At 74.0% G+C, this 57,671-nt stretch carries 38 protein-coding genes, 1 rRNA gene and 2 pseudogenes (1 of these 41 running past the window's edge); 17 read left to right on the forward strand and 24 right to left on the reverse strand.

The genetic code is table 11. The annotated features are described in order from the left end of the window. Nucleotides 1-75, forward strand: a 5S ribosomal RNA gene (gene rrf, locus ACTMS9_RS21450); the annotation flags it as partial. Between the two features lie 107 nt (nucleotides 76-182). Further along, nucleotides 183-1,022, forward strand: a complete 840-nt coding sequence (locus ACTMS9_RS21455) for an alpha/beta fold hydrolase (protein ID WP_441165799.1) — start codon at nucleotides 183-185, stop codon at nucleotides 1,020-1,022. A 156-nt stretch (nucleotides 1,023-1,178) separates the two neighbouring features. On the opposite strand, the gene ACTMS9_RS21460 is transcribed toward ACTMS9_RS21455, so the two are convergent. The 6 genes from ACTMS9_RS21460 to ACTMS9_RS21485 all read right to left on the reverse strand — a co-directional run bounded on the left by ACTMS9_RS21460 (nucleotide 1,179) and on the right by ACTMS9_RS21485 (nucleotide 22,343). After that, a complete protein-coding gene (locus ACTMS9_RS21460) occupies nucleotides 1,179-2,984 on the reverse strand; it encodes a hypothetical protein (RefSeq protein WP_441148565.1) in 1,806 nt (601 codons plus the stop codon). 30 nt (nucleotides 2,985-3,014) lie between these two features. Beyond that, nucleotides 3,015-4,874 carry a hypothetical protein gene (locus ACTMS9_RS21465; protein WP_441165800.1) on the reverse strand — a complete coding sequence of 620 codons (1,860 nt, stop codon included), beginning with the start codon at nucleotides 4,872-4,874 and terminating at the stop codon, nucleotides 3,015-3,017. Then, nucleotides 4,871-9,376, reverse strand: a complete 4,506-nt coding sequence (locus ACTMS9_RS21470) for a hypothetical protein (protein ID WP_441165801.1) — start codon at nucleotides 9,374-9,376, stop codon at nucleotides 4,871-4,873. Before ACTMS9_RS21470 ends, ACTMS9_RS21465 begins: the two co-directional genes overlap by 4 nt. Then, nucleotides 9,373-14,166, reverse strand: coding sequence for a hypothetical protein (locus ACTMS9_RS21475; protein ID WP_441165802.1), 4,794 nt, complete (start codon nucleotides 14,164-14,166; stop codon nucleotides 9,373-9,375). Before ACTMS9_RS21475 ends, ACTMS9_RS21470 begins: the two co-directional genes overlap by 4 nt. Before the next feature lies 1 nt (nucleotide 14,167). Beyond that, on the reverse strand, nucleotides 14,168-17,857 hold the full coding sequence (locus ACTMS9_RS21480; protein ID WP_441165803.1) for a DUF6603 domain-containing protein: 3,690 nt from the start codon (nucleotides 17,855-17,857) through the stop codon (nucleotides 14,168-14,170). Nucleotides 17,858-17,975: 118 nt separating this feature from the next. Continuing rightward, nucleotides 17,976-22,343: a peptidoglycan-binding protein gene (locus ACTMS9_RS21485; RefSeq protein WP_441165804.1), complete on the reverse strand. Its 4,368-nt coding sequence runs from the start codon at nucleotides 22,341-22,343 to the stop codon at nucleotides 17,976-17,978. Nucleotides 22,344-22,770: 427 nt separating this feature from the next. Here ACTMS9_RS21485 and ACTMS9_RS21490 point away from each other — a divergent pair, with 427 nt between their 5' ends. Then, the gene (locus ACTMS9_RS21490) at nucleotides 22,771-23,109 is read left to right on the forward strand and encodes a hypothetical protein (protein ID WP_441148559.1); all 339 of its coding nucleotides are present in this window, start codon (nucleotides 22,771-22,773) and stop codon (nucleotides 23,107-23,109) included. 53 nt (nucleotides 23,110-23,162) lie between these two features. Here the strand turns inward: ACTMS9_RS21490 and ACTMS9_RS21495 are convergent, their stop codons facing one another. After that, nucleotides 23,163-23,333: a type II toxin-antitoxin system Phd/YefM family antitoxin gene (locus tag ACTMS9_RS21495; protein ID WP_357919788.1), complete on the reverse strand. Its 171-nt coding sequence runs from the start codon at nucleotides 23,331-23,333 to the stop codon at nucleotides 23,163-23,165. 13 nt (nucleotides 23,334-23,346) lie between these two features. On the opposite strand from ACTMS9_RS21495, the gene ACTMS9_RS21500 reads away from it, so the two are divergent. Next, a complete protein-coding gene (locus ACTMS9_RS21500; RefSeq protein ID WP_441165805.1) occupies nucleotides 23,347-24,813 on the forward strand; it encodes an RNA-guided endonuclease InsQ/TnpB family protein in 1,467 nt (488 codons plus the stop codon). Here the strand turns inward: ACTMS9_RS21500 and ACTMS9_RS21505 are convergent. Continuing rightward, a pseudogene (locus ACTMS9_RS21505) lies at nucleotides 24,743-25,069 on the reverse strand (DUF2267 domain-containing protein); the annotation flags it as partial. The gene ACTMS9_RS21500 and the pseudogene ACTMS9_RS21505 overlap by 71 nt on opposite strands. Before the next feature lie 247 nt (nucleotides 25,070-25,316). Here ACTMS9_RS21505 and ACTMS9_RS21510 point away from each other — a divergent pair. From ACTMS9_RS21510 to ACTMS9_RS21525, 4 genes are all read left to right on the forward strand, one after another. Further along, the gene (locus ACTMS9_RS21510) at nucleotides 25,317-27,176 is read left to right on the forward strand and encodes a transketolase (RefSeq protein ID WP_441165954.1); all 1,860 of its coding nucleotides are present in this window, start codon (nucleotides 25,317-25,319) and stop codon (nucleotides 27,174-27,176) included. Nucleotides 27,177-27,291: 115 nt separating this feature from the next. Continuing rightward, the gene (locus ACTMS9_RS21515; RefSeq protein ID WP_441148558.1) at nucleotides 27,292-27,699 is read left to right on the forward strand and encodes a DUF2267 domain-containing protein; all 408 of its coding nucleotides are present in this window, start codon (nucleotides 27,292-27,294) and stop codon (nucleotides 27,697-27,699) included. Nucleotides 27,700-27,798: 99 nt separating this feature from the next. After that, nucleotides 27,799-28,467, forward strand: a complete 669-nt coding sequence (locus ACTMS9_RS21520) for a LuxR C-terminal-related transcriptional regulator (RefSeq protein WP_441148557.1) — start codon at nucleotides 27,799-27,801, stop codon at nucleotides 28,465-28,467. A 109-nt stretch (nucleotides 28,468-28,576) separates the two neighbouring features. Then, complete coding sequence (locus ACTMS9_RS21525; protein ID WP_441148556.1) at nucleotides 28,577-29,203, forward strand: response regulator transcription factor; 627 nt, start codon at nucleotides 28,577-28,579, stop codon at nucleotides 29,201-29,203. Here ACTMS9_RS21525 and ACTMS9_RS21530 read toward each other — a convergent pair. From ACTMS9_RS21530 to ACTMS9_RS21560, 7 genes are all read right to left on the reverse strand, one after another. After that, entirely contained in the window at nucleotides 29,133-30,905 is a 1,773-nt protein-coding gene (locus ACTMS9_RS21530; RefSeq protein ID WP_441148555.1) for an ATP-binding cassette domain-containing protein, read from the reverse strand. The two genes, ACTMS9_RS21525 and ACTMS9_RS21530, sit on opposite strands and share 71 nt — an antisense overlap. Further along, on the reverse strand, nucleotides 30,902-32,569 hold the full coding sequence (locus ACTMS9_RS21535) for an ABC transporter ATP-binding protein (protein ID WP_441165806.1): 1,668 nt from the start codon (nucleotides 32,567-32,569) through the stop codon (nucleotides 30,902-30,904). Before ACTMS9_RS21535 ends, ACTMS9_RS21530 begins: the two co-directional genes overlap by 4 nt. Nucleotides 32,570-32,634: 65 nt before the next feature. Further along, complete coding sequence (locus ACTMS9_RS21540) at nucleotides 32,635-32,754, reverse strand: SapB/AmfS family lanthipeptide (RefSeq protein ID WP_091302793.1); 120 nt, start codon at nucleotides 32,752-32,754, stop codon at nucleotides 32,635-32,637. 70 nt (nucleotides 32,755-32,824) lie between these two features. Next, a complete protein-coding gene (locus tag ACTMS9_RS21545) occupies nucleotides 32,825-32,944 on the reverse strand; it encodes a SapB/AmfS family lanthipeptide (RefSeq protein WP_088647629.1) in 120 nt (39 codons plus the stop codon). 71 nt (nucleotides 32,945-33,015) lie between these two features. Next, the gene (gene lanKC / locus ACTMS9_RS21550; RefSeq protein ID WP_441165807.1) at nucleotides 33,016-35,655 is read right to left on the reverse strand and encodes a class III lanthionine synthetase LanKC; all 2,640 of its coding nucleotides are present in this window, start codon (nucleotides 35,653-35,655) and stop codon (nucleotides 33,016-33,018) included. A 247-nt stretch (nucleotides 35,656-35,902) separates the two neighbouring features. After that, nucleotides 35,903-37,486: an MDR family MFS transporter gene (locus tag ACTMS9_RS21555; RefSeq protein WP_441165808.1), complete on the reverse strand. Its 1,584-nt coding sequence runs from the start codon at nucleotides 37,484-37,486 to the stop codon at nucleotides 35,903-35,905. A gap of 73 nt (nucleotides 37,487-37,559) precedes the next feature. Further along, nucleotides 37,560-38,180 carry an acyl-CoA-like ligand-binding transcription factor gene (locus ACTMS9_RS21560; RefSeq protein WP_441148551.1) on the reverse strand — a complete coding sequence of 207 codons (621 nt, stop codon included), beginning with the start codon at nucleotides 38,178-38,180 and terminating at the stop codon, nucleotides 37,560-37,562. Between the two features lie 138 nt (nucleotides 38,181-38,318). Here ACTMS9_RS21560 and ACTMS9_RS21565 point away from each other — a divergent pair, with 138 nt between their 5' ends. Further along, on the forward strand, nucleotides 38,319-39,914 hold the full coding sequence (locus tag ACTMS9_RS21565) for an FAD-dependent monooxygenase (RefSeq protein ID WP_441148550.1): 1,596 nt from the start codon (nucleotides 38,319-38,321) through the stop codon (nucleotides 39,912-39,914). A gap of 57 nt (nucleotides 39,915-39,971) precedes the next feature. Here ACTMS9_RS21565 and ACTMS9_RS21570 read toward each other — a convergent pair whose 3' ends face one another. Continuing rightward, complete coding sequence (locus ACTMS9_RS21570) at nucleotides 39,972-40,601, reverse strand: HAD-IA family hydrolase (RefSeq protein WP_210774707.1); 630 nt, start codon at nucleotides 40,599-40,601, stop codon at nucleotides 39,972-39,974. Between the two features lie 54 nt (nucleotides 40,602-40,655). Between ACTMS9_RS21570 and ACTMS9_RS21575 the strand changes: the two genes are divergently transcribed. The 4 genes from ACTMS9_RS21575 (at nucleotide 40,656) to ACTMS9_RS21590 (ending at nucleotide 46,165) form a co-directional block, all read left to right on the forward strand. Continuing rightward, nucleotides 40,656-41,873, forward strand: coding sequence for an ROK family transcriptional regulator (locus ACTMS9_RS21575; RefSeq protein ID WP_441148549.1), 1,218 nt, complete (start codon nucleotides 40,656-40,658; stop codon nucleotides 41,871-41,873). 248 nt (nucleotides 41,874-42,121) lie between these two features. Beyond that, nucleotides 42,122-43,135 carry an ATP-binding cassette domain-containing protein gene (locus ACTMS9_RS21580; protein ID WP_441148548.1) on the forward strand — a complete coding sequence of 338 codons (1,014 nt, stop codon included), beginning with the start codon at nucleotides 42,122-42,124 and terminating at the stop codon, nucleotides 43,133-43,135. Then, nucleotides 43,132-43,989, forward strand: a complete 858-nt coding sequence (locus ACTMS9_RS21585) for an ABC transporter permease (RefSeq protein WP_154936666.1) — start codon at nucleotides 43,132-43,134, stop codon at nucleotides 43,987-43,989. Before ACTMS9_RS21580 ends, ACTMS9_RS21585 begins: the two co-directional genes overlap by 4 nt. A gap of 157 nt (nucleotides 43,990-44,146) precedes the next feature. Beyond that, the gene (locus ACTMS9_RS21590) at nucleotides 44,147-46,165 is read left to right on the forward strand and encodes an N-acetylmuramoyl-L-alanine amidase (protein ID WP_441148547.1); all 2,019 of its coding nucleotides are present in this window, start codon (nucleotides 44,147-44,149) and stop codon (nucleotides 46,163-46,165) included. 85 nt (nucleotides 46,166-46,250) lie between these two features. Here ACTMS9_RS21590 and ACTMS9_RS21595 read toward each other — a convergent pair whose 3' ends face one another. The 8 genes from ACTMS9_RS21595 to ACTMS9_RS21630 all read right to left on the reverse strand — a co-directional run bounded on the left by ACTMS9_RS21595 (nucleotide 46,251) and on the right by ACTMS9_RS21630 (nucleotide 53,886). Beyond that, complete coding sequence (locus tag ACTMS9_RS21595; protein ID WP_441148546.1) at nucleotides 46,251-46,823, reverse strand: gluconokinase; 573 nt, start codon at nucleotides 46,821-46,823, stop codon at nucleotides 46,251-46,253. Then, entirely contained in the window at nucleotides 46,813-48,042 is a 1,230-nt protein-coding gene (manD, locus tag ACTMS9_RS21600; protein WP_441148545.1) for a D-mannonate dehydratase ManD, read from the reverse strand. Before manD ends, ACTMS9_RS21595 begins: the two co-directional genes overlap by 11 nt. A gap of 23 nt (nucleotides 48,043-48,065) precedes the next feature. Then, nucleotides 48,066-49,019 carry a sugar kinase gene (locus ACTMS9_RS21605; protein WP_441165809.1) on the reverse strand — a complete coding sequence of 318 codons (954 nt, stop codon included), beginning with the start codon at nucleotides 49,017-49,019 and terminating at the stop codon, nucleotides 48,066-48,068. Continuing rightward, nucleotides 49,016-49,654: a bifunctional 4-hydroxy-2-oxoglutarate aldolase/2-dehydro-3-deoxy-phosphogluconate aldolase gene (locus ACTMS9_RS21610; protein WP_441165810.1), complete on the reverse strand. Its 639-nt coding sequence runs from the start codon at nucleotides 49,652-49,654 to the stop codon at nucleotides 49,016-49,018. Before ACTMS9_RS21610 ends, ACTMS9_RS21605 begins: the two co-directional genes overlap by 4 nt. Before the next feature lie 2 nt (nucleotides 49,655-49,656). Beyond that, nucleotides 49,657-50,805 carry a galactonate dehydratase gene (dgoD, locus tag ACTMS9_RS21615; RefSeq protein WP_441165811.1) on the reverse strand — a complete coding sequence of 383 codons (1,149 nt, stop codon included), beginning with the start codon at nucleotides 50,803-50,805 and terminating at the stop codon, nucleotides 49,657-49,659. A 7-nt stretch (nucleotides 50,806-50,812) separates the two neighbouring features. Beyond that, nucleotides 50,813-51,628, reverse strand: coding sequence for a carbohydrate ABC transporter permease (locus tag ACTMS9_RS21620; protein WP_441165812.1), 816 nt, complete (start codon nucleotides 51,626-51,628; stop codon nucleotides 50,813-50,815). After that, the gene (locus ACTMS9_RS21625) at nucleotides 51,625-52,569 is read right to left on the reverse strand and encodes a carbohydrate ABC transporter permease (RefSeq protein WP_441165813.1); all 945 of its coding nucleotides are present in this window, start codon (nucleotides 52,567-52,569) and stop codon (nucleotides 51,625-51,627) included. Before ACTMS9_RS21625 ends, ACTMS9_RS21620 begins: the two co-directional genes overlap by 4 nt. Nucleotides 52,570-52,647: 78 nt before the next feature. Continuing rightward, nucleotides 52,648-53,886 carry an ABC transporter substrate-binding protein gene (locus tag ACTMS9_RS21630; RefSeq protein WP_441165814.1) on the reverse strand — a complete coding sequence of 413 codons (1,239 nt, stop codon included), beginning with the start codon at nucleotides 53,884-53,886 and terminating at the stop codon, nucleotides 52,648-52,650. 185 nt (nucleotides 53,887-54,071) lie between these two features. Between ACTMS9_RS21630 and ACTMS9_RS21635 the strand changes: the two genes are divergently transcribed. From ACTMS9_RS21635 to ACTMS9_RS21650, 4 genes and pseudogenes are all read left to right on the forward strand, one after another. Next, a complete protein-coding gene (locus ACTMS9_RS21635; protein WP_441148538.1) occupies nucleotides 54,072-54,833 on the forward strand; it encodes a FadR/GntR family transcriptional regulator in 762 nt (253 codons plus the stop codon). A 144-nt stretch (nucleotides 54,834-54,977) separates the two neighbouring features. Beyond that, the gene (locus ACTMS9_RS21640; RefSeq protein ID WP_441148537.1) at nucleotides 54,978-55,772 is read left to right on the forward strand and encodes a S1 family peptidase; all 795 of its coding nucleotides are present in this window, start codon (nucleotides 54,978-54,980) and stop codon (nucleotides 55,770-55,772) included. A gap of 254 nt (nucleotides 55,773-56,026) precedes the next feature. Then, nucleotides 56,027-56,863: pseudogene (locus ACTMS9_RS21645) on the forward strand (AfsR/SARP family transcriptional regulator); the annotation flags it as partial. 492 nt (nucleotides 56,864-57,355) lie between these two features. Beyond that, nucleotides 57,356-57,671: the start of an FAD-dependent oxidoreductase gene (locus ACTMS9_RS21650; RefSeq protein WP_441165815.1), read on the forward strand. It continues 1,961 nt past the right edge of the window; only the first 316 of its 2,277 coding nucleotides appear in the window; the start codon lies at nucleotides 57,356-57,358; the stop codon falls past the right edge of the window.

The following is a 57,671-nucleotide window of genomic DNA, read 5'->3' on the forward strand; positions in this document are numbered from 1 at the left end:
AACCCGGAAGCTAAGCCCTCCAGCGCCGATGGTACTGCACTCGGGAGGGTGTGGGAGAGTAGGACACCGCCGGACAACCATTCAATCAGGGCCACCCCTTTCAAGGGGTGGCCCTGATTGGTATATCCACCCCCGGCAAGCTGTCGCTATTGGACATGAGTGCCGGCGGATATGATCTCCGCATGGCCACATTCGACACTGCTGACGGCACCCGGCTGGCGTACCACCGGGTCGGCGCGGGCGATCCGCTGATCTGTCTGCCCGGCGGTCCGATGCTGGCCTCGGCGTACCTCGGTGACCTGGGTGGACTGTCCGCGCACCGGTCGTTGGTCCGCCTCGACCTGCGGGGGACCGGGGAGTCGGCGGCGCCGGCGGACCCGGCGACCTACCGGTGCGACCGGTTGGTCGACGACGTCGAAGCGCTGCGCGTGCACCTGGGCCGGGACCGGATCGACCTGCTCGGGCACTCGGCCGGCGGCAGCCTCGCGGTGCTGTACGCCGCCCGCCACCCGGACCGGGTGGCCCGTCTCGCGCTGGTCAACCCGAGCCCCCGGCCGGTCGGTCTGGAGATCACCGACCTGGACCGCCGTGAAATCGCCGAGCTGCGCCGCGGAGAGCCCTGGTTCCCGGAGGCGTTCGCGGCCTTCGAGCGGATCTGGTCGGGTGAACCGACGGCTGAGGACTGGGCGGCGATCACCCCGTTCATGCACGGACGGTGGGATGCCGCCCGGCAGGCCCAGCTGGCCCGGGAGGAGGGCGGCAGGAACCCGGACGTGGCAGCCGGGTACTACGCCGCCGGCGGCCCCGATCCGGATGCCACCAGGTCCGCCCTGACCCGCCTCGAGGCGCCGGTCCTCCTCCTCACCGGCGAGTACGACGTGGCGCTCCCCCCGAAGCGCGCCGCCGAGTACGCCGGCCTGTTCCCGCAGGGCGAACCGGCTGTGCAACCCGGCGGCGGACACTACCCGTGGCTCGACGACCCCGAGTGGTTCGTGCGGGCCCTGGCGGGATTCCTGCGCTGACGGATCAGCGAGGGCGAGCAGACCGACTCACCTGACCAGATCCGGCGGTGCGGCTGCCGCACAGAGCCCATCGTGGCGGCCGGCCTCGCCGAGGAGGATGACCAGGCCGAGCCACGCGCTGGTTCCCACCCACCGCGAGAGGTCCGGGCGCCGGGGTCAGCGGGGCGCGGGGACCTCCACGGCCAGCGGCTCGAGGTCGGCGCGGACCGCCTTCACCTCCCAGTAGAAGCCGTGCTCGGCCGGCGAACCGTCCACCGTGCGCACCCGGAACGCGCCGTCGCGTACCCGGGAGGCGGCCAGTGCCGAGACCGGCTCGTCGTCGTCGAAGACCGGGGTGAGCTGGACGGTCCGGTCGTCCGGCCGGGTCAGCGCCTCGAAGTAGTCGGGCAGCTCCACGGTGGCCGTCCCGCCGCGCAGCCGCCCCTCGCCGCGGTAGTACACGCCGTTCTCGGCACCCTCCAGGGCGGCGTGGATCAGCTGGCGGCGGTCGGTCGCGTCAGGGGCGTCCAGCGGGTGGTCGATGGCGAACTGCTTCGACTTGCCCTTGATGATGCCGCTGCCGGCGTCCAGGCTGATGGTGTACCCGGTGGACTCGTTGCCGCAGTAGATGGCGCCCCGGGCGAACAGGTCGAAGGTGCCGATGCCGCCCCCGCTCCACGACGGCAGGGAGTTCGGGCTGACCGCCACCCCGAGGCGGCCGTTGATTTGCACGTCACCGCCGAAGAAGCCGCGCTTCTCGACCCACACGCAGCCGGTCTCGGGGCCGGTGCCGCCGCCGTAGCCGATGTAGACGCCGTTGGTGTTGAGCAGGTACAGCCGCTCCGAGCCGTTGAGGTGCATCCGGCCGGCGGCGTTGAGCCAGGTGGCTGCGGGCAACGACACGTTCCCGCCGAGGGCGAGGTTGCCCTGCACCGCCAGGTCGCCGTTGCCGTTGGCGTCCTTGACGACGGTGACGCCGCCGGTGGCCCGTACGGCGAAGGCTCCCTCCGCGGTGAGCGACAGCCCACCGCGTCCGCGCAGGCTCGCCGCGCGCAGCTCCTTCACCGCGAGGTCGGCGTAGGGCTTGCTGCCCTCGGGGTAGCCGAGCGCCGGCCCGTCGGCGCTGCGGTCGACCAGCTCGAAGCCCTTGCCGGCGCGGAAGGAGAGCTGCGCGTGCTGCACGCCGGGGCCCCAGAAGCCCAGCGCGGTCACCACCTGGCCGGCGCTGACCGGGGCTCCCTCCATGCTGCCCAGGTGCAGCATGGAGCCGCCGATGCGCAGCCGGTCGGCGCCGCTCTGAGTGAAGGCGATCAGGTCATCGGGGTCGTTGTTGTTGGCGATGCGCAGGATGGTGTTCTCGCCGGCGTACGGCCAGTAGCGGATGTACGCCTCGTCGCCGAGGCCGCCGCCGGGATCGGCGGGGAAGGTGATGCCGGACTGGGAGCCGGCTCCCACCGACGGCACGATCGCCCCCACCGGTACCCGCAGTCCGGCGACCATCCGTCCGGAGGTCTGTGTGCTCACCGTGCCGCCGGCGCGGGTGACCTTGCCGAGCACCACGGCGTGCGTGGTGTCGGTGGGCGCGGTGGCGGTGAACTCGATGCGCCCCTCCTCGGTCCACCGGGTCTCGGCGACCACGCCGCCCTCGTCGCGCGGCTCGGCGAGGTACTCGTGGTAGCGGATCACCACGAACCAGGAGGTGCCGTCGGCGGGCAGCGGCCGGCGGGTGTTCTCCGGCAGCACGACCACCAGGCCGTCGCCGTCGACGGCCACGCCCTGGCTGACCGTCACGTCGCTGCCGGTGGCGGAGAGATCCAGGCCGTTGACCACGCCCATCGGGCGCAGCAGGCGGGCGGTGAGGTTCTGCCGGGCCAGCAGGTAGTCCAGGGCCTGGGTGAGGTCGCCCGCGCGCAGGTACTGGTAGTCGTAGTAGCGGGGCCGCGCCATCGGCAGGGGCAGGTCGTTCTTCCAGGTGATCGTCATCGGGTTCTCCGCGTTCGGTCGACGGGTGGTTCAGCGCGGCTGGACGGTGTCGTAGCGCAGGCCGCTGGAGAGTTCGCCGGTGCCGGCGCGGCGGGTGCTGGCCAGCCACAGGTGCACCGAGCCGTCGGTCCACCGGGCGAGCTGCCAGCGGCGCAGCACCCGGGCACCGGCGCGGGGCACCTCCTCCTCGGGGAAGGCCAGCTCGACCAGGTTGTCGTCGCGCCAGCGCCAGTCGAGCAGTCGGCTGTGGCCGGTCACCGCCACCGGCGGTCCCTCCCGGGAGGGTTGTTGCAGCGGCACCCGGCGTAGCCGGACCACGTCGGGGCGGCCGTCGGTGGGCCCGGGGATCAGCGGCACCCAGTTCTCCGGGACGGTGGTGGCGAAGGCGTACGACAGCGATGGCACGTCCGTGCTGGCCGGGGTGGGGCGGGGTGGCACGGCGGCGCGGGCGACCTGGGCGGTGCGGTCGACGGGGCGGCCGGTCGCCCCGGTGACGGTGCGCTCCACCGCCCAGGCCAGGTTGGCCATCTCGTCGCGGCCGAGGCGGACCTCCTCCACCGGGGCGGAGTCGAGGGTGGTGGCCGCGGTGGCGGGCAGCACCAGCACGTCGGCGGGGCCGGCGGGGCCGGAGGGGCGGAACAGCGCGGTCCGTTCGGGCGCGGCCGGCACCAGCGTCCGTACGCCGAAGGTGTCGGTGACGATCAGCGACCGGATCCGGGTGGCGGTGCCGACGGGCAGCTCCAGGGGCAGCACGAAATGGTCGTTGCCGTAGACCAGGCCGTACTCCAGGACGAACAGGCGGGCCAGGTCGCCGACGCCGGCCCCGACGCCGGCCAGGTTGACCCGGGCGTCCTCCAGCTCCCAGAACCGGGTGGAGGGCATGCCCGCGTACGACACGGGAGCCGGCAGCAGGACCTTGACCAGGTCCTTTGTCGACTTGTGGGCGTCCAGGGTGGCGCCGGGATCGTGGTCGAAGTGGTACCAGTCCAGCCGGTCCCCGTCGTACTCGTGGGCGGTGAGTACCAGTTCGTCGTCGCCGTCGTGCGCGGCGACGGCCGCGTCGTACTCCATCCGCTCGCGCCGCCAGGCCGGGCCCTCCAGCCCGGGGGTGCTGAACAGCGGGGTGAAGTCGGCCGGCGGCCAGGGCGGCGCGGCCGGTCGGGACGCCCCGGGAGCCAGCACGGCCGGCAGTTGCAGCAGGTAGCCCGGCGGTGGGCCGGCCGGGCGGGGCGGCACCCCCAGCCAGGTCAGCCACTGGGTGACCGCGCCGGTGACCGCGCCGACCAGCGCGGCCGGGACCTGCGCCTCGGTGAGGAACCGGCCCTCGGCCCAGGCCCGCAGCGCCAGGTCGCCGTGCGGCACCCGGCCGGCGACGATCCGCAGGTACCCGACGGTCTCCGGGTCGGCGGCGGAGGCGGCGTCGGGCGGGCTGGCCGGCACCGGGTACGTGGTGCACAGCTGCCCGGCCAGCTCCCCGGCGCCGGCCGCAGCGAGCAGGCGTAGCAGCTGCTGGCCGCTGTCCACGGCGAAGCGCAGGTCGGTGGCGGTGGCCGCCGGTTCGCGTTCCACCACCGCCTCCAGCGGCGTGTGGGCGGGCAGCCGGACGGCGCCGGCGGTGGGGCCCGGCCGGTAGCGGGTGAACGCGGCGGTCCGGGCGTGCACCCGGGCGGCGACCGGCGAGCCGGTGTCCTCCCCGGTGAACTCGCCGAGCTGCCACTGGCGGGCCAACAGCCACAGCGGATCGGCGGTGCGCGCCTGCACGGCGGGCGCCAGGTCGGCCCGCCGGGTACGCGGCTCCAGCCGGGTCCAGGTGGTCACCGACGGCAGGGTGGCCGGCGCGTCGGTGCTCGCCGGTGACGGTGCGCTGGTCGTCGGCTCGGTGCTGGTCACTGGCCCTCCTGTCCGCCCTGCGGCGTGAGCGTCGCGTCCGGGACGAAGTCCGTGGTGGTGGCGGTCTCGGTCACGTTGGTGGGGAAGTAGAGGGCGGGCAGGAACTGCCCGGCCGCGCCGAGGGAGTCCAGGTCGACCGCGCGGGCCACGGCGAGGTCGAGGGTCTCCTCCAGCACCTGGGCGAGGGTGGCCGGTTGCCAGTTCGCCGCGCCTTCGGGGGCGAGTCCGAGCAGCACCGCCTGCGGAGCGGCGGCGCCCGGGGCGTCGTACTCGAAGGTGAGGCCGGTCTGGACCTGCCCGGCGGGGACGACCTCGGTCCACTCGTCGACCAGCAGCCCGTGCACCGGTCGGGTCACGTCCAGCCCGCCGGGGGCGACCACCACCAGGGACACCGGCTCGGTGTCGGCCCGGGGTGGGGCCTCGCCGACCCACCGGTCGTCGGGGGCGTAGGGAAGCTGGGCCACCCGTACCGTGGCGGGCAGCCGTACCACGCCGCCGGCGCCGGCCGCGTCGGCGGTGGTCAGCACCTCCTGGAGGCGACCCACCGCCGGGCGGACCCGGGCGTACCGGGACAGCCAGCGGCGTACCGGATGGGGTGAGCCGCCCTGGAGGGCGTCGCTGGCGGCCAGCGCGGCGGCCAGCTCCGCCGGGGCGTCGGCGCGGGTGAGCACCGGCATGTCCGGGCCGAGCAGCGCCCGGATCCGGGCGATCTGGGCCTCGCGGCGGCGGTCCGGTGGCGCGTCCGGTCGGTCGAAGTCGGTCGCCGGGTCGCAGCGGCAGCTCGCGGGTGGGCAGGGCGCCCGGTCCCACAGCTCGCCGACGACCGCGCAGTGCGCGACCAGCCGGCGGGCCAGTTCGGCGCGGGCGACGAGCACCGCGTCGGCGACGGCGCGGGCACCCTCCGGCACCGGCGGTGGGGGCACCGCGCCGATGACGCCGAACCCGGCGGCGGCGTCGAGCAGCTGCCGGGCGGCCGGTTCGTCCCAGCCCGGCGCGTCCGGCTCCGGGACCGCCCGCAGCGCGCTGCTGTGCTGCCGGGCGAGGTGCCACATCTCGTCGGCCTGCGCCTTGGTGACGGGGTCGACCTGCGGCGGGGCGTCCCGTTCGAGGCGCAGGTCGGCGGCGACGACCGGGCGGGCCCGGCCGATCAGGTCGCGCAGCACCGTCACGGCGTGCAGGAACTCGGCGAGGCTCAGCCGCTCCAGCGGCCAGGCGGGGTCGCGGTCGTAGTCCAGCTCCAGCCGCCAGTCCCGGGTCACCCCGGCGGGCAGCGGCGATCCCCAGGCGTCCAGGGCGATGCGCCGGTCCAGCTCGGCGTCGTCGGGGCGGCCGGGGTGCGGTGGCGCGGCGACCAGGTCGATCGCCGGGATCTGCAGCCGGTCAAGGGTGGCCTCCCGCCAGGTGGTGGCGGTGACCCCGTCCGGGGAGTGCCAGCGCAGCCGCCACCGGACCCGCCAGGACGGCGGCAGCAGCACGGAGACCAGCGCGTCGGTGGCCGCGGTCATGATCCGTGGGTGGTGGCCGCGGGCGGCGGGCCAGTCCTGGCGCAGCCGGCCGAACCGGTCGTCGACGTTGACCAGCAGCAGCACCCGGTGGGTGAGGGCGGCGCCGGTGACCGGGGTGCGGGTGACATGCAGCTCCGGCGGGTCGGCGGCCGCGCCGGAGGCGGCGTCGACGGCGGCGGCCGCCCGGTTCATGTCGCCGAGGGAGAGCTGGTGGACGCTCTCGGCGAGCAGCGCGTCGGCGACCGCGTCGGTGGCGTCGGCCAGGTCGGCGAGCACCTGCCGGACGGCGTCCCGGGCGGTCGGTGGCAGCGCCGCGAGCTGCCCGTCGACCGCCCCGGCCTGGTGCAGCCGGTGCAGCTCCAGGCCGTCCACACCGGCGGTCGACTCGACGGTGGCGGTGATCGTGGAGCCGCCGTCGTCGGTCGGGTCGACGCGGTGCGCGCGGGCCGGGGCGAGCCGGCGGAACTGCGGCAGCAGGTGGTCCAGCGGGCCGTCGGGGTGGTCGTGCAGGCCGCGTTCGAAGCGATAGCCGAGCAGCGCGCCGAGGCTCTGGCCGGCGCGGACGCCGTCGAGGAGCTGCGCGGCGAGGCGTACCCGGCGCGACGACAGGTCGACCGCCAGCGGGCTGTCCGCACCGCCGTGCGCGCGCCAGGCGCTGCGCAGCACCGCGGCGGTCACCGCCTGCGCCGGTGACGGGGCGAGTACGTGCCCGGCGCCGTCCGGCGCCGCCACCAGCGTCGGTGGGGCCGCCTCCGGGGGTACGTCGGCGGGTCGGGTGACCATCCGGGGCGGCAGGGCCGGGCGCAGGTCGACCAGCCAGCCGTACCCGCCGACGTGCACCCCGGGCGGCGGGCCGGCGGTGAGCGCGGCGAGCCGGCGGGTGGCCAGCGAGGTGATCCAGGCGTCCAGCCGGTGCGCGGCCAGGCCCAGCGTGCCGGCGACGTGGCGGTCCAGGTCGGTGGGGGACAGGCCGTCGTCGAGGGCGTCGCGCAGGTCGGTCAGCGCGGCCCGGAAGTCGCGCAGCTCGGCGGTGGCCCGGACCTGCCGTGGGTCGGCGACGGTGCCGGCGAGGTAGGCGCCGAGCTGCTGCCCGCCCGCGCCGGGGACTGGCACGGCGAGCCGCCGGCGCAGCACCGCGGTGGTCTCGTGCGGGCGGACGTCGACCAGTTCCGGTTCGGGGATCTCCGCCGCCCGGGGCAGAGCCGCCTCGGCGGCGAACGCGTCCGCGGCGGCGGAGTGCTCGGCGATCAGCGCGGCGCGTAGCAGCCGGTGGAACAGCGGCACCGGCCCGTCGCCGGGGCGCGCCGGCACCTCGTCGCCGCGCAGGCCGACCGTGGCCAGGGCGTCGAGATAGGAGCGGACCCGGTCAGCGCGCGGCTCACCGGGCCCGTCCAGCAGCGGTGTGCCGAGGGCGTACGCCTCCTTGGCGAACACGGCCAGCGACAGCCGCGGGTCGGTCGGACCGCCCAGCCCGAGCGCGGCGAGCAGGTCCCGGGCCGGTTCGACGACCTGTTCGCGCCAGCCGGGGCCGAGGCCGAGCCGGGCGAAACGCCACAGCCAGCTGACGTACTCGTTGCCGAGCATGCTGCGGGCGCGGACCTCCAGCACCCGGGCGTCCGTGGCGAGGATCTCCAGCAGGGTCGCCTCCGGGTCGGCCAGCCCGGGCGTGATCCGGGGGACCGGCGAGGTCAGCCACACCGTGCGCAGCAGGGCGTCGAGCAGCCCCACCGCCCGCGCCTCGGCCGGGTTCGCCGGGTGCCAGTGGCGCAGGCTGGTCACCGGCAGCAGCCCGTACGGCTGGCGGCCGACGCGCAGCGTGGGCAGCGGCCCCTCGGCGTGGACGTGGGCGACGAAGTGCTCGCGTACGGCGGCCTGCTCGGCGGGGGTGGCCACGGGCAGCAGGTGCCGCAGCAGGGCACCGACGCTGGCCGGCCAGAGCGCCCGGCGTACCTGTCGTCCGGTGGGCCGGTCCACGGTGGCGGCGCCGGTGCCCCGGGCGAGCGCGCTCGGCGCGCCGGCGCGGGCCGGGCGCCGGCGGGCGGCGGTGAGCGCGTCGTCGGCCGCGGCGGTCAGCGGCACCCCCAGCGCGGCGGCCACGAGGGCGGCGGCGGACTCGGGTGCAGTGTCGGCCTGGTCGTCGGCGGTGACCGGGCCGGCGGTCGGGGTCGCCGCCGGGGTGACGGTGGCGGTGTTGTTGGTCGGGGTGTCCGGGGGCAGGAACGCCAGCCCGTCGGTGGCGGCGTGCGCCTCCAGCAGGCGGGCCAGGGCGCGGGCGGAGCCGGCCGGGCCGGTGGCGGTGTCCAGCCCGAACACCAGCAGCCGCTCCACCGGTACGGGCCTGCCTGTGGCGTCGGTGGGGACGGTGACGGTCAGGGCCATGCCGGCGGCGAGGGCGGCGTCGAAGTCGACGGTCCAGCGCATCCCCGCGTCGACCGGTGGCGACTCGGCGGGCAGTTCGTCGATCGGGGTGCCGGTGGGGGGCCGGCCGGGCAGCACCGGGGTGGGGCCGACCGGTAGGTCGGGGGTGACCGGGCCGGAGACGCCGCTGAAGAGCCGGCCGTCGCTGGTACGGCCGACGGCGTACCAGAGGCTGGGCAGCAGCCGGGCCCGGGCCGGTTCGCACCACGGGGCGTCGCGGGGCAGCGGGTCCGGGAAGACCCCGGCGACGGGTTCGGTGACCCGGGCGATCCAGGCCGCCCGGGCCGCGCCGAAGCGGCGGGTCAGATCCGTCCAGGCGGCCTCCCCGGGTACCGGGTACGGCCCGTCGGGGCGGCCGTGGCCCCAGTACGCCCGCCCGGCGGTGAGCTCCTCGGCGGTCAGCCCCGGCTCGTGGTCGTCGACGTGGATCTGGTCCGGGTAGACCCGGATTTTCAGGGTGGCGCCGGTGAACCGGGTCTCCAGGCGTACCGGCAGCAGGACGGCGGGCACGGTCGCGGGCAGCGTCCACGGGGTGCCGGTGAGCACGCTGGCCAGCGGCGGTCGGTTCACGGTGCTCATCGGTTCTCCGGTAGCAGGTCGCTGGCGTGGCGGGCGAGCAGGACGGGGCGTTGCAGCAGGGCGGCGGCGGTGTCGGCGGCGTTGCCGGGCCGGTGGTCGGCGAAGACGACCGCGTCCGGGGGTGGGGGTTCGGCGTCGACGCCGAAGCGGGGTGCGGCCGGCTGCTCCCGCAGCAGGAAGAACCAGCCGGCCGGGCCGTCGAGCTTCCGGCTGGCGCCGCGGGCCACCTGCGCCGTGCGGGGAAAGCCGAAGAGCAGCAGGTCGGGGGAGAGCCAGGCGTTGAAGATGGGCAGCAGGTCGGGTCCGGTGGGACTGCGCTCCTCGTCGCCGGTCCAGGTGGCCTCCCGCATGGTGACCACGGTGGAGGGGTAGCGGCGCAGCAGCTCACCCCGAACGACCAGCACCAGGGACTCCTCGCCGGGCGCGCCGACGGCGGTGAGGTGGCTGCCCAGCGGGCCGCTGCGCCAGGCCGGGTCGGTCAGCGGCGGGAGGTCGGTGAGCGGGTCGCCGGCGGACATCGCCCCGCGCACGTCCCAGAACTGCCGGAACCAGGTCTGTCGCGGGTCGGCCGGGAACTCCCGCCAGAGCATCTCCCGGCTCATCTCGTGGTTGAGGCCGACCAGGTACGCCTCGATGAAGCGCGGGTTCGCCGCCAGCGCGGTCATCGTCTCCGGCGCGACCGCCGGCAGGTTCGGCACCACGTGCTCCTGGGAGAGCCCGCGCAGCAGCTCGTAGGCGGGCACGTCGAAGGTGACGCCGGCGAGCAGTCGGCGCAGCGGGTCGCCGGTGTCGGGCAGGGCGTCGACCAGGTCACCGTCGCCGAGGGTGAGCCCGGCGAGCACCTCCCCGGCGACGGCCGTCTCGGGGCGTACGGTCTCGCGGACGGCGGCCGCGGCGGTGGCCAGGTCGACGGGCGCCGGTTGGTGGTCGCGGGCCAGCGACTGCGCCGGGGCGAGCCGGTCCTGGTGGCGGGCGGCGGCGGCCATGAACGCGTCACCCATGGCGGCGCGGTCGGCGACCAGGTCGGCGCGCAGGTCCGCCAGCACGACGGCGCAGCCCCGGGCGGCACCCGCGTCGGCGGCGCCGGTGAGGGTGAACGTGGGGCTCCACGTGACCGGCACTCCGTCCGGGTCCAGGTCGAACGCGGCGCGGTAGGTGACCGTGGCGCCGGTGCGGCGGGCCACGACCAGGTCGGGTCGGCGGGTGCCGGTGACGTCGGCCACGGCGATGCCCGCCCCGTCGGCGCCGGCGACGGCGGCCTCGTCGACGACCGCGCGCGGGGCGGTCCACCCGCCGACCACCCGGCCGCGCCGGTTGACGGCGCGTCCGGTGAGGTGGCGGGCGCACGGTGCGCCGCCGAGGGTGCCGGCCGCGAAGACCACCAGGTCGGGCGTCTGGTCGCCGGTCATGTCGACCACGTCGACGCCGACGGCGGTGATCCGGTCGAGCTGCTGCGGGGTGGGCAGCGAGTCGGTCCAGCCCCGGGTGACCACGCCGGACTCGTCGAGCCGCCAGCCGACCCGGTAGTACACCCGGTTGTCGGTGCCGCCGGAGCGGCTCACCCCGTACGCGACGAGGAGTTCGGGGCGGCCGTCGCCGTCGAGGTCGGCCAGGGCGACGTCCAGGCCGGCCGCGTCGCCGCTGACCGGGTCGGGCAGCTCGTACGGGCCGGTCCAGCCGCCGGCCGCCGCGCCCCCGGAGTCGGCTTCCCGGCCCACCCAGTACGCGATCCGGCAGGTGCCGGCGACGGTGCCGGGCAGCAGGGCGGCGGTGACCAGGGTCGGTCGGCCGGTCGGGGCGACCGTGCCGATCGTGGTGGCGGCGGCCCGGGCCGCCACCGGGATGGCGGGGGCGTCCACGGCGGGGGTGAGCGCCGGTTCGTGGACCGCCCCGTCGTCGCCGACGTGGTGGGCGGCCTGCATCCGGGCCCGGCTGCCGGTGCCCTGGGTGATGGTGTGGGTGAACAGCAGCGAGCCGAGCAGCCCGACCCGGGGCGCGTGGCGCAGGTGGGCCGGGGCGGCGTCGTCCAGCGGTCCGACGCCGCGCGAATCGAGCGGGGTGCCGTGGTCGATCCAGCCGGGCGACCCGTACGTCCAGCGGTAGGAGGTGAGCCGGCCGCCGCCGGTTACGGCGAAGAGTTCGCCGTCGCGGGAGTCGCCGAGCAGCGGGTGGGGGCGGTGCGCCCCGAGCCCGCCGGCGGGCACGGTGTCGGTGACCGGGCCCCACGCCCACAGGAACCGTTCCTGTCCGTCATGGTACCACAGGTAGCGGCGCTTCAGCCGTACCTCGCCGGTGGTGGTGCTCGCGGCGAGCACCACGATCGCCAGTTCCTCCTCGTGGCCCACCGGGGCGGCCTCCTGGGCCAGGGACACCACCCGCCAGCCGTCCGGCGCGCCGTGCAGGATGGTGGCCCCGTCGGCGAACTGGGAGACCAGCCGCCCGTCCGGGGTGATCCACGAGTAGCCGGTGCGCCGGTCCCGGTCCGGGTAGACGTGCTGGGCGGCCGGCGACCCCCAGGTCGGCAGGGTGTCGGGGCCGACCTGTCGCCACTGTCCGTTGTGGCCGAACAGCCGGTTCTGGCTGGTGGCGACGAGCACCCCGGCCACGGACGGGCGGGGCGATCCCCACAGCCGCTCCCCGCTGCGCAGCGCGGGAGCGCCCAGTGACGTCCAGGCCCGGCCGGCGGGGTCGTAGCGGTGCAGGTTGCCGTCCCCGCCCAGCATGTGCAGCCGGGTGCCGTCGCTCACCGGCCGGCTGTGCACGCCGAGGGTGGGGGCGCCGCAGTCGGTCCACACCCACCGGTCGCCGTCCCAGCGCCGCTCGAACAGCCGGCTGTCGCGGGTGCGCACGTACACCCGGCCCGGGGGCACGGCGGCGCCGGAGGTCACCACGGCGGTGCCGGGCGGCGCGCCGTGGTCCCGCCACACCCACTGGCCGCTCAGGCGGCGGCGTTCGAACAGCCGCCCGTCGGCGGTGCCGACGAAGAACCGGTCGCCGCCGAGCAGGTCGCCGCCGTTGGTGGTGACCCGGGTGACCGGGTCGTCGGCGAGCGTCGCGGCGGCGGCGCGCAGGGTGGGGGTGGCCGGGCCGGTGTGCCACCACGGGTTCCGGGCGGCCTGCTCGATCACCTGGCGGGTCAGCGCGCCGAGGCCGCTCCCGTCGGCGACCAGGGTGTCCAGCACCGTGCCGCCGGTGGGTACGCGGGCGGCGGGCACCGCGCTGTCCCCGTCGGCGAGCCGGGTCAGCGCGGCGGGCGGGGTGTCCGGGTCCACCCGGCGGGCCAGCGGCCCGCGCGGGCGCAGCAGCCGGCGCATCGGGGCCGAGGCGGCGGCCCGCGCGCCCGGGTTCGCGGCGAGCCGTGCGTCCAGCGGGTCACCGTCCCCGGCGGCCAGGCCGGCCTCCGGCACCCGCACCAGGTCGTGCACCGGCTGGGTGAGCGCGACGAGTTGGTCGTCGGCGACCGCCGCGCCGGGGGTGTCGGGATCGAGCCGCCGGGTGAACAGGGCGGTGGCGGTGTCCCGGGCGGCCTGGCCCCGGCGCAGCCGGTCGTTGGTGTCGCGCAGCGCGGCGGCCCGGGCCCAGGCGGCGGCCGCCAGGTCCTCCTGGTGGCGCTGCACCACCTGGGTGCCGAGCGCGGCGGCGGCCCGCTGCCGGGGGTCGAGGTTGAGCCCCGCCAGCCATTGCGGTTCCGCGCCGGGGGCGGGCAGCCGCTGCTCCTGGCTGTGGATGTCGCCGTACAGCGGCGGGGTGAGCCGGTCGGCGGAGTGGCGCAGCAGCGCGGTGAGGGTGTCCCGCCAGGCGTCGCGGACGTCGGCGGCCCATTCGGTGGGGGTCATCGCGGGGGAGGCGAGGGCGCCCTCGAAGCCGAGCACCGAACGGCCCTCGACGCCCTCCTCGTCGGCGGTGGGCAGGCCGCCGCCGGGGGCGGCGATGTCGACCGGCTGCCGGCCGACACCGGCGGGCAGGACGCGGGGGCGCAGTCGGCGGGCCAGCGACTCGAAGTCGCCGTCGGGGCCGGTGCGGAAGGTCCAGTGGTGGTAGACGGGCAGCAGCAGCGGATCGTCGGCGCCGGGGTGCGGTGAGCCGGGTCCCCAGGCCGGAGCGAGCGGGCCGGTGTCGTCGACCGGTTCGCCGAGGCCGGCGCGGACGCCGGCGGCGAAGGCCGGGACGACGGCGGCCAGGTAGTCGGTGCCGCCGGCGAGCCGGCGGGGGCAGAGCAGCCTGGACAGGGTGCGCTCGGGGGCGACGGCGATCACCGTGGCGACGTCCTCGTCGTCGGCGGTCACCAGCACCTGGGCGTGCGCCCAGGCCCAGGACGCGGCCAGGTCGGGCAGGTGGCGCACGGTGGTGGTGAGGCGGGTCAGTGCCTGCCCGGCCTCGGTGCGCAGCCGGCCGCCCGTGCCGGCCGGCACCACGACCAGCACCAGCCACGGGCGCAGCGCGCCCCGGTCGTCGGGGCGCGCCGGGGTGTACAGCCAGGGCAGCTCGGGGCTGTCGAACTCGACCGCCGCGAGCATCGTCGTCTCGACGTTCTCCGCTCCGGGCGCCGGGAAGCTGCGGATGATCTCCTGCGGATCGACGCCGACGACGTCGCCGGGCCCGTGCAGGAGGGCGGTGGTGGTGCCGGCGATCTCCCGGGTGTCGCCGGTGGCGGTGTCCGTGCCCAGCGCGGTGACGTTCAGGTCCACCTGGGCGCGCGGGCGGGGCAGCGCGCCGCTGAGCGGGTCGGTGTCGGAGATGACCCGGGCCACCCCGTCGCGGACCCACGGCAGGAAACGCAGGCCACCCATGTCAGCGCACCTCCAGCTCGACGGCGGTGATCCGGGGACGGGGCACCCGGACCCGGGGGCGGCGTGCCCCGCCGCCCCGGTGTTCGTGGTCGGCCCGCCGGGGCGTCGGCACGCCCGCTGCCCGCTCTCGGCCTCCGACCGCCGCGCGGCCTGCGGCCGTCGGGTCGTCGCCGGTGGCGGCGCCCGGCCTCGGGTCGTCGAGGGTCGCCGCGGCGGCGCTCGGCCCGTCGGCGGTCGCGGCGCCGGGTCTCGGACGGGTGGCGGCGAGGTCCAGCGCGGGCCCGGTGAAGCGGGCCGCGCCGGCTCGGCGGCTTTCCGCGAAGGCCGCCGGGGCGGTCGCCGCGAACCTGGCCAGCGGGTCGCCGCCCCCGGTGGCCACGCGCGCGGTGGGTCGCGGCGCGGGCAGCGGCCGGCCGGCCGCGTCGGGGTCGTCGATGACCACCCGGTCGTACGCCGCGTCGCCGCTCAGGTCGGCGAAGGTGGTCAGCGTGGCCGGCGGCAGCGAGGTGCCCTCCGGCAGCGCCACCGTGCGTCCGGCGGCCAGCGGTACGACGCCGGGCGTGGTGAGCTGCTCCTCGGGCGACAGGTCGCGGAACTGCCCGGGGGCGAAGTCGTCGACGATCGTGTCGCCGAGCCGACCGGCGAGGGCGTCCTCGCCGGTGCCGACGCGAACCCCGGTCAGGGTGAACCGGTTGGCCCCGGTGATCCGGGAGGTACCCATGCGTTGCAGGTCCGTGTCCAGCGGCAGCACGTTCTCCCGGACGCCCAGCAGCGCGCCGGGTTGCAGCAGCATCGGCCCGGTCCAGCCGGTCAGGTTCCGCAGCGTGACCGGTTCGCCGGCACCGATCGCCCGGATTTCCCAGGCGTCGGGGGTGGACAGGGCCGCCTGGAGGGTGTCCCCGGCGTTGACGTAGGTGGGTTCGTGGGGGTGGGTGGTGTCGCCGTCGGTCCAGGAGAAGCGGCCGGACACCTCCCAGCACAGGAACTTGATCCTGGCCTCACCCCAGGCCTTCCAGGGGCCCGGGCCGCTGACGCCGATGATCAAATTGATCGCGAGCAGCTCCGTGTCGTGGTACTTCAGCGACACGGTGGCGCCGATCTCGGCGGTGAACCAGAAGGGCTTGAACTGGAACATCACGTCCAGCCACGCCCGGCCGTCGATGACGAAGCCGCCGCCCTCGAAGTGCAGCTTCAGCTCCGCGCCGAACTGGGCGGTGTTGCTGGTGACGGCCAGGTACGCCTGCAGGTCGATGCCCTTGCCGGACTTCTGCAGCGCGATGGTGAACCGTTTGACGGTGGGGAAGCCGGGCGGGGCGGGGAAGCGGGGGTGGAAACCGCCGATGGACACGGCGAACGTGCCGCCGGAGCCCCATCGGGCGCGCAGCGCCATCTCCCCGGAGACCGGGCGGCCGAACAGCTTCGAGTCGATCAGGGCCGCGTCGACGCTGATCTCCCGGCGGGCCACGTCGACGATGCCGGCGGAGTCGAGGCGGAACTTCCCGGCGGCCTTGAAGTCGATGACCAGCCGGCCGAGCAGCAGGATGCGGACCGGGTCGGGGAACTCCACCAGCACGGCCAGGTCGGCGACGACCTGGCCGCCGAGGAAGTTCAACCGGACCATCGCGCCGAGCACGGTGCCGGTGGTGTCGACCGGGAAGATCCGACTCAGGGTGGCGATGACGGCGGGGGCGTTGCCGACCGGATCCTGGGGGAAGAGCAGCGCGTCGAGGGTGCCGGCGCGGGCGGCGGCGCGCACCTCCTCCGGGTTGGTGCGCCGGTTCCAGCCCACGATCAGGCCGAGGCCGGTGATGGAGATGCCCCAGAACAGCACCAGCCCGGGGAACCACTCGTAGGTGCCGGCGAGCAGCAGGGAGAAGGTGTGCCGGCCGTCGGCCTCGGCGAGCCGGCTGCCGTCCGGGTTGCGGGTGTTGAGGATCGCGGTGGCCTGGAGCCGGAAACCTTTCATCGGCGCGAGGGGCGTCGTGGAGGTCATGCCCAGTTGCAGGGCGCCGGCGTACATGCCGCGGGCCTCGTCGACGAAGAGATAGCCGCCACCGGAGACGATGCCGTTGTCCATCCGTAGCGCGACCCCGTCGGGTCCCTTGAACCGGGGGGTGAGGTCGACCGGCCCGAGGTTGCCGCCGCGGGCCTGCGTGCCGTCGCCGGCGGGCAGGGCGGGCGGGAAGGTCAGGTCGGCGCGGACGCCGATGTTCTGCACCACGGCGTGCAGCGGTCCGAGCGCCGCGCGGACGGTGGTGCTGATGACGACGCTGACCGCCCGGGTGGCGGTGGACGCCTCCAGGGCGATCCGCAGTCCCTCCACCTCGATGCCGTGCCAGGACAGGTGGACCGGGTACTCGGCGGCCAGCGCGGCGGCCCCGGCCAGGTGCGCGCCGGTCCGCATCGACCAGGCCACACCGAGGTCGAGCCCGACCCGGAGCCCGTCGGCGGGCAGCAGCTTGGCCAGCAACCCGTCGCCGTCGCCGGGGCGGACCACCAGCTCGGCGCGGCCGGCGCGGATGCCCAGTTCGACGTCGTCGCGGCCGGCGCCGAGGCTGGCCCGGCCGGTGACGACGACCTGTCCGATGGCGAGGTGGGTGCCGTCCGGGGCGCCGAGCACCCAGCCGGGCTGGCCGGCAGGGGCGATCCGGGCGATCTCCGCAACCCATTTCACGGCGGCGGCGCCGCCGCTGACGGTCACCCCGGCCGTGTTGACGGCGATGGCCGGTCCGGCGCCGGCGAGGTCGGTGGCCACGTTCCAGTCGCCGATCGTGCCCTCCAGGTGTGCCTCGCCGGTCGGGACCAGGATCACCGTGAGCAGTCCGTCCCAGCTGGCGAGGCCGAGGGTGGCCCCGATGCCGAAGGTCGGGGTCCAGGGGGCCAGACCGGCTCCGGGCGGCGGCTGCCCGCCGGGGGTGCGCAGCCCGCCGAAGCGCAGCCGCAGCAGGTTGTCGGCGAGCCGCCGGCCCACCTCGCCCTGGTTGGGCCCGACGTCGGGGCGGACGCCCTGGTCGGCGTCGAGGCCGAGCGCGCGCAGGGCCCGGGCGAGCCGGGGCAGCAGCCGGGCGGAGAGCTCGGCGACCGCCTCCGGGGTGGTCACGCCGTCCGGGGCGTACAGCGTGCGCAGGTAGCCGCCGGGGTCGGCGACCAGGTCGACGACGCGTTCCAGGTGCAGTTCGTCGCGGCGGCGGGGGAGCCGGATCGGGGCGTCCCCGGGCGGCATCGGCGGGCTCGGCGGCGCCTCGGCGGCGGGGGTGACCAGGCCGAGCAGGTCCAGCAACGGGATCGACCAGGGCATCCGGCGCAGCAGGTAGGTCAGCACCAGCAGGTCGACCAGGTCGTCTGCGAGTTCCGCGGGCAGGCCGGGGGGCAGCCCCTCGGGCAGCCCCGGCGGCAGCGCGCCGATCTGGCCGAACGCCTTCCCGCCGGCCTCGCCGAGCGCGCGCAGCCCGTCCAGGCTGCTCAGCTTCAGGTCGTCGCGGGCCGCGGACAGGGTGTCCAGCGCGGCGCCGATGGTGCCCAGCCACTGCTCGAACCGGGCGGCGTCGAACCCGCTGGCCGCCTCCAGATCCCAGCCCAGCGCGCGCAGCAGCCGGGCCCGCCGCCACGGGTCGTACGCCGACAGCAGCGGCTCGGCCAGCAGCAGGATCTCGTCCCACAGCAGCGCGAGGGCGTTCTTCTGGTCGCTCATCGGTCCCCCTGTCCGTCCGCTCCGCCGGTCCCGCTGCCGGCCGCCGCTCCGGCGGCCCGGCCGTCGGCCGCCGCGGCCCGGGTCACGCCACTGTCCTCGGCGGCTGCCGCAGCCCCGGTCACGCCGTCACCCGCGGCAGGTCAGCCAGGTCCAGTCGCAGCGAGCCGCGGGCCGCCGAGAGGCCCTGCTCGGCGGCGGGCAGCGCCGGCACCGGCAGCGTGTAGCGCCGCCCGGTCGGCCAGGACGGCCAGCCGATCACCGAGGCCAGCGCGGCGGCGACCTCGCCGTCGGCGGCGACGACCTGCCGGACCGCGGTGACCAGCGCCGTCTCGTGCGCGTCGGTCCAGCCGGTGGGCGCGCCGGCGAAGTCCGGCCCGAGCGTCTTCGCCCGCACCAGCACCTGGTGCAGCTCGGTGGCGGCGCGGGGGCGGGTCCGGAACTCGGGTTTCTCCGCCGCCGAGGCGGGTGGGCCGAGGGCGACCAGTTGGTGCGCCCGGTACTGCTGCCAGCAGGCCAGCACCGCCACCGACCGCTCCGAGGTGAACAGGTCGCCGATCCGCGCCCGGCGGGGCGTGCCGTCGGCGGCGGGCACGTCCGCCACCGTCGGGGTGACCGCCGGGTCGGGGGAGTCCCAGTCGGTGGCGAGCAGGTCGTGCAGCCGCTGCCGGGCGAACGTCCACAGCCCGCGCCGCACTCCGTCGTGCCCGCGCAGCGCGAGGGCGTACCGGTGCATCCAGTGCCAGGAGCGCAGGCCGAGCAGCTCCAGGGTGGTGCCGATGCCCTCGCGGGCCGCCCCGGTCGAGTCGGCCTGCGCGGCTCGGGCCCGCAGGACCCGCAGGTCGGTGAAGAGCAGTCCCGCGCCGTCTCGACCCCAGCCCGGCACGGCGGTCACGCCGCCCTGCCCGCCCAGGGCGTCGTACGCGTCGCGGTCGGTGGCGCGCAGGAACGCCAGGTACGCCCACAGCTCTCCGGGGTCGGCGGCGATGTCCAGCGCCGGCGGCAACGTGGTCGGGGCGACCAGCGGCCCGTGCGCGCGCCAGCCGAACGGGCCGAACCGGATCACCGCCGGGTCGCAGGCCTCCACCGAGTCGAGCCAGCCGCCGGCGGCGTCCGGCACCCGGTTCTCCGCCACTGCGCGCAGCACCTTGAAGGTGGAGAGTTGCCGCGCGGCGCGTACCCCCGGATCACCGCCCGCCGCGATGGCGGCGGCCAGGTCGCCCAGCGTGGGGCCGGCGGTGTGCCCCTGCGGGCGGGGCAGGATGGCCTCGGGCAGCAGCTCCGACTCGGCGGCGAGCACCGGGCCGGACCACTCGGGGGCGGTGACGTGCGGCCGGTGGGAGCCCAGCCGGATCAGCTCCGGGTGGCCCTCGGGGGCGCTGCCCGCGCCGGGCGGGCGGCCGGTCACCACCCGCGAGTACAGCCGCTGGTCGGCGGCGGTCACCTCGTCGAAGATCCACACGTTGGGCGCGGCCAACCGCTGCGGGCTGTCGCCGGCCACCTGCCAGGACTCCACCACCACCGGGCAGCGCCACCGCTTCTGCAGCCACCGCTTCATCGCCACCTGGGTGGCCAGGTCGGCCACCCCGCTGACCGGGCCGAGGTAGCGCTCGGCCTCCGGCACGTCCACCGGCTGCAGCCGGTCCGACCAGCGCGGCGCGGTCGACCCGGCCGCCTCGACGGCGGTACGGGCGGCGCGGGCGTACGTCTGGAACTCGCGCACCGCCCAGTAGGTGACCATGCCGTACCCCCCGTCGATCTCGCCCGGGGTGAGGAACCCCAGCGTGGCCAGGTCGTGCTGCAACCGGCTCACCCAGCGCTCGGTGACCAGCACGGCCGGGCGCTCCACCCCGTCGTAGCGGGCCTTGGCGGTGGCGGTGGCGTCCCGGTCGTCGGGGCGCAGCAGCCAGCCGCCGTAGGGCGCGGTCTCGGTGAGCGAGCAGCCGTAGGAGAGGTCGACGGTGAACGTGCTCAGCGCGGCGGCGCGCTTCTCGCCCGGCAGGTGCCACCAGAGCCGCTGGGTGGCCGACTTGCACTCGCCGGCGGGCCAGTCGAACGTGATCTCGCCGAGGTTGTTGTAGCCGACGATCTCCTTGCCGCTCTCCCACGATCCCTTGTAACGGTCCAGGTTGCGGGCCGCCGCCAGGTACTGGGCCAGGGCCTCGTCGCGGGGCAGACCTGCCGGGTCCACCACCGACTCGGGGGTGCCGTCGCGGCGTACCGTCGGGTCGGCCTCGTCGTGGCGGACGAACTCGACGTGCACGTTCCAGTCCGGCTGCCGGATCAGTCGGCGCAGCGCGTCGATGTCGCTGACGGCGGGACGCCCCGACACCCACCAGCCGGTGACGTCGTCGGCGGCTACGGTCACCTGCAGGCCGGCCTGCATCCGCTGCCCCTCCTTGTCGGGCAGTTCGTTGGCCCACCCCACCAGGTCGATCCGCCCGGTGACGTCGAGCAGCGGCACGTAGCCGACGTTGTGCAGCGCCCGGGTCTTCCAGTCCTCGTTGCGCAGGGCGCTGGCGACGAAGCCGGCGATCACCCCCTCGGTGCGGTTGACCCCCTGGTACGGCTTCGCCCGGTCGGGTCCGCACCCGTACGGCAGGACGGCCGAGTAGCGGATCCGCTCGGCCGAGCCGAAGTGGATGTCGCCGCCGAGCAGCACCAGCCGGCGTCGGCGTACCCCGTCGGGGCCGGCCGGCGCGGCGGCGAACAACCGCCCGAGAATCTTGTGGACGGCCGCGTCGCTGGACACCCACGCGTCCTCGGCGTCCGCCGTCCACCGGCCGGCGGTCGCCCGGGCCAACGGCTGCGCCACCTGCTCCAGGATCGGCACCCCGAACAGCGCCACCGGTTGCGCGACCACGGTCACCGCGTCGTCGCCGAGCACCCCGCCACCGGTGATCATTTCGTCGAGGGGTGCGTCGTCCAGCAGCAGCCCGCCCGGGTGGCCGGCCCCGCCCGGGAACTGCCGCCAGGTGCGGGTGTCCAGCGCGACGAGCTGGTAGCGCGGCCAGGTGACCGTGTAGTGGTAGGTCAGCGCGCCCGCCGGCCGGACCAGTCGTCCCTCGGGCGTCACGCCCGTGGGCAGGCCGAGCCGGGTCCGCATCGCCTGGTCGTCGGCGTCGCCAGGGGTCGCCGACCAGCCGCGCAGCGCCGCCAGCGTTGCCCGCCCCGGCTCACCCGCCGCGCCCGCCTCCGCGAACCGGTCCGGGGTGTTGCCCCAGGCCTGGAACACCGCGAACGCGGCCATCGCGTTGCGCACGATCCGCCGGCCCAGCGGGGCGTTCACCACCGCGTCGGTCACCCAGGAGCGGGTCATGTTCCAGTCGTCGGTGACCTCGTGGTCGTCGGCGACCATCAGCGTGGGCACGTTCGCCAGTTGCCGGCGCACCGCCGCCAGCCCGGTCCGGAACGCCCGCAGGCCCAGCGCCTGCCGCTGCCACCGCTCGTACCGGCCGATGATCTCCTTCTGCTGGGCGCTCGGCGTGTACGCCCGGCCGGCGCGCATCAGGTCGTACACCGTTTCGCCCGGCCGGCGGTCCTGCGGGTCCTTCAGGATCCGGGTGTCGGCGGGCAGCACGTGCTCGAACGCCGGCCAGCTCTCCGGCCACAGCACGTCCGACCAGACCATCAGGTACATGCACAGGTACTCGCGCAGCGACATCAGGTGGCTGTCGGCTGCGCCGGAGGTGAACTTCGCGTCCCGCTCGATCGTGGTGGCCCGCTTCCCCGGTAGGTACGCCGCGTCGGTGGGCTGTGCGCTGGTCCCGATCGGCAGCGTCTCCGGCGCCAGGCCGAGCCGCGCCGCCACCCCGAGGTACGCGGGCACCTCCGGCTCGCTGCCGCTGGCGGGGACCGCGGGGTGGCCGTGGACCAGCGCGATCAGCGGGTCGGCCACGTCGTCGGCGTAGATCTGGTCGCCGCCGAGCACCAGCTGGTGCGGCCGGAGCAGCGGGTCACCGCCGGCCGTCGCGATGATCGGGTCGAGGGCGGGGAACGCGTCGTACCCCTCGCCGTGCGGCTTGCGGCACGACCCGTGGAAGATCCGCAGGCGGTTCGGGTCGGCCGGCGGGGTGGCGAAGGTGGGGAACGCCGGCACCGCGCCGGGCGCCTGCGGGTGCCCCTGGTACGTCATCGCCTTCCGGGCGGTGGCCGCGTCGGCCGCCACCACTTCGGCGTCGAAGAGGCTGCCGGCGCTCGCGCCGCCGGAGAAGGACAGGTCGTAGCCGTAGAGGGTGCCGGGCTGGAGGGTGACCCCGGCGACGGTCACCGCGACGACGTGCAGCCGGTCAGCGAGGCGTACGGTCGTGCGGCTGGCCGTACCCACGGTCGCGCCCCTGGCGAAACCCGGGCCCGGGCCCACCGCGAAGACGGTCAGCGTCACCGTGCAGTCCGCCTTCAGGGCGACGAAGACGGTGGCACTGGTCGGGTCGACCCGGCGCACGATGGGGCCGCAGAGCACCAGGGGCAGGCTGGACGGAACGGTCATGGTGGTCCCTTCGCCCTCGATGCCACCTGCGCGGCGGGTCGGCCGGTGGTGTGCCGAGGAGACTTTCTGCCCCTTGAATTCAAGTCATCGGGGGTCGGTTCGGACACCGGCGCATCAGGGGGAAGGTTTCGGCCGGCGGTCTGACAACCATCGGGCCGACGGTGCGGGGTGGGGCGCTGAGCGGACGGGCTGAGCGTCCACTCAGGTCCTTCTGCTGACGGGGACCCGACGCGCTACTTGCCGCGGGGTTGCGCGGCGCGCTAGGAACGGGCCCGGCCTGGCGGCATCGGCAGCTTCCCGAATGGGCGAGGGCTACACACCGGCGCCGCCCGACGTGTCGGCCCCGCTCATATCCAGTGAGGTCTATGTCACGTTAGCGTCTGCGCACGCCGACACCACCGCCGGCGCTCCCGGACAGGAGAGCGTTGTGAAGACACCGCTGAAAGCCACCACCGTCCTCGCCGCCGTCCTGCTGCTGGTCCTGACCACCACCGCCCCCGCCCAGGCCGCCACCCCGTCCACCAAGGCCCCGGTCTCCGGGTCGCTGCGGGCGTACAACGTCTCCGGCGTCTACGTCGCCGGCGTCTCCTCCGGTGGCTACATGGCCACCCAGCTGCACGTCGCCTACTCGTCCCGGATCCGGGGCGCGGCGATCTTCGCCGCCGGGCCGTACTACTGCGCGCAGAACAACGTCTCCCAGGCGATCTACGGCTGCGGCGACAACCAGTACCCGACCGGGATGCGGGCCAGTGCCCCGCCCCTTTGAGGGCGGGGGTGAAGGCCCGCGCTGGGAGGGCCGCCAAGGCCCGAGCAGTGCCCCTAAACCGGGCGGTTGCGCTGTTCGATGTACCACCGGTACGGCACGAGAACGGCGCGTGGTTCGTCGTTCTTCGCCAGGATGGTGTGCTGCCCGGCGTAGTGGGCCGCGTCGATCAGCTTGCCGATTTCCTTGCGGGCGTCGCTCACCGCGACCTGGGGTGCATCGTCCATCCGGCGATAGTACATGTGGTACGTTTTGTACGTGCGGCTTCGTTACAACTACCGCGTCTACCCGACGCCGAGTCAGCAGGAAGCGCTGGCTCGAGCGTTCGGGTGCGCGCGGGTGGTGTTCAACGACGGACTGCGGGCGCGGCAGGAAGCCCGCGAGCAGGGTCTGCCGTACCTGTCGGACGCCGAACTGTCCAAGCGGGTCACCGCAGCCAAGGCGACCCCGGAGCGGGCGTGGCTTTCCGAGGTGTCCTCGGTTGTCCTGCAACAGGCCCTGGCCGATCTGAACGCGGCGTACCGCAACTTCTTCGCCTCGATCTCGGGCAAGCGCAAGGGCCGCAAGATCGCGCCGCCACGGTTCCGTTCCCGCAAGGACAACCGGCAGGCCATCCGCTTCACCGCCAACGCCCGGTTCAGGGTCCTCGACAACGGCCGACTCAGGTTGCCGAAGATCGGCGACCTGGAGGTGCGCTGGTCGCGGACGCTGCCCTCCGCACCGTCCAGTGTGACGATCATCAAGGATGCAGCGGGCCGGTACTTCGCGTCGTTCGTCGTGCAGACCACGCAGGACGAGACGCTGCCGCCAGCCGGGGCCGAGGTGGGCATCGACCTGGGGCTGACCCACTTCGCGGTCCTCTCCGACGGCACGAAGGTCGCCGCCCCGAAGTTCCTACGCCGCGCGGCCCGCAAGCTGCGCCGGTTGCAGCAAGACCTGTCCCGCAAGCAGCGGGGCAGCCAGAACCGCAAGAAGGCCGTCGTCAAGGTCGCCCGCGCCCACGCGCGGGTGGCCGACACCCGACGAGACTGGCAGCACAAACTCTCCACGACGATCATCCGCGACAACCAAGCGGTGTACGTCGAGGACATCTGCGTCGTCGGTCTCGGTCGGACCCGGCTCGCCAAGTCCGTGCACGACGCAGGATGGGCCAGCTTCACCGCCATGTTGGAGTACAAGGCCGCCCGGTACGGGCGCACCTTTGCCCGGGTGGATCGGTTCTTCCCGTCCACCCGGATGTGCTCGGACTGCGGCCGGATCAACGACAAAATGGCGCTCAACGTCCGAGCGTGGGACTGCCCCTGCGGCAGCACCCACGACCGGGACGTCAACGCGGCCATGAACGTGCTCGCGGCGGGACGCGCCGAGAGCCTAAACGCCTGTGGAGCGCAGGTAAGACCGGCACTCGTGCCGGCGCCGCGCGAGGAAGCAGGAATCCTCCCGGACGCCGCGTGTTCCACGCGCAGCGTGGAGGGAATCTCCGTCCTTCAGTGCGGAGAGATCGTCAATACCAGCACTTCGGCGCCTAGCCGCGGGCGCGCCGCCCGTCGAAGGGCGCCACCGGGTTGGCGACCTGGCCGAGTTCCGCCGGGAGCTGGGATACCACGTCGTCGTAGTCGCCGGGTGGGATGGTCTCGCGGAGGGTGTCGAACACCGCCCGCATGCCGATCTCGGCCAGCGCCGGCTCCACCTCGGCCCGTCCACTGACCCGTTGCACGAAGACGTCGAGTCCGAACCGCTCGCCGGTCTCGCTGGAGGCGAACGCGTACGCCTTGAGGTCCTCGGGAAGCTGGGTGGCGAGGTCACGAGCCTCGCCCCCGTCTATCCGTTCCGCCAAGGTCCGCAGCGTGGCCTGGGTGAGAGCGGTCGCTCGCGCCGACGACGTGTTCGCGCGCTTCGCCACCATGCCGATGAAGTCGTTGCTGTCCACGGTCGGAGCCCTCCTCTTGGCCAATGGCGGCATCTACCCGTGCACCACCACGGCAAACGGCGGTGCGCGCCCGGACACCCCCGGCGGCCCCGCGCCGCCCGGTCGCGAGGTGAGCTTCGGGACTCAGGCCGGCATATCGGTGGTTACCGGATGGCGACCCGGTTTCCTGGCTACCGTAGGTGCGGAGCCGGTCAGCGGCGAGCGGCCCGGTCGATCGGCCGGACGGCCTGGCACCGAGGGCTGGCCGAAGGGCCGATCGCTGGAGGCGATACCGGTGACGATGGAAGCAGAGCGGACTCTCGACGAGGAGCAGCTCACCCAGCTGGGTGAGCTCGCCGCCCAGCTGCGGGTGGACGCGATCCGGTGCAGCACCAGGGCCGCGTCCGGGCATCCGACGTCGAGCCTCTCCGCCGCCGACCTGCTGGCGGTGCTGATCTCCCGGCACGTGCGCTACGACTGGGCGGAGCCGGGCAACCGCGCCAACGACCACCTGATCTTCTCCAAGGGCCACGCCTCGCCGCTGCTGTACGCGGTCTTCAAGGCGGTGGGTGCGATCAGCGACCAGGAGCTGGTCGACACCTACCGCCGGTTCGGGTCGCGTCTGCAGGGGCATCCCACCCCGGCGTTGCCGTGGGTCGACGTCGCCACCGGTTCGCTCGGTCAGGGACTGCCGGTCGGCGTCGGTATCGCGCTGGCCGGCCAGTACCTCGATCAGCTGCCGTACCACGTGTGGGTGCTCTGCGGCGACAGCGAGACGGCCGAGGGCTCCGTCTGGGAGGCGCTGGACAAGGCCGGCCACTACGGGCTGCGCAACCTCACCGTGCTGGTCGACGTGAACCGGTTGGGGCAGCGGGGGCCGACCGAGCTGGAGTGGGATCTGGACACCTACCGGCGGCGGGTCGAGGCGTTCGGCTGCCAGGCGATCGTCGTCGACGGTCACGACCTGGCCGCGATCGACGACGCGTTCGGCCGGGCCCGGCAGGCGACCGGTCCCACCGTCGTGCTGGCCCGCACGGTCAAGGGCAAGGGCGTACCCGAGATCGAGAACAAGCCGGACTGGCACGGCAAGCCGCTGAAACCCGATCTCGCCGAGCGGGCCGTCGACGCTCTCGGCGGGGTACGCCAGATCCGCGTCACCGGGCCGCAGCCCGAGCCCGCCCCGCCCACCGGCGCCCCCGCAGCTCAGCCCATCCAGTTGCCGCGCTACGACCGGGGCGCGAAGGTCGCCACCCGCAACGCGTACGGGGACGCGCTGCGCGCGGTGGGCGTCCGGCCGGAGGTGGTCGTCCTCGACGGTGAGGTCAGCGACTCCACTCGCGCCGACCGGTTCACCGACGCCTATCCCGACCGCTACTTCGAGATGTTCATCTCGGAGCAGCAGATGGTCGCCGCGGCGGTCGGGTTGCAGGTGCGCGGGTACCGCCCCTTCGCCTCGACGTTCGCGGCGTTCTTCTCCCGCGCCTACGACTTCGTCCGGATGGCCGCCGTCTCCCGGGCCGACATCGCCCTGTCCGGGTCCCACGCGGGCGTGGAGATCGGGGCGGACGGTCCCTCCCAGATGGGGCTGGAGGACCTGGCCGCCATGCGCGCCGTCCAGGGGTCCACGGTGCTCTATCCCAGCGACGCCGTCTCCTGCGCCGCTCTCGTCGCCCAGATGGTCGACCGCAAGGGCGTCAACTACCTGCGCACCACCCGGGGCGCGCACCCCGTGCTCTACGACAACGACGAACCCTTCCCGGTGGGCGGCAGCAAGCTGCTGCGCGGCGGCGACGACGACCGGGTGGCGCTGATCGGGGCCGGGGTGACCGTGCACAACTGCCTGGCCGCCGCCGACGAGCTGGCCGCCGCCGGGATCAACGCCCGGGTCATCGACCTCTACTCGGTCAAGCCGCTGGACCGGGAGCGGTTGCTCGCCGCCGTCCGGGACACCGGCGGCCGGCTGGTGGTCGTCGAGGACCACTACCCCGAGGGTGGCCTGGGCTCGGCCGTCCTCGAATCACTGGCCGACCTCGCCGAGCCGTTCCGGCTGACCCACCTGGCGGTACGCGGGCTGCCCACCTCCGGGACGCCGACGGAGCTGATGGACCAGGCGGGGATCGGGGTCAGCGCCATCGTCGCGGCGGCGCGCGCCGCGGTCTGAGCTTCCCGGCCCCGCATCACGGTGCTGCCAGGGGTGCGCCTCCGCGCGGGACCGACCCCGTTTCGGCCATCCGCTCGCGGGTACCCGCACGGTCCGGTGCGAGAGGAGGTCCGAGGTGAACCACGCGGAGTTCATCCAGGCGGTGGCGTCACGACCTGGGGTGTTGCCGTCGCAGGCCGAGCCCGTCACCCGTGCCACGCTGGAGGCGTTGGCGGAACGGATCAGTGGTGGCCAGGCCCGGGACCTCGCCGCGCAGCTTCCCCAGGAGCTGCGGGTCCACCTGTCCGCAGCCGACGAAGGTTCCGTACCGTTCGGGCTCGCCGAATTCTTCGAGCGGATCCAGGCACGGGCTGCGGTAAATCTTCAGACGGCGACCGATGGTGCGCGCGCGGTGCTGGACACGCTGCGTGCGGCGGTCAGCGAGAAGGAGTACGGGGACTTCGTCGCCCAACTGCCGAAGGAGTTCTGGCAGTTCACCGGGCCGGCGGCCACCCGGCTCGAACCACGCCGGATCGGCACGTAGGCGCGGGTTCCGCCCCGCCTGCATCGCCTGGGCGGACGCCAGTCCGCCGCGATCCGGGAAGGACGCATGGGTGGGTGGCCCCGGGGGCACAGTGACCCGGTGGACGACGTACTGGACGAGACACTGCCCAGGCCGGCCCGGCCGGCGGACGTCAGGGAGCGGGCGACGGTCCGGGTCGTGGTGGTCGGGGAGCCGGGGCTGCTGCGTACCGCCGTGGCCGCGGTCCTGGCCGGCGCACCCGGTTTCGAGGTGGCGGGGGAGTGCGACCCGGCCGAGGGCGTCGCGGAGGCGGTCGCCGCCACGCGGCCCGACCTCGCCCTGGTCGACCTCGACGCGGTGCGCGATCCGTCGGCCCTGACCGGACGCCTGCACGCTCGGATGCCGGAATGTGCCGTGGTCGTGCTGACCGCCCGGCGCACCGCGCGGGTGCTGCGCCGGGCGCTCGGTGCCCGGGTGCGCGGGGTCATCGCCAAGGACGTGCCGCCGGAGGAGCTGATCGACCAGCTCCGCGCGATCGCCGACGGGCAGCTGATGATCGATCCGTTGACCGCGCTGGCCGCGCTCGACGCGGCGGTGAACCCGCTCAGCGAGCGGGAACGGGAGGTCGCTGCCGCCGCCGCCCGGGGACTGCGCACGAAGGAGATCGCCGCCCGGCTCCACCTGGCCCCGGGCACCGTCCGGAACCACGTGTCGACCCTGTTGCGCAAGACGGGCGGGCGGAGCCGGTGGGACGCGATCCAGCGCGCCCAGGACGCCGGCTGGATCTGACACGCGGACCGGGGTGTCGCGCCGGAGCCGATTTCAATAGGATTCCTGACCGTGCGTCATCGTTCGCGCACGTGACGTCAACAACGGGGGTTGATGACGGGGAGTCTGCATGGTCCGCACTCTGCTCGCGCTCAAGGGTGCGCTCGTCCGCGGCGCGCTCGCCCAGCTGCTCGACGCCGAGGACGACATCGACGTCGTCGGCGAGGCGGACACGCCGGACGAGCTGCGGTCCGCCCTGCGAGCCGAGCGTCCCGACGTCGCCGTCGTCGACGGCGACCTGGTCACGGCGGACCAACTCGGCGATCTGGCGTCCGAACGGCCCGCCGGCCGTCCGGACGGCGGCCCGCCCGGGCGGCTGCTGGTCCTGGTCCAGCAGCGCCGCGCCGCCCGGCTCGGTCCGGTGCTCGCCGAACACTGTCGACGGATCGGCTTCCTCAGCCACGACGTGGCCCCCGGGCGGATCGTCGAGGGGGTCCGGCGGCTCGCCGACGGTCAGATCGTGCTCGACCCCGACCTGGTGGTCGCGGCGCTGGCGGTCGCCGACAGCCCGTTGACCCCGCGCGAGCGGGAGGTGCTCGACGTGGTGGCCGAGGGCCATCCGGTGCGGGACATCGCGGAGCGCCTGGTCCTGTCCGCCGGGACGGTGCGCAACCACCTGTCCCGGATCATGGCGAAGACCGGCGCGCGTACCCGGCTGGAAGCGGTGCGGATCGCCCGGGAGTCGGGCTGGATCTGAGCAGGTCCGCCTCTCCGTAGCCGACCAGTTCCCGGTATGCGGCCGAGCGGTGCAGCAGGCCCCGGTGGCTGTCGAGCAGCGCGGCCCGCCCGTCGAGCAGCAGCACCCGGCGGGCGCGCAGCGCCGAGCTGACCCGGTGCGCGATCACCACCAGCGTGCCGGGCCGGTCGGCGAAGGCCTCCTCCAGCCGCGCCTCGGTCGCCGGGTCCAGGTGGCAGGTCGCCTCGTCGAGGATCATCAGGGGCGCGGGGGAGAGCCAGGCCCGCAGCAGGGCCAGCTGCTGACGTTCCCCGGCGGAGAGGTCCGCCGGGCGCAGCGTCGCGTCGTAGCCGCCGAGGCGGTCCACCAACCCGGTCAGCCCCAGCCGGGTCGCCGCCCGGGTGATCGCCGGATCCGGCAGGTCGGGCCGGAGGTACGTCAGGTTCTCCCGGACGGTGCCGGTGAAGACGTACGCCTCCTGCGGGATCAGGACACGCCGGTCGGCCAGTTCCGCCGGCGTGGCGCCGGCCACCGGCACCCCACCGACGCGCACCGTGCCGGCCTGCGGCGACAGCACCCCGGCCATCAGCCCGGCCAGGGTGGACTTGCCGATCCCGCTCGCGCCCACGATCACCAGGTGGTCCCCGGCCGGCACGTCGAGGTCGAGTCCGTCGAGCACCGGGTCGGCCTGCGGGCCGTACCGGAAGGTCACCCCGCGCAGGGACAGCGCCGGCGCGGTCTGCCGCGGGACCCGGGCGGTGGCCGGCGCCGGGGTGCGTACCGGGACGTCCCCGCGCAGCAGCCGGTCGAGGGTGACGGCGAAGCGCAGCCCGCCGGCGGCCACGCCCTGGACGAGGGTGTGCAGGGCGGGTTGCACGCCACGCACGACGTAGACCAGGGCGCCGAGCACCGCGCCCGGCCCGAGCCCCTGCCGGACCAGCCACGGGGTGGCCAGGAGCACCACCGGCACGGGCACCCACCCGCCCACGGCCAGGGTCAACCCCCGGGTCGCGGCCATGGTGGCCAACCGTCGCTCCACCCGCGCCTGGTCGTCGACGTACCCGCCGACCCACCGGGTGGTCCGGTCCCGCGCGCCGCTCACCGTGACGTCGCGGTGGCCGGCCACGGCGGTGACCGCGACCCGGCCCAGCCGCTCGTCGGCCAGCACGTACTGCCGTTGCCGGGCGATCATCGCCGGCAGGGCCGCCGCGAACAGCCCCAGGCCGGCCAGCACCGGCACCGTCACCAGCAACGCGACCGGCGCTGACAGGGAGAACAGGCCGACGACGGCGGCGCCGGCGGCGAACAGGAAGCCGCGCACCACCATCAACAGGCCCGCGTAGGTGTCCCGCACCATCTCCACCTGGTGGGTCAGCCGGGCCACCGCCGCGTCGTCGCCGCGACCACCCGTCGCCCCTTCCAGCGCGCCGGCGACCACCCGGCGCAGCAGGTCGTCGCGGAACGGCTCCACCACGTCCCCGAGCAGCGCGTACGCCCGGTTGGTGCCGACCGCGCCGATGAGCACGGCGGCCGCGAGCAGGCCCAACCAGAGCAGCCCGGTCGCCGGGCGCCCGGCCAGGAAGCCGTCGTCGACGGCCCGTGCGGTGAGCAGTCCGGCCAGCCCCGCCGGCAACGCCTCGGCCACCGACCAGCCCGCCAACCGGCACAGCTCGGCGCGGCGCGCCCGCAGCGCCGCCCGGGTCACCTCGCCGACCGTGCTCACGCCCGGAACACCGCCCGGTAGTCCGGGTCGTCCCACAGCACCCGGTGCGGGCCGACCGCGCGGAGCCGCCCACCGTCCACCCAGGCCACCAGGTCCGCCCGCGCGGCCATGCCGACCCGGTGGCTGACCACCATCCGGGTACGCCGGTCGCCCGGCCCGGTCAGCGTCCGGGTCACCCGGTACTCGGTGACGGTGTCCAGGCTGGACGTGGCGTCGTCGAGGACCAGCAGCCGTCCGGCGCGCAGCGCGCGGGCCAGCCCGAGCCGCTGCCGTTCCCCGCCCGACATGGCGACCTCGGCCAGCGGCGTGCGGTACCGCTCGGGCAGCCGCTCGACGAAGTCGTGGATGGCCGCCGCCCTGCTCACCGGCACCGGGTCGGCACCGCACCCGACCGCCTCGCCGACCGTGTCACCGACCAGCACCGGCCGCTCGAACCCGTAACCCACCGCCGCGTGCAGCGCCGCCGGGGCCAGCTCGGGCAGCGGCACGCCGTCCAGGCGTACCTCACCGGAGTCCGGGTCGCGCAGCCGTCCGGCGACGGCGGCGAGCAACGACTTGCCCGCCCCGGACGGCCCGACGACGACGAGCAGCGTCCCGCCGGGGACCCGCAGGTCGACCCGGTCGAGCAGCGGACGCCCGTCGTCGCCCCGCACGCTCACCTCCCGCAGCTCCAGCTCGCCCGGTCCGGGGGGCAGCGTCCGGGTGCCGTACCGGCGGACCGGCTCGCCCAGCACGTCGGCCGCGCGCCGGCAGCCGGCCCGGACCCGGACCGCCTTGTTCAGGGCGCCGACCACGGTGCCCAGGCCGGCGCCGAGCGCCGCGTACTGGAGGGCGGCCAGCAGCTCGCCGGGGGTCATCCGCCCGGCGGCCAGCGACAGCCCGCCGACGGCGACGACGGCCAGTTGCAGCAGCGGGTTGACCACCGCGCCGCGGGTCGCCGCGCCGGCCAGCACGGTCCACGTCCGCGCGCCGTGCGCGCGCAGCGCGGCGACCGGCGTCAGCACCCGCGCGACCTCCCGTTCGGCGGTGCCGGCGGCGGCGATGGTCCGCGCCCCGGCGAGCGCCTCCACCATCCGGCCGGCGAGTTCCCCCTGGGCCTGCTGGTAGCCGGCGACCGCGGTCGAGGCGTCGGCGACGAAGTTGCGCAGCAGCACGCCGAGCAGCAGGAGCCCCACCACGAAGGTGAGGCCGAGCCACGGGTCGATCAGGGTGAGCGCCACCAGACTGCCCAGCGGCGGCAGCAGCACCGTGCCGGCCAGTACGACGGTCGGGGCGGCCTGCCCGGCGTCGGCCACCTGGCCCACCAGCCGGCCCACCAGGTCGCCCACCGGACGGCGGGCCGCGATCCGTGGATCGAGGGCGAAGACGTGTCGGGCCAGCGTGTGCCGCAGCCCGGCCACCGAACGGGCGGTGGCCGCGCCCGTGCCGTAGTCCCGTACCGCGTCGGTGGCGACCAGCACGGCGATCAGCCCGACCACCGCGGCGAGCCAGTGGCCGGACGAGGCGCCCGGCGCCGTACCGACGGCGGCGTCGACGGCGCGGCCCAGGGTCGCGGGCAGCGCCAGCTCGGCCGCCACGCCGACCACCGCGACCACGGCCAGCACCGGGGTCCACCAGCCGGCGGACCCGACGGCGCGCAGCAGGAGCCGGTCGGCCGGGGTCATCACACCTCTTTCACGCCGCGGCCCCGGACCGGCGTGAACCGGCCCGGGGCCAGGCGAACTGATCGTCAGTGGCAGGTGGTGACGCTCAGCGAGCTGTCGCCACAGAGCAGCAGGCTGGCCTGGCTGCCGCCACCGGTGCGCTCGGCGGCCGGCAGTTCCATTCCCTGGAGGTCGAGCAGAGCCATGTCGGTTCCTCTTTCTCTCGTGGTGCGGAGTTGGGCTTCTCGGGTGGTCGTCGGGTCGACGACCGCCACCTCAGTTGCAGGTGGTGACGCTCAGCGAGCTGTCGCCGCAGAGCAGCAGGCTGGCGCGGCTGCCGCCACCGGTACGCTCGGCGGCCGGCAGTTCCATCCCCTGGAGGTCGAGCAGGGCCATGTCGTTGCACCTCCTTCCACATGAGTCGGGTCGGTCGGCCCCGGGGTGACCCGGGGAGCTTCGGTGGCCGGTCAGCCGGCCGATCCCGCCGGCGTCGCGGCCGGCAGCGGCCCCGCCTCCGACGGCGGCCTCGCCTCGGGCAACGGCGTCAGGAACGGCAGCCGGGTGGCCGCCGCCGGGCGGGTCGCCGCGAGGGCGGTGAGCACGCCGGCGGTGCCGGTGGCCAGGTCCATGGAGAGCCGCAGCAACTGGTCGCCGGGGAAGGCGGTCAGCCCCCGGTACGGCAGGGCGTGCCAGCTCAGCAACCGGGCTTGCTGCCGTGCCGGGTCGTACTCGCCCCGCCCGGCCAGGTAGGTGACGATCCCCGCCCGGCCGGCGAAGAGGCCGGACTGGGCGTAGAACGGGGAGTCGGCGCAGCGCCGGATCGCCGCCGCCGCGGTCTCGAACCGCTGGTCCGGGCGGTGGCGCAGGTACTGGTCGAGCACCAGGCCGATGCCGACACTGCCCTCGGCGAGGTACGGCATGGTCCGCCAGCCCTCGTTGACCTCCAGGTGGCCGGCGTCGCGCTGCACGCATCGGCGCAGGTCCTGGCGCAGCGCGGTGGCGGCGTGGTCGAGCAGCACCGGGTCGTGGTCGAGCTCGTACCTGCGCAGCAGCATCAGCGCCACCCCGGCCCCGCCGCGGGTCAGTCCCGCGTACGGGTGCCGGCCGCCGCTGACCTCGGCCACCGAGTCGACGTCGCCCAGCCGCTCGACGACCAGGTCGACCGCCTGCCGGGCGGCGTCGGCGTACCGCCGCTCGCCGGTGACCCCGGCGAAGTGGGTCAGGTTCAGCGCGACGCCCGAGAGGCCGCCCATCAGGTCGTTGCCCAGGTCCGTCCACGGCTGGTCCAGGCAGAGGTCCAGCAGCCGCAGCGCCCCGTCGCGGTGCCCGAGCCGGTCCAGCACGTACGCGATGCCGTGCAGCCCGTCGTAGAAGCCGAGCCGGCTGCCGGAGGCGGGTTCGCGTACCCGGTCGATCAGCCACCGCTCGTGCTCCGCTTCGGTGGGCGCGCCGCTCGTGTGCAACGCCCAGAGCACCCCGGCCGCACCGTGGGCGAGGTTCAGCCCGCCGTCGCTGCCCGCGAACTGCCGGATGTCGCCGGGGAAGAGCCGGTCGTCGCGGTGCGGGGTGGCGCTGGCGACGATCGCGGCGGCGAGGCGGTCGCGCAGTCCCGGCCAGTCGTCCGGGTCGATCCGGACGGCGCCACTGGTGCCCGCCGGCACCGCGACGCGTTCGTCCGGCGTCCCGGCGTGGCCGTCCGGCGCCTCGGCCCGGCCGCCGATGATCACGGCGACCGTCTCGTCGAGCAGGTCCCGGGGCACGGGGAAGTTCTCGGCCACCACGTCGGCCAGGTGCGCCGCCTTCTCCGGGGCGAGCCGCAGCATGGCCGTCAGCGGCAGGAAGAGCGCCAGCCGCAGGCAGGCCAGGGCGTAGCGGTCGACGTCGAAGCCGGTGCGGTCGCGCGGGGCGGCGAAGGCCTGGTTGCGCAGCGCCGGCCGGCCCGTCGCGTCGGCGGGCGCGGCGACCTCGAAGTCGACCAGCGTGGCGGTCCCGTCGTCGCCGACCATGATGTTGAACATGTGCAGGTCGCCGTAGACGATCCCGTGGGCGTGGATGGCGTCCACCGCCTCGGTCACCTGCCGGTGCACGTCCAACGCCCAGCCGGTGTACGCGGCCCGGTCGGCGTCGGGGTGGACCAGCGGGTAGCGCTCCACCACGAGCTGGTTGAGCGGGCGGCCCTCGACGAACGCCAGGGCCAGGAACTCGTGCCCGCCGAAGCTGAACTCGTCGTGCACCCGCACCAGGTGCGGCACGTCCGTGAGCTGCCGCAGCACCTCGGCCTCCCGCCGTAGCCGGGTCACCGCGTCCGCGCCGGTGGCGTCCAGTCCCGCGTACGGCCGGGCCTCCTTCAACACCACCCGGTCCCCGGTGCGGGTGTCCCGGGCCTCGTACAGGCCGCCGCCGTTGGAGAAGTGGATCACCTTCTCGATCCGGTACGGCAGCTCGGTGGTGCTCGCCGCGTTGCGGGCGGCCAGGTGCGGGGCGAGGAAGTCGGGCAGGGTGACCCACTCCGGCACGTGGAAGACCGGGTCGCGGCGGTCCGGCACCAGGCTGCCGCTCGCGTCCTCGATGGCCGGCACCACCTGCCCGTCCGGGGAGAGGCAGTACCGGGCGGCGAAGCCGCCGTAGCGCAGGTGGACCGGGCCGTCGCCGTAGCGCAGGTCGCTGAGGATGTACGGCCCCTGCTCGCCGTCGAGCAGCGCCGCCAGTTCCTTGGCGGTCAGCTCCAGCTCGGCGTCGTCGCGGGGGTAGACCGTGATGAACTTGCCGCTGGCGGCACGGCGGGCGTACTTGCTGTTGCGCATGAGCAGCATCCGCGGCCCGCGCAGGTGCTTGAACGGGATGCCGCGCGGCTGGCAGTAGTCCATCACCCGGGTCAGCACCCGTTCGGCGTTGTCCAGCCGGGCCGACACGTGGATCTTCCAACCCTGCTGGGGGAGCGAGCCGTCGACCGGGCCGTGGATCAGCCAGTCGTCCTTGACCTCGCACTCCCAGCCGTCCGGCACCGGGCGGTCCGTCGCGTAGCCGGCGACCACCGTGCTCGCGCTGGCCAACGAGTCGTAGAAGAGCGGATCGACCGCGCAGTACGAGTCGTACCGTTCATCCATGTCGCCTGCCTCCGCCGCCTGGTCGGTTGAGGTCCATCCTGCGGACGGCCGAGAGGCGTGCGAAGTGCGATGAGTCATCGATCGGCGGTGAGTTTCCCACCCCGAAGTCGTGACAACAGCGGAGTTTGAACTCGCGAATACCGCGTGACCAGTGCGGAGGCCGGCCGGCACCGATGGGCGGCCGGACCGCCGGCCGACACGGAACGGGGGCGGGCCGACCGGCCCGCCCCCGTCACCGTGGTACCGCTCAGTGCGCCGGCACCTGCGCGGCCGCCTCCTCCTGGGCGCGGCGCTCGTCGCCGCTGAGGGTGTGCAGCGGCTTCTCCTTGATGAACAGCACGACGACCAGCGCGAGCGCCGCGACCGGCGCGGCGACCAGGAACAGGTCGGCGGTGGCGATGCCGTACACGTCCTGCACGATGCGCAGCACCGGCTCGGGCAGGGTGGACAGGTCGGGCACCTCCGCGGAGCCGCCGCCGGTCGCCGCGGCCGGGCCGAGCTTCTCGGTCATCAGCGAGGTCACCCGGTTGGCCAGGACGGCGCCGAGCGCGCTGACCCCGATGGCCCCGCCCATGCTGCGGAAGAAGGTCAGCACGGAGGTGGCGGCGCCGAGCTCATGGGCCGGTACGTCGTTCTGCGCGGCGAGCACGAGGTTCTGCATGAGCATGCCGACGCCGATGCCCAGCACGGCCATGTAGATCGACAGGACGACCACGCTGGTGCGGGCGTCGATGGTGCCCAAAAGCAGCATCCCGACGGTCATCACCGCCGCGCCGGCCACCAGGTAGGCCTTCCACCGGCCGAACTTCGTGATGAGCTGGCCGGCGATCGTGGACGAGACGAGCAGACCGAAGATCATCGGGAGGCTCATCAGGCCCGCGACGGTCGGCGACTTGCCCAGCGAGATCTGGAAGTACTGGGACAGGAAGACGGTGCCGCCGAACATCGCGACGCCGACCAGCACGCTGGCGGCGGTGGCCAGCGAGACCGTGCGGTTGCGGAAGATGTCCAGCGGGACGATCGGCTCCGCCGCCCGCGACTCGACGAGGACCGCCAGCGCCAGCAGGACCACACCGCCGGTGACCATCGCGGCCGTCCAGCCCGAGGTCCAGGCGAACTTGTTGCCCGCCAGCGAAGACCAGATCAGCAGCGTGGAGACGCCCGAGGTGATCAGCACCGCGCCCAACCAGTCGATCTTCACCGTGCGGCGGACGACCGGCAGGTGCAGGGTGCGCTGCAGCAGGACGATGGACAGGATGGAGAACGGCACCCCGATCAGGAAGCACCACCGCCAGCCCAGCCACGACGTGTCGACGAGGAGGCCGCCGATCAGCGGACCGGCGATGGTGCCGACACCGAAGACCGCGCCGAAGATGCCGGCGTAGCGGCCCAGCTCGCGCGGCGGGATCATCGCCGCCATGACGATCGTGGCCAGCGCCGTCATGCCACCGGCGCCGATGCCCTGCACGACCCGGCTGACCAGCAGCACCTCCACGTTCGGCGTGAAGCCCGCGATCAGCGAACCCACCACGAACAGCCCCAGCGAGAGCTGGATCAGCAGCTTCTTGCTGTACAGGTCGGCCATCTTGCCCCACAGCGGCACGGTCGCCGTCATGGCGAGCAGTTCGCTGGTGACGATCCAGGTGTAGACGGTCTGGCTGCCCTGCAGATCGGCGATGATCCGCGGCAGCGCGTTCGCCACCACCGTGGAGGCGAGGATGGACACGAACATGCCCACCATCAGGCCGGAGAGGGCCTGGAGAACCTCCCGACGCGACATGCGCGTGCCGACGACCTCGGCCGGGTCGGCGGGCGGGGCGGTTGCGGTCATTGACGCTCCCTTTCGGGGTGGATCCGGATTGGCTGGCCCCGGAACGGATGCGCCGGGGCGGGGGACTGGTGGGTCAGGAGGTGGGCGACGGATCCGGCAGGCCGGCGACGACCGCGGCGAACGCCTCGTCGACGAAGTCGCGCAGTGGCCGGCCGTCGGTGTCGGCGGCCCAGCGCAGCATCGCGGTGCGGAAGGCGGCGCCGGCCACCGCGGTGACCAGCGCCGGGTGGCCGTGGTCGGGATCGACACCGAGGCGCGCGGCGATCGCTTGGATCATGGCCCGCTCGGTCTCGATGTTGCCGGCCATCAGGCGGGGCAGCAGCGCGGGATTCTGGGCGATGACCGCCAGGCGCAGCCGCCACAGCTCGCGCTCGGACTCCATCGTGTCGATCGCCTCGTCGAGGGCGAGCCGGACGGTCCGCAGCGCCGGCACCTCCGGCGCGGCGGCGACCAGCCGGGCCACGACGCGGTCGCGGTCGACCGCCAGGTCGGCGATGAGCGCCTCGTCCTTGGAGGTGAAGTAGTTGAAGAAGGTGCGCGAGGAGACGTCCGCCGCCTCGCTGATCTCCTCCACCGTCACGTGCTCCAGGCCGCGTTCGGCGACCAGCCGCAGCGCGGCGGCGGTCAGCGCTGCCCGCGTCAGCCGCTTCTTGCGGTCCCGGCGCCCGCCGGCGGCCTGTTCGGTTACGGTCACTCCGGCGACGCTACGAGGAAACTTGCGGAGCCTGCAAGTTTTTATTCTGTGAAGTGATGTTCCCGACCGGCGCCCTATGCGCCCGAGATCGGAGCGAGGCGTGGCAGTGATCGTCGGCCGCCGACGGGTCGTCGTCCCGTGACCGCCGTCGACGTGCTCGTGGTCGGGGCCGGGCCCACCGGGCTGGCCATGGCGGCGCAACTGGCCGCCTTCGGGGTGCGGGCCCGCGTGGTCGATCGCGCGGTCGACCGGGCCCACGAGTCGCGGGCGTTGGCGATTCAACCGCGCACCCTGGAGGTCCTCGCCGGCTCAGGGGTGACGGACGAGCTGCTGGCCGGCGGCAACCCCGCGGTCCGGCTGTGCCTGCACGCCCACGGCCGGGTGCGGGCGGTGCCGCTGTTCGACCTGGGCCTGGGGGACACGGCGTACCCCCATCTGCTGTTCCTGTCCCAGGCGGAGACCGAGCGCATCCTGGGCGAGCACCTGGCGGCGGCCGGGCTCGCCGTCGAGCGGGGCGTCGAGCTGGTGGGGATGAACCAGACCGGGGACGGCGTGGCGGCGACCCTGCGGCACGCCGACGGCCGCGAGGAACCGGTCTCGGCACGGTACGTGGTGGGCTGCGACGGCGCGCACAGCACCGTGCGTCACCTCGCCGGGATCGGATTCGAGGGTGGCGCGTACCCGCAGACGTTCGTCCTGGCCGACCTGGAGGCCGACGGCGTCGCCGGCGGCGCGGCGCACGCGTTCGTCTCCGGACGGGGGACGTTGTTCCTCTTCCCGCTGCGGCACCCGGCCAGCTGGCGGCTGCTGGTGATGCGTCCACCCGCCGACGCGCCTCCGCCCGAGTCGCCGGTCACCCTCGACGAGGTGCAGGTGCTCGCCGACACCTACACCGGCGCGACGGTGCGGCTGCACGACCCGGTCTGGATGACCAACTTCCGGTTGCACCACCGCGCCGCCACCCGCTACCGCTCCGGACGGGTCTTCCTGGCCGGCGACGCGGCGCACATCCACAGCCCGGCCGGCGCGCAGGGCATGAACACCGGCATCCAGGACGCGGTCAACCTCGGTTGGAAACTCGCCCACGCACTGCGCGGCGGCGCCGACCCGAGCCTGCTGGACACCTACCAGGCCGAGCGGGCGCCGGTCGGCCGGATGGTGCTGCGCTTCACCGACCGGGCCTTCACCGCGGCCACCTCCACCAACCCGGTCGTCCGCTTCGTCCGTGGCCGCCTCGCCCCCGCGCTGATCCCCGCCGTGCTCGCCCCCCGGTTCGTGCGGGCCACCGCCTTCCGCACGGTGTCGCAGCTGGGCATCGGTTACCGGCGGAGCCCGCTGTCCACCGACGGCCCTCGCCCGCCGCGCAAGGGCCCCCGGGCCGGGGACCGGCTACCCGACGCGCCGGTTCCCGGCGTCGACGGTGGCACGCTGCACCGGCTCACCGCGGCGCCCGGGTGGCATCTGCTGCTCTGCGGGCCACCGGCCGCCTGGTCGACGGGCGAGACGGCCGGACCGGCGCAGCGGTACCCCGGCCGGCTCACCGTGCACCGGCTAACCGAATCCGATACCACCGGGGGAGCGGTCCCCGCCGCCCGCGCGCTGCGCCGGCTCGGCCTCGCCCCCGGCGCCAGCGCTGCGTACCTGGTCCGCCCCGACGGCCACGTCGGCTACCGGTCGGGCGGCACGGACCTGGCGGGGTTGACGGCCTACCTGGACCGCTGGCTTCCCTCGTGACGCCGCCGCGACGCCGGTGCCCGCTGGAAGGCCTGGCGCAGCCCAACCGCCACGCCACTACGGACGCGGACCCGCTCCGGCCAGCAGCTCCGCCAGTTGGCCCAGGTCATCGAGGCGAAGGTCGCCGTCCAGCCCCTTCAGCGCGGCGGTCATCGCGCCGGCGGCCCGTCCGGCCCGCAGGCCGACGTCGGCATCCTCCACGACCAGGCACCGCGCCGGCGGGACGTCGAGCAGCTCGGCGGCGCGCAGGTAGCCCTGCGGGTCCGGCTTTCCCACCGTGACGTCCTCGACCGTGACCAGCACCGGTGCGTCGATTCCCGCCGCGCCGAGCCGGGCCTTCGCCAGCCGGCTGTCGGCGCTGGTCACCACCGCCCACGGCAGCCCGAGCCGCGCCAGCGTCTCCAGCAGCGCCGGCGCACCACGGGTGGCGGTCACGTCGGACAGGTCGTCGTACTGCAACGCCAGCTGCCAGTCCGCTGCCGCGGCCACCGCGGCGTCGTCCAGGCCCGGCAGCAGTCGCCGCACCGTGCGGTCGGCGGGACTGCCATGCGCGATTGCCAGCACCGCCTCCGGGTCGACGTCGTACTCTGCCGCCCACACCCGCCACGCCCGCTCCACCGCGGCGTCGGAGTCCACCAGAGTGCCGTCCATGTCCAACAGCACCGCACCGACCGACGACACGTCCATGCTCACCTCCCGTAATATACTCGCACGGCGAGGATAAGGTGGTGAGACCCGCTCATGGCAAGTCCTTCCCGGCACCGCGCCGAGACGGCGCGCTGGCTCACCGCGTCGCAGGTGCTGGCCACGCTGCACCGGCGTCCGGGCATCACCCGTGCCGCCATGGCCGCCGAGTTGCAGCTGACCAGCGGTTTTGCCACCGAGATCACCGCCCGGCTGCGGGACCTGCGCCTGCTCACCGAGACACCCGCGCCGGTACGGGGGCGGGGCCGGCCCACGACCGTCCTGCGACCGCATCCCGAGGGGCCGGTGGTACTCGCCGTCGACCTGCGGCAGGAGGACTGGCGACACGCCGTCGCGACCATCGACGGGCAGCTGCACGAGGTGCGGCACCGTTCCCACCGCACCCGCGAACCGGCCGCCGTGCTGGCCGCCGTACGGCACAGCGTCGAGGCGGCCCGGAAGCGGTACGGCGGGCGGCTTCGCGCGGTATCGCTGGCGGTCGCCGGCACCATCCATGACGGCCACCTCGTACAGGCCGCCACCCTCGGCTGGCGCTCGGTCGATCTCACCACCATCACCGCCGGCACGGACCTGCCGCTGCTGCTCGGCAACGACGCGACCCTCGCCGGCGTCGCCGAGGCCCGCACCGGCGCCGCCGTCGCGGCCGGCACCGCCCTGCACCTGATCGTGGGGGTCGGCATCGGCGGCACGCTCACCATCGCCGGGGTGCCGGTGACGGGCGCGCACGGCGCCGCCGGCGAGTACGGCCACCTGCCCTTCGGCGACCGGGAACAGCGCTGCCCCTGTGGCGCCCGCGGCTGCTGGGACCTCGACGTCGACGGCCGTGGCCTGGCCCGCCACCTCGGCGAATCCCCACCCGCCGACCCGCGGCGCTACGCCGGGCAGGTCCTCGACCGTTGCCCTGTGGACCCCCGCGCCCGGCGGGCGGTCCGGGCCGTCGCGACCTCCCTCGGCAGCGGCATCGCGGGTCTGGCCAACATCCACGACCCCGACCTGATCACGCTCGGCGGACTCGGCGCCGCCCTGCGGCACGCCGCCGCCGAAGCCTTCGACACCGCCTACACCGACGGTCTGATGACGCTGCACCGCGCCCGCCCACCGTCCGTCGTGGACGCCGCACACGGGGACGAGGGTTCGCTGCGCGGCGCCGCCATCGTCGGCCTCGACCACATCACCGGCCAGCGCGCCCTCGCCGAGTGGGTGCGCACCCTCGCGACACCATTTGGGGATTTGGCCCCGACGGTTTCCGGCTGATTCCCCGAGTACCACCACACTCTCCCGGCCTCGTTGAAAAGGCGATCCACCAGGCGTATGACGGAGTGGCCGGCCACGCCGGTCGATTTCGTGTCGTACGGCTGCCGTTCAATCGGCCTGCACGCGGTCGGCCGGTCTTCAGCACGGTGACGGTGCCGCACCGCGTCCCGGCGCGCGGCCCAGCTGGTCAGGTCCGCGCGGTGCGACGGGAGGCGCTGTCCGGAATGGGTGAGAGAAGGGTTGAGATCATGAGTAGACGCACCACCGGCCCAGCCGTCGAGGCCGAGGGCCTGACCAAAGCGTTCGGGGAGACCCGGGCGCTCAACGGCCTCGATCTCCAGGTCCCCGCCGGTACGGTCTACGGCCTGCTCGGCCCGAACGGTGCCGGCAAGACCACGGCGGTACGGGTGCTGGCGACGCTGCTGCGCCCCGATGGCGGCACGGCGAGAGTCTTCGGTCACGACGTGGTCGCCGACGCCGACGCGGTCCGCTCCCGGGTCAGCCTGACCGGCCAGTACGCCTCGGTGGACGAGGATCTGACCGGCACGGAGAACCTCGTGCTGCTCGGCCGCCTGCTGGGCCTGAAGAAGCCGGCGGCCCGCGAACGTGCCGAGAGCCTGCTCGCCGCGTTCGGCCTGACCGAGGCGGGCGACCGTCAGGTGAAGAAGTACTCGGGCGGCATGCGGCGGCGCATTGACATCGCGGCGAGCATCCTGAACACTCCCGACCTGCTGTTCCTGGACGAGCCGACGACCGGGCTGGACCCGCGCAGCCGCAACCAGGTCTGGGAGATCATCCGGGCCGTCGTGGCGCACGGCACGACGGTGCTGCTGACCACCCAGTACCTGGACGAGGCGGACCATCTCGCCGGCCGGATCGCGGTGATCGACCACGGCCGCGTGATCGCGGAGGGCACCCCGGGTGAGCTGAAGTCGTCGGTCGGCTCCGGCACCGTCCACCTGCGGCTGCGCGACCCGGGGCAGCGGCCCGAGGCCGAGAAGGTGCTGCAGGCGGCGCTGGGCGTTCCGGTGCAGCTCGACGCCGACCCGGTCGCGTTGACGGCCCGGGTCGGTGAGGGCGGCAGCGACCTCGACGCGAGCCGGCACGCGGCGCGCGCGCTCGGTGACCTGGCCAGCGCCGGCATCGTCGTGGACGACTTCTCCGTCGGCCAGCCGAGCCTGGACGAGGTCTTCCTGGCCCTGACCGACCATCCCGCCGCCACGGTGGACGAGCAGAACAACGAGCTGGAGGCAGCCCGATGAGCGAGACCGCCACCACCACGACCGGGCCCGCCCCGGCCGTCTACGTACCGTCCGCCGAGGCGCTGGGCACCGTGCTCGCGCCGGGCGCGCGACCGCCCCGGCCAACGGCGCTGTCGGCGTCGCTCACGTTCGGCTGGCGCGCCATGTTGAAGATCAAGCACGTGCCGGAGCAGCTGTTCGACGTGACGGCGTTCCCGATCATCATGGTGCTGATGTTCACCTACCTGTTCGGCGGCGCCCTCGCCGACAGCCCGCGGGACTACCTGCAGTTCTTCCTGCCCGGCATCATGGTGACCAGCGTCGTGATGATCACCATGTACACCGGCGTCGGTCTCAACACCGACATCGAGAAGGGGGTCTTCGACCGCTTCCGTACGCTGCCCGTCTGGCGGCCTGCCGCGCTGGTCGGCATGATCTTCGGCGACGTGCTGCGCTACGTCCTGGCGGCCCTGGTCATCCTCGGTGTGGGGCTGGCGCTGGGGTTCCGGCCCGGCGGCGGGTTGCTCGGGGTGCTGGCCGGGATCGGCCTGCTGGTGGTCTTCTCGTTCGCGTTCTCCTGGGTGTGGACGTTCTTCGGCCTGATCCTGCGCAGCGAGAAGTCCGTGATGGGAGTCAGCATGATGGTGCTGTTCCCGCTGACGTTCCTGAGCAACGTCTTCGTCGAGCCGGCCACGATGCCCGGCTGGCTTCAGGCGTTCGTCAAGGTCAACCCGGTCACGCAGCTGGTGGCATCGGTGCGTGCGGCGATGTCGGGCTCCTCCGACGCGTCGAGCATGATGTGGACGCTGCTGTGGAGCGCCGGGTTCGTCGTGGTGTTCGGCACCCTGACGATGTACCGGTACAACCGCCGCTGATCCTGACGCGACGACCGATCCCGCGCCGACCGGCCGGTGAAGGTTTTTTTCATGCATCGTGATTAACAGGAAGGCTATTGACAACGGCCGTTTCCCGGGGCGAGGGTGGGCGTGCAGTGGCCCCGCCCCACCTGGAGGTTCGATGTGCCCCATCGCCGTGCCACGCAGACGTGTCCTGCTGGCTGCCGCCGTCGCCGCAGCCACCGCCCTGCTCACCACCGGGCCGGTCACCGCCGATCCGCTCCCCGCGGGGACCTCCGCAGCCGATGACCGGCAGCAGCAGTACGCCGCCGCGGCCGCCGAGTACGGCGTGCCGGAGAGCGTGCTGCTCGCCGTGTCGTACCTGGAGTCCCGGTGGGACACCCACGCCGGGCAGCCGAGCACCAGCGGCGGCTACGGGCCGATGCACCTGACCGACGCCGCGCGGGTCGCGTCGACCCCCGCCAGCGGCCACGTCGACGAGGACGAGGACCCCCGCGGCGACGAGTCCCGCCCGCTGGCCGTCGACCCGGCGCTGGGAGCCGCGCCCAGCGGGGACAGCCTGCCGCAGGCGTCCCTGCAGACGCTCGACGCGGCGGCCGCCCTCACCGGCGTACCCGAGGAGGCGCTGCGCACCGACGCCGCCGCCAACATCCGTGGTGGCGCGGCGCTGCTGGCGTCGTACCAGCAGGAGCTCGGCGGGCCCGACGGTGCCGGCAGCGACCCGGCGGCCTGGTACGGCGCGGTGGCCCGGTACTCCGGCGCGGACACCGCGGACGCGGCGGCGGCCTTCGCCGACGAGGTGTACGACCAGCTCGGGCTCGGCGCCAGCCGGACGACCGACGACGGCCACCGGGTGACCCTCGCCGCCCGGGCGGTAACGCCGGACGAATCCGGCCTGCACCGGCTCGGGCTGCGCCGCGCCGAGCGGCCGGACGGCCTGGAGTGCCCGGTCCGCCTCGCCTGCGAGTGGCTCCCCGCCCCCTACGAGAAGTACGGCCCGAACCCGGGCGACTACGGCAACCACGACCTCGGTGACCGGCCGGCTCAACAGAAGATCGAGTACATCGTCATCCACGACACCGAGGGCTACTTCGGCCCGAGCGTGAAGCTGGTCCAGACGAAGACCTACCTGGGCTGGCACTACACGCTGCGTTCGGTGGACGGCTACGTCGCCCAGCACATCAAGGCCGAGAACGTCGGCTGGCACGCGGGCAACTGGTACGTCAACGCCAAGTCCATCGGCGTCGAGCACGAGGGCTTCGCCGGCCACGGCACCTGGTACACCGAGGCGATGTACCGGACCTCGGCCAAGCTGGTCCGGCACCTGGCGCTGCGGTTCGGCATCCCGCTGGACCGCCAGCACATCCTCGGCCACGACAACGTCCCCGGCACCACCGCCGGGAACGTGGCCGGCATGCACTGGGACCCGGGCCCCTACTGGGACTGGTCGCACTACTTCGAGCTGATGAAGGCGCCGTTCCACTCGACCGGCACCCCGCACACCGGCCTGGTCACCATCGATCCGGAATTCGCCACCAACCAGCCGGCCTTCATCGGCTGCAACCGGCAGCCGCCGGGCGTGCCGACGCCGGTGCCGCCGGCCGTGCCCTGCCCGCTGCGCGGCTCGTCCTCGGTCATCCTGCGCACCGCCCCCAGCCTCGACGCGCCGCTGGTCAATGACCGGGGGCTGCGGCCGAACGGCACGCCGGACACCATGTACATCTCCGACCACGGCGCCCGCGCCTCGGCCGGCCAGACCTACGCCCTCGCCGGCGTCCAGGGCGACTGGACCGCCATCTGGTACCTCGGCCAGAAGGCGTGGTTCCTCAACCCGCCGTCGGCCCCCACGGCGAAGTGGGCGGCGGGCTTCGTGGTGACGCCGAAGCCGGGTAAGGCCACCATCCCGGTGTACGGCCGGGCCTACCCCGAGCGGGCCGCCTACCCGGCCACCATCCCGTACCAGCCGATCTCGCCGTTGCAGTACACCTTCGCGGCGGGCCAGCGGTACGCCCTCGGCGGGGTCCTGCCGGGCGAGTACTACCGCGCCGTCTCCTTCGACGGCTCGGCGCCGGGCGACCGGACGGTGGTCCGCGGCGCGAACAGGTACGTGCAGATCCAGTTCGGCCACCGGGTGATGTACGCGAACCTGGACGATGTCCTCGTCCTGCCCGCCGCGGTGGGCGCGTCCGGGTAGCCGTTCCCGGCGCACTTCGCGATCAAGGCCGTTACCCGCGCAGACGCGGGTAACGGCCTTGATCTGGTGCGGTATCCGGACCGACCTACCCGAGCTGCGGGACAGGTGCTCCGGTGCTCGCGAGGCCGAGCCGGGCGACCGCCGCCGTGACGAGCTCGTCCGGAGGCAGCGCGACGTCGAGGACCACCCCGGACTCGTCCGGGCGCAGCGGCTCCAGGATCGCCGTCTGGGAATCCAGCAGGCTCGCCGGCATGTAGTGCCCGGCACGCCGGGACATCCGGTCCCGGATCACCTGCGCCGGCCCGTCCAGGTGGACGAAGTCCAGGTTCGGCGGCCCCTGCCGCAGCAGGTCCCGGTAGGACCGCTTCAGCGCGGAGCAGGCCAGCACCGTCGACACTCCTTCGGCGTGGCGGGCGGCCATCCACGCGGCGAGGTCGCGCAGCCAGGGCCAGCGGGCCGCGTCGTCCAGCGGTACGCCCGAGCGCATCCGCGCCACGTTGGCCTCGGAGTGGAACTCGTCCGCCTCGGCGAACGTCAGCCCGGTCAGCTCGCTGATTCCCCTGGCCACGGTCGTCTTGCCGGCACCGGACACGCCCATCACGACGACGTGCCGGGTCGGCCGCGGGTCGCCGTGGGCGCGACGCCCGTCACCAGTCATGGACGGTGCCGTCCTTGAGCCGGTTGAACGGCAGGTACGCCGCCGTGTACGGGAACCGTGCGGCGGCCTGCTCGTCGAGCTCCACGCCGAGGCCCGGCTGCTCCCCAGGGTGGAGGTAGCCGTCGGCGAAGGTGAACGACTGCCGGAACACCTCGTTGGTCAGGGGCCCGTGCTGCATGTACTCCTGGATGCCGAAGTTGTGGATGGCGAGGTCGAGGTGGAGCGCGGCCGCCATGCCGACCGGTGAGATGTCCGTCGGACCGTGGATACCGGACTTGATCTGGTACTGCGCGGCGAAGTCGAGGAGCTTGCGCATGGCCGTGATGCCCCCGGTGTGGGTGACGGCGGACCGCACGTAGTCGATGAGCTGTTCCCGGATGAGCGTCTGGTAGTCCCAGACCGTGTTGAAGACCTCGCCGATGGCCAGCGGCGTGACGGTGTGCTGGCGGACCAGCCGCAGCGCCTCCTGGTTCTCCGCCGGCGTGCAGTCCTCCAGCCAGAACAGGTCGTACGGTTCGAGGTCCTTGCCGAGCCGGGCGGCCTGGATCGGGGTCATCCGGTGATGGCCGTCGTGCAGCAGCGGCAGTTCGGGGCCGAACTCGTTGCGTACCGCCTCGAAGACGCCGGGGAGGTGGCGCAGGTAGGCCCGGGTGTCCCAGTCCTCCTCGGCCGGCAGCGGGGTGCGCTGCGCCGGTTCGTAGTCGTAGCGCTTGCCGTCGGGGCTGGGCTGCGCGGCGACCCCGTACACGGCGTTGATCCCCGGCACGGAGGTCTGCACCCGGATCGACCGGTAGCCGAGCTCGAGGTGGTTGCGGATCGAGTCGAACAGCTCGGGGATGTCCCGCCCGGAGGCGTGCCCGTACGCCATGACGCCGGTCCGCGACGCACCGCCGAGCAACTGGTAGAGGGGCATTCCGGCGGCCTTCGCCTTGATGTCCCAGAGCGCGACGTCGACGGCCGCGATCGCCGCCATGGTCACCGGTCCGCGCCGCCAGTACGCCGAGCGGTACAGGAACTGCCAGGTGTCCTCGATGCGGTGCGGGTCCCGCCCGATCAGCAGCGGGACGACGTGGTCGGCCAGGTACGAGGCGACCGCCAGTTCCCGCCCGTTGAGGGTGCCGTCGCCCAGGCCGGTGAGCCCGTCGGCTGTGGTGATCTTCAGGGTGACGAAGTTGCGGTCGGGGCTGGTGACGATGACGTCCGCTGCGACAATCTTCACGGGGTGCCTTTCTCAGGTGGTGCTCAGCGAAGGGTGTTTCCGGTCTCGTGACCGTCGAGAAGGGACAGCTCGTCGCGGCGGGGCAGCCCCTCCCAGTCGCCGTGACCGGCGACCGCGAAGGCGCCGAGGGTCACCGCGCGGCGCAGGCGGCCGGCCAGGTCGAGTCCGTCGAGGTGCCCGGAGAGGTAGCCGGCGGTGAACGCGTCGCCCGCGCCGACGGTGTCCACCGCGGTCACGCGCACCGCCGCGACCTGCCGCACGCCGTCGCGGGTGTACGCCCGGGCGCCGTCGGCGCCCAGCTTGACCAGTACGGTCTCCACTCCGCGCGCCAGCAGGCCCGCCACGATCGTGGACTCGTCCGATCCCGGTTCGCCGACGAGGTCCAGCTCGTCGGCGGAGGCGATGACGAGCGACGCGTGGGCGGCCAGCGGGGCCAGCACGGCGCGGGCGGCTTCCCGCGTCCAGAGCCGGGTCCGGTGGTTGACGTCGAGGCTGACGAGCATCCCGGACCGGGAGCCGGTCTCGGCCGCCCACCGGGTGGCCTCGCGGGCGCTGTCGGAGAGGGCCGGGGTGATCCCGGTCAGGTGCAGCATCCGGGCGCCGTCGGCGATCGGCTTGGCCAGGTCCGCCACGCGCAGGGCCGATCCGGCCGAGCCCGCCCGGTGGTAGCGCACCCGGGTCAGGTCGGCGGTGCGCCGTTCCAGGAACAGCAGACCGGCGGGCCGGTCGGCGTCCCTGGTCACGTCGTCCACGCCGACGCCCTCGGCGCGCAACTGCCGCAGCACGTACTCGCCCAGTTCGTCGTCGCTGACCCGGCCCACCCACGCGACCCGGTGCCCGAGCCGGGCCAGGCCGATCGCGACGTTGGACTCCGCCCCGGCCAGGTGCATGGTCAGCGCGCCCCCGGCGGCCAGCGGGCCGGACGCCCGCAGCGACACCAGCGCCTCGCCGAAGGTGAGCAGGTCGACCGCGGTCATGAGGCCGGCGGGCGGGCGGCCGCCGCCAGGTAGGCCCGCGCCCGGTGGCGCAGCCCGTCGAGGTCACCGCCGGAGGCGGCGTCCCCGACCAGCGGGCCGCCGAGGCCGACGGCGATCGCCCCGGCGCTCAGATAGGCGGGCATCTCGGCCAGGCCCACCCCGCCGACCGCGACGAACGCAATGTCCGGGAACGGGTCGCGCAGCGCTTTCAGGTACGCCGGGCCGCCGAGGGACGCCGGGAAGAGCTTCACGGCGGACGCCCCCATCCGCACGGCCGTGTACGCCTCCGTCGGGGTGAGCGCCCCGGCGGCGACCGGGAGTCCGCGACGCACCGCCTCGGGGATGGACTCGACGACGGCCGGGGTGACGATGAACTGCGCGCCGGCGGCGAGCACGTCGGCGACGTCGCCGGCGGTCAGCACCGTCCCCGCGCCGACCAGCGCTCCGGCGGGCGCGGCCGAGCGGATGGCCTCGATGGCGTGCAGTGCGCCGGGCGTCGTGAGCGCCACCTCGACGACGCGGACGCCCTCTTCCAGCAGGGCGATGCCGGTGGCGACCGCGGCGGCGGTGTCGGTGCCGCGGATGACCGCCAGGACGCGGGCCGCGGCGAGTTCGGTGGTCAGGTCGAGGGTCATGGTCACCATTCCGCGTAGGAGCCGTCGGGGTGCCGCCACATCGGGCTGCGCCAGGCGTGGCCGCGCTTGTCGGCCGCGCGTACCGCCTGCTCGTCGATCTCGATGCCCAGCCCCGGCGCGGTGAGCCGCTCGACGTGCCCGTCGACGAAGGTCAGCGGCGTCTTGTCCAGGCAGTAGTCGAGCACCTCGGCGCCGAGGTTGTAGTGGATGCCGATGCTCTGTTCCTGGATCAGGTAGTTGGGCGTGGCGAAGCCGACCTGCAGGCAGGCGGCCAGGGCGATCGGCCCGAGCGGGCAGTGCGGGGCGAGCTGCACGTCGTAGACCTCGGCGAGCGCGGCGATCTTGCGTACCTCGGTGATGCCGCCGGCGTGCGAGAGGTCCGGTTGGGCGACCGCGATGCCGGCCTGGAGGACGGGCAGGAACTCCTGCCGGCTGTAGAGCCGCTCGCCGGTCGACACCGGGGTGGTGGTGGACCGGACGAACTCGCCGATGAGGTGGGAGTTCTCCGGCACGACCGGCTCCTCGAGGAACAGCGGCCGGTACGGCTCCAGCAGCGGTGCGACGCGGCGGGCGTTGGCGAGGGTGAACCGGCCGTGGAAGTCGACGGCGACGTCACGCTCGTCGCCGAGCACCTCGCGGGCGGCGGCCACCCGCTGGACCACCGCGTCCAGTTCGGCGACCGACGCGATCGGGCTCATCCGCCCGGAGGCGTTCATCTTGACGGCGGTCAGGCCCGCCGCCACCTGCGCGGCGATGTGGTCGCGGACCTCGTTCGGCTCGTCGCCGCCGACCCAGCCGTAGACCCGGATCCGGTCGCGGACGGGCCCGCCGAGCAGTTGGTGCACCGGTGCCCCGTACCGCTTGCCGGCGATGTCCCAGAGCGCCTGGTCGAGGCCGGCCACGGCGCTGGCCAGGATCGGGCCGCCCCGGTAGAACGAGCCCTTGGTCATGACCTGCCAGTGGTCCTCGATCCGCAGCGCGTCCCGGCCGATCAGGAGTTCACCGAGCTGCTCGACGGCGGCCCGGACGGTTTCGGAGCGACCCTCGCAGGTCGCCTCGCCCCAGCCGACGATCCCGGATCCGGTCTCGACGCGGACGAAGAGCCAGCGGGGGGCGACGAGGAACGTCTCGATGCGGGCGATTGTCGTCATGGTGTCCTCAGCCCTTCGTCGCGCCGGCGGTGAGCCCGGAGACGACGTACTTCTGCACGAACAGGGCGATCAGCATGATCGGCACGGTGACGACGGTGGCCGCCGCCATCAGGCCGCCCCAGTCGATGCTGGCGTAGCCGACGAAGTCGAAGATCGCGACGGGCAGGGTCTTGGTGTCGGCGCCGGAGAGCACCAGGGCGAACATGAAGTTGTTCCAGGAGAAGATGAAGGACAGGATGCCGGCGGTGGCCACGCCCGGCACCGAGAGCGGCAGCGTGATCCGGCGGAACGCGCCGATGTGGGTCAGCCCGTCCACGAGCGCCGCCTCCTCGAGTTCGAGGGGGAGGCCGTCGAAGTAGCCCATCATGATGTAGACCACCAGCGGCAGCGACACGAACATGTGGCTGAGGACGAGCACGCCGAACCCGCCGACCATCTGCAGGTTGGAGAAGACGTAGTACCAGGGCACCAGGAGCGAGACGCCGGGGATGACCCGCGCCATGAGCACCACCAGCGCCGACTTGCGCATGTTGAAGCGGCTCATCGAGTAGGCCGCCGGCACGCCGAGCAGCAGGGAGAGCGCGGTGGCCGCGAAGGCCACCCACAGGCTGTTGCCGATGAACTGGACGTAGTTCGCCTGCTTCAGGACGTTGGCGTAGTTGTCCACGGTGGGCGAGAAGACGACCGCCTTGCCCGTGTCGTAGATGTCGACGTTGGTCTTGAACGACGCGGCGATCATCCAGAACAGCGGTGCGAGCAGCGCGATCACCACGACGGCGAGCGCCACGAAGCGGAAGATCCGGTAGGCGGAGCGGGCCTTCATCGCTGCGCCTCCTTCCTGCGGGACGTCAGGGCCCACATCGACCCGATGATGATCAGGAAGAAGATGATGAGGACCGTCGATGAGATGCCGTACTCGTTGTAGTCGAAGCTCAGGCCGTAGGCGTACACGTTGAGCGTCTCGACCTCGTGGAACGAGCCGCCGCCGCGGCCCTTGGTGGCGTAGAGGATGTCGAAGGTCTTCAGCGCGTCGATGCCGCGCAGCAGGATCGCGACGATCACGGTGGGCATCACCAGCGGCAGGGTGACGTGCCGGAACCGCTGCCAGCTGCTGGCGCCGTCGATGCGCGCCGCCTCCTGGGGCTCGTCGGAGAGCGAGGTCAGGCCCGCGAGCAGGATCAGCACGACCATCGGCGTCCACTGCCACACGTCGATGAAGATCGTCGTGGGCAGCGCCGAGTGCTGGCCGGCGAGCCACGGCTGGGGTCCGATGCCGAACCAGCCGAGCAGCTGGTTGGCCATCCCGATGTTCGGGTCGAAGATGAGCCGCCACATCATGCCGACCGCGACCGGGGTGGCGACCAGCGGCATCAGGATGGCGACCCGGACCCACTTCTGGCCCCGGAACGGTCGCCACAGCAGCAGCGCGACGGCCATGCCGAGGACGACCTCGAACACCAGCGCGACGACGGTGAACGCGGCGGTCCGCCCGACGGCGGGCCAGAACCGCTCGGTGTCCGAGAGCACCTCGACGTAGTTCTGGAAGCCCACGAACTCCGACTCGGCCCGCACCGAACCCTCGGCGTCGGTCAGGCTCAGATAGCCGGTCCAGGCCAGCGGGAAGACGATCAGCGCGGCGACGAACACCATGGCGGGCGCCGCGAAGAGCCACTTGCGATGCTCGTTGGCCCAGCGGGCCCAGCCGGGCGTGTCGGGTGTGACGGAGGCGTCGGGGGGTCTGGTGCGGGTGGTGACTGTTGCCATGAGATCTCCGGGGTGGGCGGGCCGGGCGGGGGAGTCAGGGTGGCGGAGCCGGACGGCGCCGCCACCCCGCGCTCGGCTTTACTTGGCCTCGTCGTCCAGGAACTTCTGGAATGCCGTGTTGGCGGTCTCGGCCGCGGCCGCCGCGTCCTTGCCGGCGATGGCGTCGACGATCGGCTGGCCGACGATCTCCCGGGCCTGGGCGACCTTGTTGACCAGCGGGCGGTCGTGCCCGATGCCGTCCTTGGTGCTGGCCGCGATGGCCTCGACGAGGTCCTTCGGGTAGGACGCGGTGCCCTCCGGGTTGGCCCAGACCGAGGTACGCGCGCTCGGCACGCCGGCCTTCTGCTGCGCGAGCGTCTGCTCCTTGCCGGTCGCCCACTCGACGAACTTCCAGGCGTTGCTCTGGTTCTTCGAGCCGTCGCTGACGCCCAGCGCCCAGGAGGGGATGTTGTAGGGCTTCGAACCGGCCGGGCCGGCCGGGAACGGCGCGAAGCCGACGGTGTCGGCGACCTTCGACTTGGTCGGGTCGGTGGCGTTCTTGTAGAGCGAGTTGGCCTCGGTGTAGAAGGCGGCCTTGCCCTGGGTGAAGATGGCCATCGCCTCCGGCCAGCTCATGTCGGTGCTGACGTTCGCCGGGCCCTGGTCCTTGATGAGCCCGCCGTAGTACGCGTACGCCTGCTTGGCCTGCTCGGTGTTGACGGTGGCCTTGCCGCTGCTGTCGACGAAGTCACCGCCGAAGCTGTAGAGGAAGCTGGAGAACTGGGTGACCGCCGGCGACTTGCCGGTACGGGCGACGAAGCCGGCGACGCTCGGGTCGGCCGCCTTGATCTTCGTGGCCGCCGCCTTGAGCTCGTCGAGCGTCTTCGGCGGGGCGGTCAGCCCGGCCTTGGCCAGCAGGTCCTTGCGGTAGTACAGGACCTCCTGCTCGGTGATGATCGGAACGCCGACCGGCTTGCCCTCGTACGAGGTGGCCTGCACCGGGCCGGCCTGGAAGTCGCTGAAGTCCCAGTCCTTGTTGGACTTGACCTCGTCGGACAGGTCGGCGAGGTACTTGTTCTTGGCGAACAGCTTCCCCTCCTGCAGGGGGCGGTACATCATCACGTCGATGTCGCTGGAGCCCGCGTTCAGCTTGACGTTGTACTGGTCGGAGAGCTGGTCCTCGCCGAGCTGGGTGAGCTCGACCTTGAGCCCGGTCTGCTTCTCGAACTCGGGCAGGGCCTTCTTGATGTTCTCCGTCCACACGTGGTTGGCCAGGGTCACGCGCACTGTCTTGGTGGCGCCGCTGTCCTCACCGCCGCCGCACGCGCTGAGGCCCATGGCGGCAACCACGGCCAGAGAAGTTCCGATTATCGATCGACGCCGCACGTCCATCTCTCCTTCTGTGGTGGCCGCCGCCCGGGGGAGGAGCGCCACATCGTTGTAACGTCCGCTTAACGACCGGATGTTAGGCCCAAAAAGCTGACTTATTCAAGAGGTGATCTCTAACTGATATGCTCCGAACCGTGGATCAGTCCTCCCCAGGGGTCGCACCCGTCCAGCACGCCCCTGCCGAGGCCGGGCTGCACGCCCGCGTTCTCGACCACCTCGGCACCGCCATCTGCGGCGGCGAGGTGGCCGCCGGATCCGTCCTCAACATCGACGACCTCGTCGAGCGGTACGCCGTGTCCCGCTCGGTGATCCGCGAGGTCCTGCGGGTGCTCGCGTCCATGGGATTCGTCGAGACCCGGCGCCGGGTCGGGGTCATGATCCGACCGGCCGGGGCGTGGAACGTCTTCGATCCGCAGGTGATCCGCTGGCGGCTCGCCTCGGCCGGCCGCATGGCGCAGATGCGCTCGATTACCGAACTGCGGACCGCCGTCGAGCCGCACGCCGCGTGGCTGGCCGCCGGCCGCGTCGACCACGACGAGGCGAGCGACCTGGTCGGGCTCGCCGCCAAGATGTGGGCCGCCGGGAAGGCCGGTGACGAGGAGCGCTTCCTCAGCCTGGACATCGAGTTCCACCGGCGGGTGCTGGTCGCTTCCGGCAACGAGATGTTCGTGAAACTCCAGGAACTGGTCGCCGAGGTGCTCACCGGCCGACACCACTACCACCTGATGCCGCACTACCCCGACGAGCAGGCGCTGCAACTGCACGCCGACGTCGCCCAGGCGATCCAGCGACGCGACGGCGAACGGGCCCGGGACGCCATGGTGCGGATCATGGAGCAGGCGTTCGACGAGATGAAGTCGATGTGGGAGCAGACCGGCGAGCCCGGTCAGGGCTGACTCCGCTGAGCCCTGGCGTCCATATCGCCGGGGGTATGACCCAGGGGATAGGGCAGGCTGATCGATTCATATCAATATGATGTCCGCATCCCTGAATCAGGTGCGCTCCTCACGAGGCGTGCCGGTCGGAATGCGGAGGACCACATGCTTCGTTGGCGCACCCTCACCGGCCTGCTGGCCGCCGCGTTGGCCGCGGTGACCGCGGGCAGCCTCAGCCTCGCCGCGCCCGCCGCCGCGGCCGAGCCCACGCCCACCCCGTACGTCGTCGGCGGCACCCGCGCCGCCCAGGGGGAGTTCCCGTTCATGGTGCGACTCTCGATGGGCTGCGGCGGAGCCCTGTACAGCCCGCGACTGGTGCTCACGGCCGCGCACTGCGTGGGCCGCACGGGCACCAACACCAGCATCACCGCGACGCTCGGGGTGGTCGACCTGCAGTCGTCCAGCCGGATCACCGTCCGGTCGAACTACGTCTACCGCGCGCCCGGCTACAACGGCAACGGCAAGGACTGGGCGCTGATCAGGCTGGCCACCCCGGTCACCGGGCTGAGCACCCTGCCGATCGCCAGCACCACCGCCTATGACAACGGCACGTTCACCGTCGCCGGCTGGGGCGCGGCGCGTGAGGGCGGCTCCCAGCAGCGATACCTGCTCAAGGCGACCGTGCCGTTCGTGAGCGACTCCACCTGCAACGCCAACTACGGCGGCCAGATCATCGTCGCCGAGGAGATCTGCGCCGGGTACGCCAGCGGCGGCACGGACACCTGCCAGGGCGACTCGGGCGGCCCGATGTTCCGCCGCGACGCCAGCAACGCGTGGATCCAGGTCGGCATCGTCAGCTGGGGCAACGGCTGTGCCCGGCCCAACTACCCGGGCGTCTACACCCAGGTGAGCTACTTCTCCTCGTCGATCGCCTCGGCCGCCGCCAGTCTCGGCGGCTGACCGTACGCCGCCGGTCTCGGCGGCTGACCGTACGACCCTCGCGGCCCGGCTGACGACCAGCCGGGCCGCCGGCGTGCCGGCGCAGGTGTCACCGGACTGTCACAGGAGACGCACAGATTCCGCCGCGCGGTGACGCTGGGGTGACGCGGATTTGCGCAGACTTCCAGCTGAGGCGAGCGATCCACGGGTCACCCGAGGCCCCTTTCACCGGTCCAACCGGCGGTCGGTCGGCTCCGACAAGGCCTTCGCCGCCCATGGTCCCCTGGTGCAGGGAGTCGATCGTGAACTGTGACAAGAGCACACGGTTGTCCACGGCAGGGGGCAGCACACCACAGCCGGTGTCCGACGCCGAGCCGACGGTCCGCCTCCTGCTGCTCGGCGGCTTCCGGCTGCTGCACGGCAGGCGGCCGGTGGTGGTGCCGCGCGGCCTGCAACGCACCATCGCGCTGATCGGGCTGCGCCCGGGCGCGACCCGCGCCCAACTGGCCGGCCTGCTCTGGCCGGGGGTGCCTGAGGAGCGCGCCCTGTCCTCGTTGCGGACCGCGCTGTGGCGGCTGCGCCGGGACCCGGTCTGCCAGGTGATCACCGACGGCGACACGGTCCGGTTGCACCCGACGGTCGACGTGGACGTCGACGAGCTGGCTCGGGCCGACGCCCGGGTGAGCCAGGGTGGCGATCCCCGGCCGGCGGCGGCGGTCCTCGCCGCCGGGCGCCACGACCTGCTGCCCGGCTGGTACGACGACTGGGTCCTGCTGGAGCGGGAACGGCTCAGACAGTTGCGGCTGCACCTGCTGGACGAGATGGCCGGGGCCCACCTGCGCGCCGGCGAGCACGGGGAGGCGTTGCAGGCCGCGCTCGAGGCGATGGCGGCCGAACCGTTGCGGGAGACCCCGCACCGGCTGGTGGTCCAGACGCACCTGGCGGAGGGCAACGCGTACGAGGCGCTGCACGCCTACTTCGTCTACCGGGACCTCCTGCGGCGCGAGTTGCAGCTGGAACCGTCGGCGGCGATGCGCGCGCTGATCAGCGAGGTGCTCGCGTCCCACGACCGGCCGAGGCAAGCCCCGGTCCCAGGGGCGCGCGGTGTCCCGCGACTCGTGCCCGGCCCGGCCGGCGACCGCGCCACCGTGCGCGCCCACCCCGGCCCGCCGAACCTGCTCCCCGCGCCCACGGCGGGCCACCCGCCGGCGCGGGCGCCACTGCTCCGCGGGCCCGTCCCCAGCCCGTCAACGCGACCGGACCCGGCGCCGGTCGCCGGTGACGGCGGGGTGACGCGAGGTCCGGCAAGGTCGCAGGACGACGGCGTCGCGGTCCGGGCGCCGCTGGCCGGGACCTGTCACCCGGCGCAGCCGGGAGTGCCGCCGTTCGGCCCGGGCGACCGGTCGAGAAAGGACGCGCGCCGGCCGTCGTCCCGACCGTGAGGCCGGCGGACCGGCCGAGGAACCACCTCCGCGGCCCAGGAAGGAATCCGTGATGATCCGCAGAACGCTCACCGCTCGCGACTCCCGCCCGGCAACGGCCGACGTGCGCCGCACAAGGTGCCACCGCCGCACCGTCCCGCGCAGGCCGTCGAAGGAGCTTCCATGATCAGAACCATGTGCCGCATACGCGCGCGGCCGGGCTGCGAGGACGCCGTGGCAGCCGCGTGGCGAGCGGTCGCCGGGCAGGTCGGCGAGCTGCCCGGCAACCTCGTGCAGGCCCTGCTCCTCGACGCCGACGACCCGCGCTCGTTCGTCGTCGTCACCGAGTGGACCGACGAGTCCGCGCTGCGCGGCTACGAGAACGGCCCCGTCGCCGCGCGCTTCTCCGCCGCCGTCCGCCCGCTGCGGGAGCCGTCGTCGGCCGACAGCTACCAGGTGATGCGCGACCCCGGCGGGCCGGGGCGGAGCATCTTCGTTG

Source organism: Micromonospora sp. L31 (genome assembly GCF_052068075.1).
GTDB lineage: Bacteria > Actinomycetota > Actinomycetes > Mycobacteriales > Micromonosporaceae > Micromonospora > Micromonospora purpureochromogenes.

Coding starts and splice junctions, on each gene's coding strand:
- ACTMS9_RS21555 (WP_441165808.1), bottom strand. CDS start 37,486: ATGACCGCAACCGCCCCGCCCGCCGACCCGGCCGAGGTCGTCGGCACG.
- ACTMS9_RS21510 (WP_441165954.1), top strand. CDS start 25,317: ATGGAAGCAGAGCGGACTCTCGACGAGGAGCAGCTCACCCAGCTGGGT.
- ACTMS9_RS21585 (WP_154936666.1), top strand. CDS start 43,132: ATGAGCGAGACCGCCACCACCACGACCGGGCCCGCCCCGGCCGTCTAC.
- ACTMS9_RS21470 (WP_441165801.1), bottom strand. CDS start 9,376: ATGAGCACCGTGAACCGACCGCCGCTGGCCAGCGTGCTCACCGGCACC.
- ACTMS9_RS21480 (WP_441165803.1), bottom strand. CDS start 17,857: ATGAGCGACCAGAAGAACGCCCTCGCGCTGCTGTGGGACGAGATCCTG.
- ACTMS9_RS21535 (WP_441165806.1), bottom strand. CDS start 32,569: ATGACCCCGGCCGACCGGCTCCTGCTGCGCGCCGTCGGGTCCGCCGGC.
- dgoD (WP_441165811.1), bottom strand. CDS start 50,805: ATGACGACAATCGCCCGCATCGAGACGTTCCTCGTCGCCCCCCGCTGG.
- ACTMS9_RS21540 (WP_091302793.1), bottom strand. CDS start 32,754: ATGGCTCTGCTCGACCTCCAGGGAATGGAACTGCCGGCCGCCGAGCGC.
- ACTMS9_RS21455 (WP_441165799.1), top strand. CDS start 183: ATGGCCACATTCGACACTGCTGACGGCACCCGGCTGGCGTACCACCGG.
- ACTMS9_RS21525 (WP_441148556.1), top strand. CDS start 28,577: ATGGTCCGCACTCTGCTCGCGCTCAAGGGTGCGCTCGTCCGCGGCGCG.
- ACTMS9_RS21625 (WP_441165813.1), bottom strand. CDS start 52,569: ATGGCAACAGTCACCACCCGCACCAGACCCCCCGACGCCTCCGTCACA.
- ACTMS9_RS21595 (WP_441148546.1), bottom strand. CDS start 46,823: ATGACTGGTGACGGGCGTCGCGCCCACGGCGACCCGCGGCCGACCCGG.
- ACTMS9_RS21605 (WP_441165809.1), bottom strand. CDS start 49,019: ATGACCGCGGTCGACCTGCTCACCTTCGGCGAGGCGCTGGTGTCGCTG.
- ACTMS9_RS21570 (WP_210774707.1), bottom strand. CDS start 40,601: ATGGACGTGTCGTCGGTCGGTGCGGTGCTGTTGGACATGGACGGCACT.
- lanKC (WP_441165807.1), bottom strand. CDS start 35,655: ATGGATGAACGGTACGACTCGTACTGCGCGGTCGATCCGCTCTTCTAC.
- ACTMS9_RS21500 (WP_441165805.1), top strand. CDS start 23,347: ATGTGGTACGTTTTGTACGTGCGGCTTCGTTACAACTACCGCGTCTAC.
- ACTMS9_RS21630 (WP_441165814.1), bottom strand. CDS start 53,886: ATGGGCCTCAGCGCGTGCGGCGGCGGTGAGGACAGCGGCGCCACCAAG.
- ACTMS9_RS21610 (WP_441165810.1), bottom strand. CDS start 49,654: ATGACCCTCGACCTGACCACCGAACTCGCCGCGGCCCGCGTCCTGGCG.
- ACTMS9_RS21620 (WP_441165812.1), bottom strand. CDS start 51,628: ATGAAGGCCCGCTCCGCCTACCGGATCTTCCGCTTCGTGGCGCTCGCC.
- ACTMS9_RS21580 (WP_441148548.1), top strand. CDS start 42,122: ATGAGTAGACGCACCACCGGCCCAGCCGTCGAGGCCGAGGGCCTGACC.
- ACTMS9_RS21475 (WP_441165802.1), bottom strand. CDS start 14,166: ATGGGTGGCCTGCGTTTCCTGCCGTGGGTCCGCGACGGGGTGGCCCGG.
- ACTMS9_RS21640 (WP_441148537.1), top strand. CDS start 54,978: ATGCTTCGTTGGCGCACCCTCACCGGCCTGCTGGCCGCCGCGTTGGCC.
- ACTMS9_RS21495 (WP_357919788.1), bottom strand. CDS start 23,333: ATGGACGATGCACCCCAGGTCGCGGTGAGCGACGCCCGCAAGGAAATC.
- ACTMS9_RS21575 (WP_441148549.1), top strand. CDS start 40,656: ATGGCAAGTCCTTCCCGGCACCGCGCCGAGACGGCGCGCTGGCTCACC.
- ACTMS9_RS21545 (WP_088647629.1), bottom strand. CDS start 32,944: ATGGCCCTGCTCGACCTCCAGGGGATGGAACTGCCGGCCGCCGAGCGT.
- ACTMS9_RS21460 (WP_441148565.1), bottom strand. CDS start 2,984: ATGACGATCACCTGGAAGAACGACCTGCCCCTGCCGATGGCGCGGCCC.
- ACTMS9_RS21485 (WP_441165804.1), bottom strand. CDS start 22,343: ATGACCGTTCCGTCCAGCCTGCCCCTGGTGCTCTGCGGCCCCATCGTG.